This window comes from Lysobacter sp. Root916 (assembly GCF_001429785.1).
GTDB lineage: Bacteria > Pseudomonadota > Gammaproteobacteria > Xanthomonadales > Xanthomonadaceae > Lysobacter.
This window is the reverse complement of the sequence record NZ_LMJF01000013.1, coordinates 412,783-469,633: the sequence shown is the minus strand read 5'-3', so window position 1 is coordinate 469,633 and position 56,851 is coordinate 412,783. Positions and strand designations below refer to the sequence as shown.

At 69.3% G+C, this 56,851-nt stretch carries 45 protein-coding genes and 1 pseudogene (2 of these 46 running past the window's edge); 15 read left to right on the top strand and 31 right to left on the bottom strand.

What is annotated here, in order from left to right:
• A protein-coding gene (locus ASE35_RS14585; RefSeq protein ID WP_082576584.1) for a TonB-dependent receptor crosses the window boundary here: on the top strand, positions 1-2,386 show its 3' portion. It extends 128 nt beyond the left edge of the window; 2,386 of the gene's 2,514 nt are visible here — the last part of the coding sequence; its start codon lies off the left edge, out of view; the stop codon is at positions 2,384-2,386.
• Positions 2,387-2,958: 572 nt separating this feature from the next.
• On the opposite strand, the gene ASE35_RS14580 is transcribed toward ASE35_RS14585, so the two are convergent.
• From ASE35_RS14580 to ASE35_RS14565, 4 genes are all read right to left on the bottom strand, one after another.
• Positions 2,959-4,179 (bottom strand): multifunctional CCA addition/repair protein, encoded by a 1,221-nt coding sequence (locus ASE35_RS14580; RefSeq protein WP_057164294.1) that lies wholly within the window; start codon positions 4,177-4,179, stop codon positions 2,959-2,961.
• A gap of 24 nt (positions 4,180-4,203) precedes the next feature.
• Positions 4,204-4,581, bottom strand: a complete 378-nt coding sequence (locus tag ASE35_RS14575) for a PH domain-containing protein (protein WP_056181099.1) — start codon at positions 4,579-4,581, stop codon at positions 4,204-4,206.
• A gap of 510 nt (positions 4,582-5,091) precedes the next feature.
• Entirely contained in the window at positions 5,092-6,012 is a 921-nt protein-coding gene (locus ASE35_RS14570) for a complex I NDUFA9 subunit family protein (RefSeq protein ID WP_057164339.1), read from the bottom strand.
• On the bottom strand, positions 6,009-8,030 hold the full coding sequence (locus ASE35_RS14565) for a lytic transglycosylase domain-containing protein (RefSeq protein ID WP_082611291.1): 2,022 nt from the start codon (positions 8,028-8,030) through the stop codon (positions 6,009-6,011). The genes ASE35_RS14570 and ASE35_RS14565 overlap by 4 nt, the downstream gene beginning before the upstream one ends.
• 176 nt (positions 8,031-8,206) lie before the next feature.
• Between ASE35_RS14565 and ASE35_RS14560 the strand changes: the two genes are divergently transcribed.
• On the top strand, positions 8,207-9,007 hold the full coding sequence (locus ASE35_RS14560) for a sulfite exporter TauE/SafE family protein (protein WP_235567251.1): 801 nt from the start codon (positions 8,207-8,209) through the stop codon (positions 9,005-9,007).
• Between the two features lie 331 nt (positions 9,008-9,338).
• Positions 9,339-12,236: a TonB-dependent receptor gene (locus ASE35_RS14555; RefSeq protein WP_056181093.1), complete on the top strand. Its 2,898-nt coding sequence runs from the start codon at positions 9,339-9,341 to the stop codon at positions 12,234-12,236.
• A 483-nt stretch (positions 12,237-12,719) separates the two neighbouring features.
• Here ASE35_RS14555 and ASE35_RS14550 read toward each other — a convergent pair whose 3' ends face one another.
• From ASE35_RS14550 to ASE35_RS14515, 8 genes are all read right to left on the bottom strand, one after another.
• The gene (locus tag ASE35_RS14550; protein WP_057164292.1) at positions 12,720-13,175 is read right to left on the bottom strand and encodes a cupin domain-containing protein; all 456 of its coding nucleotides are present in this window, start codon (positions 13,173-13,175) and stop codon (positions 12,720-12,722) included.
• Between the two features lie 21 nt (positions 13,176-13,196).
• Entirely contained in the window at positions 13,197-13,955 is a 759-nt protein-coding gene (kduD, locus tag ASE35_RS14545) for a 2-dehydro-3-deoxy-D-gluconate 5-dehydrogenase KduD (protein ID WP_057164291.1), read from the bottom strand.
• Positions 13,956-13,965: 10 nt separating this feature from the next.
• Positions 13,966-14,811, bottom strand: coding sequence for a 5-dehydro-4-deoxy-D-glucuronate isomerase (gene kduI / locus ASE35_RS14540; RefSeq protein WP_057164290.1), 846 nt, complete (start codon positions 14,809-14,811; stop codon positions 13,966-13,968).
• A gap of 177 nt (positions 14,812-14,988) precedes the next feature.
• Positions 14,989-16,017 carry a LacI family DNA-binding transcriptional regulator gene (locus tag ASE35_RS14535; RefSeq protein WP_056181325.1) on the bottom strand — a complete coding sequence of 343 codons (1,029 nt, stop codon included), beginning with the start codon at positions 16,015-16,017 and terminating at the stop codon, positions 14,989-14,991.
• Between the two features lie 187 nt (positions 16,018-16,204).
• The gene (locus ASE35_RS14530; RefSeq protein ID WP_057164289.1) at positions 16,205-17,485 is read right to left on the bottom strand and encodes a TRAP transporter large permease; all 1,281 of its coding nucleotides are present in this window, start codon (positions 17,483-17,485) and stop codon (positions 16,205-16,207) included.
• Positions 17,485-18,000, bottom strand: a complete 516-nt coding sequence (locus ASE35_RS14525) for a TRAP transporter small permease (RefSeq protein ID WP_056181322.1) — start codon at positions 17,998-18,000, stop codon at positions 17,485-17,487. Before ASE35_RS14525 ends, ASE35_RS14530 begins: the two co-directional genes overlap by 1 nt.
• A gap of 43 nt (positions 18,001-18,043) precedes the next feature.
• Positions 18,044-19,036 carry a TRAP transporter substrate-binding protein gene (locus ASE35_RS14520; RefSeq protein WP_057164288.1) on the bottom strand — a complete coding sequence of 331 codons (993 nt, stop codon included), beginning with the start codon at positions 19,034-19,036 and terminating at the stop codon, positions 18,044-18,046.
• Complete coding sequence (locus ASE35_RS14515; protein ID WP_057164287.1) at positions 19,033-19,860, bottom strand: fumarylacetoacetate hydrolase family protein; 828 nt, start codon at positions 19,858-19,860, stop codon at positions 19,033-19,035. Before ASE35_RS14515 ends, ASE35_RS14520 begins: the two co-directional genes overlap by 4 nt.
• Positions 19,861-20,014: 154 nt before the next feature.
• On the opposite strand from ASE35_RS14515, the gene ASE35_RS14510 reads away from it, so the two are divergent.
• The gene (locus tag ASE35_RS14510) at positions 20,015-21,352 is read left to right on the top strand and encodes a pectate lyase (RefSeq protein WP_157489486.1); all 1,338 of its coding nucleotides are present in this window, start codon (positions 20,015-20,017) and stop codon (positions 21,350-21,352) included.
• A 10-nt stretch (positions 21,353-21,362) separates the two neighbouring features.
• Here the strand turns inward: ASE35_RS14510 and ASE35_RS14505 are convergent, their stop codons facing one another.
• The 3 genes from ASE35_RS14505 to ASE35_RS14495 form a co-directional block, all read right to left on the bottom strand.
• Positions 21,363-22,142 (bottom strand): rhamnogalacturonan acetylesterase, encoded by a 780-nt coding sequence (locus ASE35_RS14505; RefSeq protein WP_082611290.1) that lies wholly within the window; start codon positions 22,140-22,142, stop codon positions 21,363-21,365.
• 8 nt (positions 22,143-22,150) lie between these two features.
• Positions 22,151-23,254 (bottom strand): pectinesterase family protein, encoded by a 1,104-nt coding sequence (locus ASE35_RS14500; protein WP_057164286.1) that lies wholly within the window; start codon positions 23,252-23,254, stop codon positions 22,151-22,153.
• Between the two features lie 101 nt (positions 23,255-23,355).
• Positions 23,356-26,172 carry a TonB-dependent receptor gene (locus ASE35_RS14495; RefSeq protein WP_057164285.1) on the bottom strand — a complete coding sequence of 939 codons (2,817 nt, stop codon included), beginning with the start codon at positions 26,170-26,172 and terminating at the stop codon, positions 23,356-23,358.
• 190 nt (positions 26,173-26,362) lie between these two features.
• Here ASE35_RS14495 and ASE35_RS14490 point away from each other — a divergent pair, with 190 nt between their 5' ends.
• Complete coding sequence (locus ASE35_RS14490; RefSeq protein WP_057164284.1) at positions 26,363-27,382, top strand: sugar kinase; 1,020 nt, start codon at positions 26,363-26,365, stop codon at positions 27,380-27,382.
• A gap of 14 nt (positions 27,383-27,396) precedes the next feature.
• Here the strand turns inward: ASE35_RS14490 and ASE35_RS14485 are convergent, their stop codons facing one another.
• The 5 genes from ASE35_RS14485 to ASE35_RS14465 all read right to left on the bottom strand — a co-directional run bounded on the left by ASE35_RS14485 (position 27,397) and on the right by ASE35_RS14465 (position 31,891).
• Positions 27,397-28,173 (bottom strand): endonuclease/exonuclease/phosphatase family protein, encoded by a 777-nt coding sequence (locus tag ASE35_RS14485; protein ID WP_082576580.1) that lies wholly within the window; start codon positions 28,171-28,173, stop codon positions 27,397-27,399.
• Between the two features lie 7 nt (positions 28,174-28,180).
• Positions 28,181-29,050: a thiol:disulfide interchange protein DsbA/DsbL gene (locus tag ASE35_RS14480; protein ID WP_082611289.1), complete on the bottom strand. Its 870-nt coding sequence runs from the start codon at positions 29,048-29,050 to the stop codon at positions 28,181-28,183.
• A gap of 150 nt (positions 29,051-29,200) precedes the next feature.
• On the bottom strand, positions 29,201-29,887 hold the full coding sequence (locus tag ASE35_RS14475) for a thiol:disulfide interchange protein DsbA/DsbL (protein WP_057164283.1): 687 nt from the start codon (positions 29,885-29,887) through the stop codon (positions 29,201-29,203).
• 158 nt (positions 29,888-30,045) lie between these two features.
• A complete protein-coding gene (locus tag ASE35_RS14470; protein WP_057164282.1) occupies positions 30,046-30,858 on the bottom strand; it encodes a thiol:disulfide interchange protein DsbA/DsbL in 813 nt (270 codons plus the stop codon).
• Between the two features lie 160 nt (positions 30,859-31,018).
• Complete coding sequence (locus tag ASE35_RS14465; RefSeq protein WP_057164281.1) at positions 31,019-31,891, bottom strand: c-type cytochrome; 873 nt, start codon at positions 31,889-31,891, stop codon at positions 31,019-31,021.
• Positions 31,892-32,077: 186 nt separating this feature from the next.
• On the opposite strand from ASE35_RS14465, the gene yihA reads away from it, so the two are divergent.
• The gene (yihA, locus tag ASE35_RS14460) at positions 32,078-32,701 is read left to right on the top strand and encodes a ribosome biogenesis GTP-binding protein YihA/YsxC (RefSeq protein ID WP_057161077.1); all 624 of its coding nucleotides are present in this window, start codon (positions 32,078-32,080) and stop codon (positions 32,699-32,701) included.
• Between the two features lie 637 nt (positions 32,702-33,338).
• On the opposite strand, the pseudogene ASE35_RS22080 reads toward yihA, so the two are convergent.
• From ASE35_RS22080 to ASE35_RS14445, 3 genes and pseudogenes are all read right to left on the bottom strand, one after another.
• Positions 33,339-33,533 (bottom strand): annotated as a pseudogene (locus ASE35_RS22080) (DUF2007 domain-containing protein); the annotation flags it as partial.
• 57 nt (positions 33,534-33,590) lie between these two features.
• Positions 33,591-34,508 carry an ABC transporter permease subunit gene (locus tag ASE35_RS14450; protein WP_056181047.1) on the bottom strand — a complete coding sequence of 306 codons (918 nt, stop codon included), beginning with the start codon at positions 34,506-34,508 and terminating at the stop codon, positions 33,591-33,593.
• Positions 34,505-36,097, bottom strand: coding sequence for a peptide ABC transporter substrate-binding protein (locus ASE35_RS14445; protein WP_157489484.1), 1,593 nt, complete (start codon positions 36,095-36,097; stop codon positions 34,505-34,507). The genes ASE35_RS14450 and ASE35_RS14445 overlap by 4 nt, the downstream gene beginning before the upstream one ends.
• Positions 36,098-36,309: 212 nt before the next feature.
• Between ASE35_RS14445 and ASE35_RS14440 the strand changes: the two genes are divergently transcribed.
• Positions 36,310-37,647, top strand: coding sequence for a glutamate--cysteine ligase (locus ASE35_RS14440; RefSeq protein WP_157489495.1), 1,338 nt, complete (start codon positions 36,310-36,312; stop codon positions 37,645-37,647).
• Between the two features lie 354 nt (positions 37,648-38,001).
• On the opposite strand, the gene ASE35_RS14435 is transcribed toward ASE35_RS14440, so the two are convergent.
• The gene (locus ASE35_RS14435) at positions 38,002-38,766 is read right to left on the bottom strand and encodes a tetratricopeptide repeat protein (RefSeq protein WP_057164279.1); all 765 of its coding nucleotides are present in this window, start codon (positions 38,764-38,766) and stop codon (positions 38,002-38,004) included.
• Positions 38,767-38,940: 174 nt separating this feature from the next.
• Here ASE35_RS14435 and ppc point away from each other — a divergent pair, with 174 nt between their 5' ends.
• The 4 genes from ppc (at position 38,941) to fghA (ending at position 44,175) form a co-directional block, all read left to right on the top strand.
• Positions 38,941-41,679 (top strand): phosphoenolpyruvate carboxylase, encoded by a 2,739-nt coding sequence (gene ppc, locus ASE35_RS14430; RefSeq protein ID WP_057164335.1) that lies wholly within the window; start codon positions 38,941-38,943, stop codon positions 41,677-41,679.
• A gap of 199 nt (positions 41,680-41,878) precedes the next feature.
• Positions 41,879-42,154: a formaldehyde-responsive transcriptional repressor FrmR gene (frmR, locus tag ASE35_RS14425; protein ID WP_056181038.1), complete on the top strand. Its 276-nt coding sequence runs from the start codon at positions 41,879-41,881 to the stop codon at positions 42,152-42,154.
• Between the two features lie 79 nt (positions 42,155-42,233).
• Positions 42,234-43,343, top strand: a complete 1,110-nt coding sequence (locus ASE35_RS14420; RefSeq protein WP_056181306.1) for an S-(hydroxymethyl)glutathione dehydrogenase/class III alcohol dehydrogenase — start codon at positions 42,234-42,236, stop codon at positions 43,341-43,343.
• 1 nt (position 43,344) lies between these two features.
• Positions 43,345-44,175 carry an S-formylglutathione hydrolase gene (gene fghA, locus ASE35_RS14415; RefSeq protein ID WP_057164278.1) on the top strand — a complete coding sequence of 277 codons (831 nt, stop codon included), beginning with the start codon at positions 43,345-43,347 and terminating at the stop codon, positions 44,173-44,175.
• Between the two features lie 300 nt (positions 44,176-44,475).
• Here fghA and ASE35_RS14410 read toward each other — a convergent pair whose 3' ends face one another.
• Complete coding sequence (locus tag ASE35_RS14410; RefSeq protein WP_056181303.1) at positions 44,476-44,820, bottom strand: hypothetical protein; 345 nt, start codon at positions 44,818-44,820, stop codon at positions 44,476-44,478.
• 237 nt (positions 44,821-45,057) lie between these two features.
• The gene (locus tag ASE35_RS14405; RefSeq protein ID WP_082611288.1) at positions 45,058-48,516 is read right to left on the bottom strand and encodes an amidohydrolase family protein; all 3,459 of its coding nucleotides are present in this window, start codon (positions 48,514-48,516) and stop codon (positions 45,058-45,060) included.
• A gap of 594 nt (positions 48,517-49,110) precedes the next feature.
• Between ASE35_RS14405 and ASE35_RS14400 the strand changes: the two genes are divergently transcribed.
• A complete protein-coding gene (locus ASE35_RS14400) occupies positions 49,111-50,562 on the top strand; it encodes an Hsp70 family protein (RefSeq protein WP_057164277.1) in 1,452 nt (483 codons plus the stop codon).
• A gap of 224 nt (positions 50,563-50,786) precedes the next feature.
• Here ASE35_RS14400 and ASE35_RS14395 read toward each other — a convergent pair whose 3' ends face one another.
• The 4 genes from ASE35_RS14395 to ASE35_RS14380 form a co-directional block, all read right to left on the bottom strand.
• Complete coding sequence (locus ASE35_RS14395) at positions 50,787-51,734, bottom strand: DegV family protein (protein WP_056181030.1); 948 nt, start codon at positions 51,732-51,734, stop codon at positions 50,787-50,789.
• Between the two features lie 109 nt (positions 51,735-51,843).
• Positions 51,844-52,473, bottom strand: a complete 630-nt coding sequence (locus ASE35_RS14390; protein ID WP_056181028.1) for a 2-hydroxychromene-2-carboxylate isomerase — start codon at positions 52,471-52,473, stop codon at positions 51,844-51,846.
• 11 nt (positions 52,474-52,484) lie between these two features.
• Complete coding sequence (locus ASE35_RS14385; RefSeq protein WP_056181025.1) at positions 52,485-52,889, bottom strand: DUF1761 domain-containing protein; 405 nt, start codon at positions 52,887-52,889, stop codon at positions 52,485-52,487.
• 33 nt (positions 52,890-52,922) lie between these two features.
• Positions 52,923-53,630 (bottom strand): hypothetical protein, encoded by a 708-nt coding sequence (locus ASE35_RS14380; protein ID WP_157489483.1) that lies wholly within the window; start codon positions 53,628-53,630, stop codon positions 52,923-52,925.
• A gap of 102 nt (positions 53,631-53,732) precedes the next feature.
• On the opposite strand from ASE35_RS14380, the gene ASE35_RS14375 reads away from it, so the two are divergent.
• From ASE35_RS14375 to ASE35_RS14365, 3 genes are read left to right on the top strand one after another with little or no spacing between them, the layout of a single operon-like run.
• Positions 53,733-55,382, top strand: a complete 1,650-nt coding sequence (locus ASE35_RS14375; protein WP_082611287.1) for a diguanylate cyclase — start codon at positions 53,733-53,735, stop codon at positions 55,380-55,382.
• Positions 55,383-55,391: 9 nt separating this feature from the next.
• Positions 55,392-55,766 carry a hypothetical protein gene (locus ASE35_RS14370; protein ID WP_057164274.1) on the top strand — a complete coding sequence of 125 codons (375 nt, stop codon included), beginning with the start codon at positions 55,392-55,394 and terminating at the stop codon, positions 55,764-55,766.
• A 2-nt stretch (positions 55,767-55,768) separates the two neighbouring features.
• Complete coding sequence (locus ASE35_RS14365) at positions 55,769-56,182, top strand: DUF4279 domain-containing protein (protein WP_057164273.1); 414 nt, start codon at positions 55,769-55,771, stop codon at positions 56,180-56,182.
• A 575-nt stretch (positions 56,183-56,757) separates the two neighbouring features.
• Here the strand turns inward: ASE35_RS14365 and ASE35_RS14360 are convergent.
• Positions 56,758-56,851 carry the end of a serine hydrolase domain-containing protein gene (locus tag ASE35_RS14360; protein ID WP_057164272.1) on the bottom strand. The gene runs 1,355 nt beyond the window's last position, so the window shows 94 of its 1,449 coding nt (coding positions 1,356-1,449); the start codon falls outside the window, past its right edge; the stop codon is at positions 56,758-56,760.

The window sequence follows — 56,851 nt, the reverse complement described above, 5'->3', positions numbered from 1 at the left end:
CACCGTCCAGGTCACCGGCTCGCGCGTGCGCGGCCGTACCGCCGAGGACACCGCCGCGCCGGTCGACGTGATCGGCCGCGAAGAAATCAACGCCACCGGCGCGCTCGAGGTCGGCCAGATCCTGCAGATGCTGGAGCCCTCGTTCAACTTCTCGCGCACCTTCGTCAGCGACGGCACCGACATCCTGCGCCCGGCCACGCTGCGCGCGCTGGGTCCGGACCAGGTGCTGGTGCTGGTCAACGGCAAGCGCCGTCATCAGCAGGCGCTGGTCAACGTGCAGCAGACCATCGGCCGCGGCTCGGCCGGTACCGACATCAACGCGATCCCGGTCTCGGCGATCGAGCGCATCGAAGTGCTGCGCGACGGCGCCGCCGCCCAGTACGGTTCGGATGCGATCGCGGGCGTGATCAACATCATCCTCAAGCGCCAGACCGACCACACCGAGCTGTCGATCGAGGGCTCGCAGTACTACGCCGGCGACGGCGAGATGCTGCACGGTTCGGTCAACACCGGCTTCAAGCTCGGCGCCGACGGCTTCATCAACCTCTCGGCCGAAGCGCGCAACCGCAACGAGACCAACCGCGCCGGCCCCGACAGCCTGCGCACCAATCCGCCGCGCGTGACCCAGCGCCTGGGCGACGCCGACGCCAAGGACTACTACCTGTGGCTCAACGCCGGCCTGCCGGTGGGCAAGGGCGAGCTGTACTGGTTCGGCGGCATCTCGCGGCGCGAAGGCGATTCCTCCGGCTTCTTCCGCAGCGCCGGCGATAACCGCACGGTGCCGGCGCTGTACCCCAACGGCTTCCTGCCCAACATCCTGACCACGGTCGACGACGCCTCGCTGGCGGTGGGCTACAAGGCGCCGATCGGCGAGAACTGGGATTGGGATGTCTCGATCAACCACGGCCGCAGCAAGTTCGGCTTCGAAGAGGCCAACTCGGTCAACGTGAGCTGGTGGTACGAACCGCGCGATCCGGCCAATCCGGCCGCCGGCATCTACGCCGCCTCGCCGACCACCGCCAAGACCGGCACGCTCAAGTACGACCAGACCACGTTCAATCTGGATTTCCGCGGCAGCGTCGACGGCTTCAACGACAACCGCCTGTACCTGGCCACCGGTTTCGAATGGCGCCAGGACAACTACGCGATCGAAGCCGGCGACCCGGTCTCGTACATGTACGGCCGCACCAACAACCCGGCCATCGTCATTCGCGGCCAGACCGGCGACATCGCGGCGGGCGGCATCCAGGGCTTCCCCGGCTTCACCCCGGGCACCGAGGTCGACGAAGGCCGCCACAGCATGGCGCTGTACTTCGACGCCGAGACCAACCTGAGCGAGCGCTTCCTGCTTGGCGGCGCGGTGCGCTTCGAGGATTACTCCGACTTCGGCAACACCACCACCGGCAAGCTGTCGGCGCGCTTCAACGCGACCGAAACCTTCGCCGTGCGCGGCACCCTGTCCACCGGCTTCCGCGCGCCGGGCGTGCAGCAGCAGTACTACAACCAGGTCTCGACCAACCTCAACCCCGACGGCACCCTCACCGACACCCTGACCGCGCGTCAGGACAGCGCGGTCACCCGCGCGCTGGGCGTGGCGCCGCTGAAGGAAGAAACCTCGCGCAGCGGCTCGGTGGGCATGGTGTTCAAGCCCAACGAGCGCTTCTCGCTGAGCGCCGACCTGTTCCGCATCGACATCGACGACCGCATCATCTTCTCCGGCGTGATCGCGCCCGAGTCGGTCGGCACCGATGGCCAGCCCTGCACGGCCAACAACAGCAACTGCCCGATCGCCGGCGCGCTGGCGCCGTTCCGGGTCGGTCAGGCGCAGTTCTTCACCAACGCCATCGACACCCGCACCACCGGCCTGGACATCGTCGCCAACCACAACACCGAGTTCGCCAGCGGCAGCAACCTGACCCTGACCGCGCTGGTGCACTTCAACAAGACCGAGGTGCGCGAGATCCATTCGAACTCGCCGATCCTGGCCCCGGGCCAGCTGTTCGACGCCGCCCAGATCACCCTGGTCGAGCGCGGCCAGCCGCGCGCGCACCACGTGTTGCAGAGCGTGTACGAAACCGGCCCGTGGACGATCACCGGCCGCGCCAACTACTACGGTTCGGTCACCGGCGAGTTCTTCGCGCCGGAACAGACCTGGGGCGGCAAGACCCTGTTCGACCTGGCGGTGCGCTACTCGTTCACCGACGACCTGCACCTGACCGTCGGCGGCAACAACATCTTCGACCAGTACCCGGACAAGTGGTCGGTCGGCGCCGACAACCCGGGCGTGAACCCGTTCCCGTCGCTGGGCTTCAAGTACGGCTGGGAAACCATGCCGTTCGGCATGAACGGCGGCAGCTACTACGTGCGGCTGGACTATCGCTTCTGATTCGCGACACCGATGGAGTGGTAGGAACGCCGGGCGGCCGCGAGGCCGCCCGGCGTTTCGTTTTTGGGGCTGGGCTGGCATGGCCGCTCCCGTGGAAAGCGGAGTCGGCAGGGCGCGGTGGGAACGGCGCGAGCCGCGACTCGGTGTTCGCCGTGCGTCGTTGGTTTCGTCATGGGTGCGGCTGCATCGCGGCTTATGCCGCTCCCACAGAAAGCGGAGTTGGCAGGGTCGGGTAGGAGCGGCGTGAGCCGCGACTCGGGATTCGGCGTGCGTCGTTGGCTTCGTCGTGGGTGCGATTTCGCGGTCGCGGCTTGCGCCGCTCCTACAGGCAGTGATCGGAAGAGACGTGGGTAGGGGCGAGCGATGTTCGGTGTGCGATGCGCCTGCGCTGTGGGAGCGGCGTAAGCCGCGATTGGGCTGCGGCGATGACGCGAGTTTCGCGACGAGTGCGGAGCCTTCATCGCGGCTTACGCCGCTCCCACAGAAAGCAGAAAGCAGAGTCGGCAGGGCCGGGTAGGAGCGGCGGGGGCGGCGTTACCTAGTGGGAGCGCCAGGGTAGGCGGCGAACCGGCCTACTTGCCGTTCACGACGGCGATCGCGGCGATACGCGCGCGGCGCAGGGCTTCGCCGACTTCGGGGCCGCTGCGGCCGGCGGCGATGTCGGAGGCGCGCACCGCGAGCGCGGCGTCCAGGGCGTCGCGCAGGCGCTGCCCTTGCGGGTATTCGACCTCGGACAGGCCGGTGCGGCCGCGCTTGTCGGCTTCGCAGACCAGGCTCAAGCGGCGCACGCGCTCGGGTTGGCGGAAGCCGTCGCAGCGCGCGATCAGCTCGTACACCGTGGCCGCGCGCAGTTCGTCGTAGCGATGCACGTTGAGATGCTCGCGGCAGGCGGCTTCGGCGAGCTGGCGATATTCGGTCGGCACCTTCAGGCGCTCGTTGAGCGCGCGCAAGGGCTCCAGCCCCGCACGCTCGTGACCGTGATGCTTGGGCAGCGCCTCGCTCGGCGTCAGCGCCTTGCCCAGATCGTGGGTGAGCGCGGCATAGCCGATCAGATCGTCGCCCGGCGCCAGCCGCGCGGCCATGTCGCAGACCAGCTCGGTATGCAGGCCGCTGTCGACCTCGGGGTGGTACTGCGCGGGCTGCGGCACGCCGTACAACGCGTCCACTTCCGGCAGCACCGCGCCCAGCGCGCCGGCCTCGCGCAGGGTACGCAGGAAGGCCGAGGGCCGTTCGCTGGCGAGCGCGCGCCGCAGTTCCTGCCACACGCGTTCGGGCACCAGTTCGGCGAGCTCGCCGGACTCGGCCATGTGCCGCATCAAGGCGGTGGTTTCGGGCGCGACACTGAAGCCCAGGGCGGCGAAGCGCGCCATGAAACGCGCCGCGCGCAGCACCCGCAGCGGATCCTCGACGAAGGCCGGGCCGACGTGGCGCAGCTCGCGCGCTTCCAGATCGCGCGCGCCGCCGTAGGGGTCGACCAGCGCGCCGTCCTCGTCCTGGGCGATGGCGTTGATGGTGAAGTCGCGCCGGCCCAGGTCTTCCTCCAGCGACACCGACGGGTCGGCGTCCACGACGAAGCCGCGATAGCCGCGCCCGGATTTGCGTTCGGTGCGCGCGAGTGCGTATTCCTCGCCGGTGTCCGGATGCAGGAACACCGGGAAGTCGCGCCCGACCGGCTTGTAGCCGGCTTCGAGCATCGCCTGCGGAGTGGCGCCGACCACCACGTAGTCGCGATCGCCCGGCGTCCGTCCGAGCAGGCGATCGCGGACCGCGCCGCCGACCAGATAGGTCTTCATCTCATCGCCGCCGAACGCGCGCGTTCAGCGCGGCGAGTTCTGCGCCAGCAGCGCGATGATGTCCTCGGCGCCGCTGCTGCGGCCGAGGTGGCGCACGATCGGCGCCGGCTGGCCCGAGACCCAGACCCGCAATTCGGATTCGAGATCGAAATGACCGGCGGTTTCCAGCGAGAACATCACGATGCTGCGATAAGGCAGGCTGAGGAACTCGGTCTTGCGGCCGGTCACGCCCTGCTTGTCGACCAGGATCAGGCGGCGGTCGGTGAACACGATCAGGTCGCGGATCTCGCCGAACGCGCGCTGCACGGTCTCGCCGGGCGCGAGCAGGGGCATGAAGTCTTCGGCGATCTTGTCGACCGGCTTGTCGCCGGCGTGGCCGAGCAGGGTGTCGAGCAGGCCCATGGCGGCGTTCCTGTGTGGGGTGAACACCGATGCTAAGGCTTGTTGGGCGATGGGGCGAGTGGTGCGATGTGGAGGGACGTGGCGGAGGCCATGGTGGCCTTCTCTTTTGCTCGTCATTTCCGCCTGCGCGGGAATGACGAGCAAAGATGCCGGCGTCGCCGGCCGTAGGATGCGGTAAGCCGCAGGCGCACCGCATCGAACGTCGCTACGGCTACCGTGTCGATGCGGTTGTCACCGCATCCTACAAAGCCCGGGCAGTCGCTGCGTACCGCGCTTCAGGCCGTAGGATGCGGTAAGCCGCAGGCGCACCGCATCGATCGTCGCTACGGCTACCGTGTCGATGCGGTTGTCACCGCATCCTACTAAGCCCGGACATTCGCTGCGTAACGCGCTTCAGGCCGCGGGATGCGGTAAGCCGCAGGCGCACCGCATCGAACGTCGCTACGGCTACCGCGTCGATGCGGTTGTCACCGCATCCTGCAGTCCGGCTGTTCGCTGCGCAACGCGGCCTCAGTCGGCCGCCGGCTCCAAGCCGAGGATCTCGCGCAGCCGCGGCGCCACGGGCGTAGCGGCGATGCCGAGCTGGGACAGCCCGTTGTCGGCGCTGACCGAGTCGGTCTGCAGCGAACGCCAGTTGTCGCGGCTGATCGGCTTGCCCGGCAGGTGTTCGCCGATGCCGGCCTGCAGGCGGCCCAAGGCCTGCGGCAACGGGATCACCGCGCGCAGGCGGCCGCGCGCGCGCGCGGTCAGGCGCACCAGCTCGGCCAGGGTGTAGACGTCGGGGCCGACCAGGTCGTAGCTGTGGCCGATGCTGCCGCCGTCGGCGAGCGCGCGTGCATAGGCCTGGACCACGTCGCCCACCCAGACCGGTTGGAAGCGCGCCTCGGCGCGGCCGATCGGCAGCGCCGGCGCGAAACGCAGCAACTGATCGAAGCGGCAGAACAGGCCGTCGCCGGGACCGGCGATGACCGAGGGCCGGAACAGGGTCCAGTCCAGGCCGGACGCGCGCACGCGCTGCTCAGCGCGGCCGCGCGCCTGCAGGTAATGGCTGTCGCCGCTGCCGGCACCGAGCGCGCTCATCTGCAGCAGGCGGCGCACGCCCATCTCGCGCATGGCTTCGATCAGGGACTCGAGCTGGCCCACGTACACGCGTTCGAAGCCGCTGCCGTCGTCGCCGCGTTCGTTGAGGATGCCGATCAGGTTGACCACGGCGTCGGCGTCGTCGAGCACCGCACGCAGGAAACCCGAGTCGTGCACGTCGCCCTCGATCAGGCTGGAATCGCGCGGCAGCAGCGCGCGCTTGGCCGGATCGCCGCCGCGGCTGAGCACGGTCAGGCGATGGCCGTCGCGCAACAGGCGCGCGACCAGGCGCCGGCCAACGAAGCCGGTGCCGCCGAGCACGACGACGTGGCGCCGCGCCGCGGTGTTCACGGCGACTTGGCCGCCGGCGCGGCGGCCAGCGGACACACGAAACGCTTGCGCGGCGCGTCGATGCGGCCGCGCATGCGGTCGGTCATGTTCATCGCGTCGCCGTTGAGGCGCCAGTCGTAGATCACGCTGAAGGCCAGCACGCGCGCCACGTACTCGCGCGTTTCCTTGTAGCTGATGGTCTCGATCCAGAAGTCCGCGTCCATGCCCGGGCGCTGCGACTGCCAGCGCGCCAGCGGCGCCGGACCGGCGTTGTAGCCGGCCATGGCGAAGTAGGGCTGGCCGCCGTACTTGTCCAGCAGCTCGCGCAGGTAGGCGGTGCCCAGGATGATGTTGGTGTCGGAGTCGTACAGCGTGGCCGCGCCGCCCCAGGGCAGGCCCAGGCGCTTGGACACGTTGGCGCCGGTGGCTGGCACCACCTGCATCAGGCCCATGGCGTTGGCGCCGGAGCGGGCGTTGGGATCGAACACGCTTTCGGCGCGGATCTCGGCCGCGACCCAGGCCGGGTCGAGGTTGTTCTTGGCCGACTCGCGCCGGATCGTGGCGTCGTGGTGCAGCGGGAAGCGCAAGTTGTACAGGCGCAGCTCTTCGGGATTGCCCTTGCCCAGCGAGAACACCGCGCGGTCGAACCAGCCGTGGCTCTGCGCGACTTCGACCGCGATGCGGCGCTGGTCGTTGTCGAAGCGCGACAGCGCGTCGTCCCACTCGCGCACCGCCCAGGACTTGCGCTCGATCTTGTACAAGCCCATCGCGCGCAGCACCGCCGGATCGCGCGCGATCGTCGCCTTGGCGGCGGCGCTGTCGTTGGGGATCAGCGGGCACAGCGCGTAAGGCTGGCCGATGCGGTCGGCGGCGAGGAAGCCGTGGAACTCGGGCTTGCGCGCGGCCTCGCGGTACAGGCGGTCGGCACCGGCCTTGTCGCCGGCGCGTTCGGTCAGGCGCGCCTCGAAATACTGCCAACGCGAATCGCCGCGCTGCTTGGCGCCCATCTTGCGGATCGCGGCCAGCGCGCCGGCCCAATCCGAGCGCGCCATCGCCTCGCGCGCGCGCCACTCGTGCAGGCGTTCGTCGTAGGACACGGCAGGCACGGCATTGAGGCGCTGGGCGGACTCGGGCCCGTACGAGGCCACCGTCCACAGCGCGGTCTGGTACAGCACGCGGCCGCGGTCTTCGTCGCTGAAGCCCAGCGCGCTGGCGTACTTGGGCAGTTGCGCTTCGGCCGCGGCCGGTGCCGACTTGCCCAGGCGCGCCAGGCCGTAGGAGGCCATGCGCCGGCTGCGTTCGGTCTTGGGCCAGCTCAGCGCGCGCTCGTTGACGCCATCGATGAAGGCGGCGTAATCGTTGGCCTGGGCCTGTTGATCGGCGGGCAGGCCGCGCGCGGCGCTGCGCATCACCGCCGTCAGCCCTTCCGCGGCGGCGGCGTCGATGCGCTGCCAGCGCAAGGTTTCGTCGAGCCCGCCCTGGGCCGCGAGCAGCGCCATCGGCGCGTCGCATTCGTTGGGCAGGGCCTTGCCGCTGGCGCTCCATACCGCCTGCGCGTCGCGCGTCCATTGCGCGTCGGCGCGGCGCAGGGCCTGGCGCGCGCTGAGTTCGGCGCAGCGCAGCGCGGTGTTCTTGACCAGTTCGGGCTTCCAGGCCGCAAGGAAGGCCGGCCAGTCCTCGCGGCGTGCGCTGGCGGCCAGCCAGATCTCGCGGAAGGCGCCGCCGGCGGCCTGGTCGCCGTAGCGGGCGAGGAAGTTTTGCGCCTGCGCGTTGGACAGCGAATCGATATTGCGGCGCAGGCCGGCGTACTCGATCCAGCCGTACAGCGGATGGCGGGCGAGATCGGCGTATTGGGCGGCATCGAAGCTGCCGTTTTCGGCGGCTTCGAGCGCGGCGCGCACGCGCGGCAGCAGCGGATCGGCGATGGGCGCGGGCACGCTGGCGACGGCCGGCGGCGCGGCCGTGGTCTGCGCGCAGGCGGCGGTGGCGAGGGTGGCCGCGAGCGCGGCGAACAACAGGGGGAGAGGGCGTGGGAGCATGAGCCGGACTATAGCCCAGCGACGATGAATCTCCGGCGTGAAGGCGACCCGTCGGGCAGGCGCGCGTCGTAGGATGTGACGAGCGCAACGCGAATCGCGACGCGCATCGCTCGCCTCGCGACGATGCGGTTCGCCGGCGGCTACCGCATCCTACTCAAGCAACGCAAGGAGACGCCGTGACGATCGCTTGGCTGGTATTTCTGCTACTCGGAGCGGTCGCCGGCGTGCTCGCCGGATTGCTCGGCGTCGGCGGCGGTCTGGTGCTGGTCGCGGCGCTGTCGTGGCTGGCGCCCTGGGTCGGCGTGCCGCAGGAAGCGGCGATGCACACCGCGCTGGCCAGTTCGCTGGCCAGCATCGTATTGACCGCGGCGGCGTCGGCGCGCGCGCATGCCAAGCGCGGCAGCGTGCTTTGGCCGACCGTGGCCTGGATGGTGCCGGGCCTGCTGATCGGCGGCTGGTTCGGCAGCATGGTCGCGGTGCGCATCGACGACGATCTGCTGCGCTACATCGTCGCCGGCTACTGCCTGATCGCCGCCGCGCAGCTGCTGTTCGGCAAGAACCGCGCGGCCGTGGCCGACCACGAGCCGCCGCCGCGCGGGGTGGCCATGAGCGCGGCCGGGGTCGGCATCGGCGCGGTTTCGGCGGTGGTCGGGATCGGTGGCGGCAGCATGACCGTGCCCCTGCTGGTCTGGCGCGGGATCGCGCCGGTGCGCGCGGTCGGCACCTCCTCGGCCTGCGGGGTCGCGATCGGCCTGGCCTCGGCGGTGGGCTACGCCCTGCACGCCCCGCCCGGGGCCCTGCCGCACCACGCGATCGGCTACGTCTATCTGCCGGCCGCGATCGGCGTGGCGATCGCCTCGGTGCTGGCCGCGCCCTACGGCACACGATTGGCACACCGATTGAGTGGTGCGACCCTGAAGCGGGTGTTCGCGGCCTTCCTGGTGGTGGTGGCGGTGAGCCTGCTGCTGGGCGGCTGAGCCGCGATTCGCGGGCCGGGCGGTGGGTGGGTGTGGGGGCGGCGCCCGCCGGAACAGGCAAGGCAGCGCCCGATGCGGTGGGCCGTGGGAGCGGCCCTGGCGCTCGTCTGATCGCCAGCTGAACATGTAACTGATTGATTTTTATTAAATCGACTGCCTGAACGGGCGGCCTAGCGGTGTCCTGCGTCGCGAAATCGGCAATTCGCGGCGACACAGGGTACTTTGCCGCTTGTGGCGGATTCACGAATTGTTTACAACCTCGTGACGCCAGGGAACAGGGGCCCGGCGCCCAAAACAAAACACAGCCACGTCTTAACTTAGGGAGAGAGAGATGAAGCCGTTGCGCCGCCAGTCCTTGGCGAAAGCCATCCAGTTGTCGTTGCTGATCAGCCTGCCCGGCCTCGCCGCCGCACAGGACGCCGCCCCCGCCCCCTCGGCCACTACCTTGGACACGGTGACGGTCACGGGCACCCGCATCAAACAGACCAACGCGGTCACGGCCCAGCCGGTGTTCGTGCTGGATCGCCAGAAGCTCGAGAAGACCGGCGTGCAGACCGTCGGCGAAGTGCTGCAGCAGCTCACCGCCGGCGGCAAGGCGCTCAACGCCAAGTTCAACTCCTCGGGCAACTTCGGCTATCCGCCGGACGGCGGCGGCATCGGCGCCGGCTCGGCCCAGGTCGACCTGCGCAACCTCGGCTCGCAGCGCGTGCTGGTGCTGGTCGACGGCATCCGTTGGGTCAACGAATCCTCCGCATCGGGCGTCAGCGGCAGCGCCGACGTCAACACCATCCCGCTGGCGATCGTCGAGCGCATCGAAGTGCTGGAAGACGGCGCCTCGGCGATCTACGGCTCCGACGCCATCGCGGGCGTGGTCAACATCATCACCCGTCGCAAGCTGGACGGCGCCGAAGTCCACGCCTATTTCGGCCAGTGGGGCGACGGCGGCGACACCACCGAAGCCAGCATGACCCTGGGCGGCGCCGGCGAGCGCTGGTCGGCCGTGTTCGGCGCCAGCTACTTCGAACAGAAGGCGATCAGCTCCGGCAGCTGGAAGCAGTCGTCCGAGCCGGTACCCGGCGGCGGCCTGGCCGCGGGCAGCTCGGGCATTCCGCAGGGCCGCTTCACCTTCTGCGATCCCAGCCGTCCGGTCACCGGCGTCGGCGGTTGCGACGCGGCGGGCGACAACTGGTACGACATCACCCTCAATAACGGCACCACCGTGCCGGTGTTCGATCCGAACAACCCCAACGGCGGCACCTACCACGGCTTCAGCGGCGCCGACCGCTTCAACTTCGCGCCGTTCAACCTGCTGCTGACCCCGAGCAAGCGCAAGGCGCTGTTCACCAGCCTCAACTACGACCTGACCGAAAACACCCGGTTGCACGTGAAGGCGCTGTACAACAACCGCACCTCGACCAACCAGGCCGCGCCGGAACCGATCTTCGTCGGTCCCTTCGCCGGCACCGGCGGCATCGCCGACACGGTGATCGTGCACGCCAACAATCCGTACAACCCGTTCGGCATCACCCTGGACCCGGCCACCAACTTCGGTTGGGTGACCAAGCGTCCGATCGAAGTCGGCCCGCGCATCTTCGAGCAGGACGTCGACACCACCTACTTCAACATCGGCCTGGACGGCGTGTTCGATATCGGCGAGCGCGGCTTCGGCTGGGACGCCAACTACGTGCACTCGGAGAACAAGGCCGAGCAGACCTTCCGCAACGGCTACAACGTCGCCAAGATCAAGCTCGCCCTGGGCGATCCGGCGGTGTGCGCGGCGGTGCCGGGCTGCGTGCCGCTGGACCTGTTCGGCGGTCAGGCGCGTCCGATGACGCAGGCCATGATCGACTGGATCCGCACCAAGCAGATCGACTCGAGCAAGCAGGTGCTGGACCTGTTCTCGGCCAACATCACCGGCGATCTGTTCGACATCGGCGATCGCGCGGCCGGCTTCGCGGCCGGCGTCGAGCACCGCCGTTACCGCGGCGAGTTCAACCCCGATCCGCTGCGTCAGACCGGCGAATCGCAGGACTCGTTCGCCGCGCCGGTCAACGCCAACTACGACGTCAGCGAAATCTATACCGAGTTCAACTTCCCGGTGTTGTCGACCTTGGACATCACCGCCGCGATCCGCTACTCGGATTACTCGACCTTCGGTGGCGCCACCACCGGCAAGGCCGGTTTCCGTTGGCAGCCGATCGAGGACCTGGTGATCCGCGGTACCTACTCGCAGGGCTTCCGCGCCCCCAACCTGGGCGAGCTGTACGGCCTGACCCAGTTCGGCGCCAGCCTGGTCGACCCCTGCGGTCCGACCGGCGGCGGCGGCCCGGCCCCGCAGTACGTGGCCGGCTGTAACGCGCAGGGCGTGCCGCCCGGCTTCGAGCAGGCCAACACCCAGATCACCACCTTCACCGGCGGTAATCCGAACCTGGATCCGGAAGAGTCCGACAGCTACACCGTCGGCCTGGTCTACAGCCCGAGCTGGGCCGAAGGCCTGTCGTGGTCGAGCAAGCTCGACCTTGAGCTGAACTACTACCACCACAAGATCGACGGCGCGATCCAGGCGCGCGATCTGCAGGCGTTGCTCAACGCGTGCTTGGCCAGCGGCGGTACCACCCCGTCGGTGTGCTCGCCGTTCTCGCGCGCGGCCAGCGGCAACCTCAACCCGCCCAACAACTTCCTCAGCAACCTGGGTAGCGTCAAGACCGACGGCGTCGACATCAAGGTCAACTGGGCCAGCCCGGATTGGAGCTGGGGCCGTCTGACCGCGGGTCTGCAGTCGACCTTCGTCAACGACTACAAGGCGGTGGACATCGACGGCAACGTCTCCCAGCGCAAGGTCGGCGTGGAAGTGGCCGACAGCGCGATTCCGGAGTGGCAGACCAACCTGCAGTTGGGTTGGAACAAGGGCGACTTCGACGCTAGCTGGAACGTGCGCTATATCGCCTCGGTCGACGAGGATTGCGGCAACTCGGTCTACGCCGGTCCCAAGCCGGGCTGCTTGAACCCGCAGAACGTCAACACCCTGGGTTCGGTGACCTATCACGACATCCAGTTCGGCTGGAAGAACGCGTTCACGCTGGAAGGCCTGAAGCTGTCGGCCGGCGCCAACAACGTGTTCGGCAAGGACCCGCCGGTGTGCGTGACCTGCTCGCTCAACGGTTACGACGCGGGCACCTACGACCTGCCGGGCACCTTCTGGTACGTCAGCGCCGATTACCGTTTCTGATTCAACGTTCGACTTAGTAACGCGACGGCCGGCGATGCGAATCGCCGGCCGTTTCGTTTGTGGGGCGTGGGCACGTTCGCAAGGCTTGTGAAGCTTGGATGCCGATGGTCCTGTCGTTGTGGGAGCGGCGTAAGCCGCGATCGGCATACGGCCATGACGATGCTCACGCCGCGCGCGCGGCCGCATCGCGGCTTACGCCGCTCCCACAGAAAGCGGGAGGCCGTCTGCTCCCTGTAGGAGCGGCACACGCTGCGACCGGGAATTCGGCGTGCGTCGTTGGTTTCGTCGTGGCTGCGGCTTCGCGGTCGCGGCGTGTGCCGCTCTTACAGGAAGCGGGAGTGGTTAGCCCGGGGTAGGAGCGGCGTGAGCCGCGACCCGGAATTCGGCGTGCGTCGTTGGTTTCGTCGTAGCCGCGGCGTCGCGGTCGTGGCGTGTGCCGCTCCTACAGGGAGGAGCGGCCGGCTACTTCACGGCTTGCGGCAATCAGCAACCGGCGGGTTGGACGCGGCGGTAGACCACCACGATCACCAGATCCTGCTCGCCTAGCTGTTTCAGGCCGTGCGTGCTGCCCTTGCGGGTTAGGATGGCGTCGCCGACGCCGACTTCGCGGCGGGCCTCGTCCAGCATCAGTTCGCCGCGGCCGCTGAGCACGTAATAGATCTCGTCCTTGTCGTTGCGGTGCTCGCCGATGCTGGCGCCGCGATGCAGCGCGCGCTGGCGGAATACCAGGTCGAAATCCGCTGCCTGCTCGAAGAAGGGATAGGCGGTGGTGCGGCCCTGGCCTTCATGCGGGCCGGGCTGGTCCACGGCCAGATCGCGCGCCTGTTCGACATAGGAGCCGCTGCGTGGCGCGCAGGCCGGCGCTGCGGCCTGCGCGACGCCGGCGCACCAGGCGAGCGCGAGCAGGCAAACGAGTCGCGACCAGCGTTGCTTCCTCATGCCGACACCCTCCGCTAACGCTCAGCGCGCGAGCCAGCCGCCGTCCACGGGCAGGATCGCGCCGTGCACGTAGTCGGCCGCGCGACTGGCCAGAAACACCGCGGCGCCGCCGAGATCGGAGGGGTCGCCCCAACGCCCGGCCGGAATGCGCGCCAGGATCTCGCGGTTGCGGCCCTCGTCGGCGCGCAGCTGGGCGGTGTTGTCGGTGGCCATGTAGCCCGGCGCGATCGCATTGACGTGGACGCCCTTGCCGGCCCATTCGTTGGCGAGCAGGCGGGTGATGCCGGCCAGGCCGGATTTGCTGGCGGTATACGAGGGCACGCGGATGCCGCCCTGGAACGACAGCATCGAGGCGATGTTGATGATCTTGCCGCCGCCGGCCGCGATCATGCGCCGGCCCACCGCCTGGGCCAGGAAGAACGCGCTCTTGAGATTGACGTCGATCACCGCATCCCAATCGGCCTCGCTGAAATCGACCGCGTCGGCGCGCCGGATCAGACCGGCGTTGTTGACCAGGATGTCGACCGAACCGAGTTGCGCGACCGATTCCTCGACGATGCCCGCGATCGGCGCCAGCGTCGACAGATCGGCTTCGATCGCGTGGAAGCGCCGGCCCAGCGCGCGCACGTGGCGGCCGGTGTCGGTGGCCGCGCCGGTGCTGACCGCGACGATGTCGGCGCCGGCCGCGGCCAGCGCCAGGGCCAGCCCTTGGCCGAGGCCGCGATTGCCGCCGGTGACCAGGGCGACGCGACCGCTGAGATCGAACGGCGAAACGCTCATGCGCGCGGCCTCACTTGAGTTGGCACAGATCGAGTTGGTGCATGTCGGTGTAGTCCAGGTTCTCGCCGCCCATCGCCCAGATGAAGCAGTAGTTGCGCGTGCCCGAGCCCATGTGGATCGACCACGGCGGCGACACCACGGCCTCGTCGTTGCGGATCACCAGGTGGCGCATGTCGGCCGGTTCGCCCATGAAGTGCATCACGCTCTGGTCGCCGAGATCGAAATAGAAATAGACCTCGGAGCGACGGTCGTGCAGATGCGGCGGCATGGTGTTCCAGACGCTGCCGGTCTTGAGCACGGTCAGGCCCAGCAGCAGCTGGCAGGACTGGCAGGTGGCCGGCACGATGTACTGGTAGATGGTGCGTTCGTTCGAGGTCTCCAGCGCGCCGCGTTCCAGCGGTACCGCCTTGTCGATCGAGATGTGCACGGTCTCGTAGCGCGCGTGCGCGGGCGTGGAGGCCAGGTAGAACTTGGCCGGCTGGGCGGCGTCGTCGGAGGCGAACTCGACCTGGGCGCTGCCCATCGGCACGTACAGGCCGTCCTTGGGCTGCAGCGCATACGCCTGGCCGTCGACGGTGACCGTACCGGCGCCCGCGCCGACGTTGACCACGCCCAGCTCGCGCCGGGCCAGGAAGGGCTGGCCGGCGGCCGAGGCCGGTTCGGCCTGCGCCGGCAGCACCACCGGCGCGCCCACGGGCGCGGCGCCGCCGATCACGAAGCGCTCGTTGTGCGAGTAGTTGAGACGGACTTCGCCGGGCGCGAACAGCTCGCCGATCAGGTAGCGGTCGCGCAATTGCTCGTTGCTGGCGCCGGCCATCATGTCGGGATGGGTGGCGTGGTAGGTCTTGCGGAACATCGGGCCTCCGGAAAGCGCATGCCTGCGTTGCCGCCCGCGGCGGCTGATCCGGGGATCATAACGGGGTTTTGGTAACCGGTGTCAAAATGCCGTGCACGAAGCCGCGGGCATGCGCGGGCGGCCGCGTCGTAGCGCGATTCGGAAGCTGGATTCGGGCTGCCCGCCGGCGGCGGGGGCTCAGGCCGGCGGGCGCTGGCTGGAGTCGCGCACCACCAGGTGCGGGGTGACCGAGACCGGCTCGGCGGGGGCGTCGCCGTCCTCGGGTTCCGGCGCCAACAGCATCTGCGCGGCCTGGCGGCCGAGGTCGCGGATCGGCGAGTGGATGGTGCTCAGGGCCGGCCACAACTGGGTCGCCAGCGGGCTGTCGTCGTAGCCCACCACCGACAGATCGGCCGGAATCGACAGGCCGCGTCGCATCGCGGCCTTGTACACGCCGGCGGCCATCTCGTCGTTGCAGGCGAAGATGGCGGTGGGGCGCGGCGACTTCGCCAGCAAGTACTCGGCGCCGGCGACGCCGGACTCGAAGGTGTAGCCGCCCTCGAACACATAGTCCTCGGCCAGCTCGATGCCGCGCTGGGCCAGGCCGTGGCGGAACCCGCCGCCGCGTTCGATCGAGGAGCGGTAGCGGCGCGGGCCGGTGATCAGGCCGAGCTGCCGATGGCCCAGCGACTGCAGGTAGTTGGCGGCTTCGACGCCGGCCAGGCGGTCCTGGGTGTGCAGCATGTTGGCCGGCTCGTCCAGCGGGATCGAGGCGATGCGCACGTAGCGCACGTCGATTTCGCGCAGGGCCGCGGCCAGCTGGTCGTCCTCGGACACGCGCGGAATCAGGATCACGCCGTGCAGCTTCTGCTGCAGCGCGAAGCGGCGGATGCCGTCGATGTAGTCCTCGCGATGGCTGTCGCAAGGGTGCACGACCAGCTCGTAGCCGGAATCGCGCAGGGCGTCGAGCGCGCCGTACTGCATGTTGACGATGTACTGCGCGGTCGGGTTGTCGTAGACCAGCCCGATCAGGAACGAGCGCCGAAACGCCAGCCCGCGCGCCTGCGGATCGGGCGCGTAGCCCAGCTGTTTCATCAGCGACTGGATCTTCTCGCGCGTGTCCGGGCGCACCAGCGGCGAGTTGTTGATCACCCGCGACACCGTCTTCTTCGACACCGCCGCCAGGCGCGCGATGTCGTTGATGGTGGCCTTGCCCGGTGCCGGCATCCGCGGCGACGCGGCCTCGCCTGCGGCCGCATCGGCGGAACGGGCGCTGCGCGGTCCGCGGCGCGAGCCGCGCGGGGGGGCAGGATTCATGGCGGCTCGGCGAAGGAGAAACGAGCCGGTGCGGGCACCGGGGCTGAGCCGATTCTAGCCGCCTGCGCCGGCGATGTCCCCGGTGGACATCGCGTGCCTACTTCAACAGCGCCGGCAGCCACAGCGACAGCTGCGGCACGAAGGTCACCACCAGCAGCACCGCCAGCGCGGCCAGCCAGAACGGCCAGATCGTGCGCAGGGTCTCGCCTATGCTGATCTTGCCGATCGCCGTGCCCACGAACAGCACCGAGCCCAGCGGCGGCGAGATCAGGCTGATGCCGCCCTTGAGAATCAGGATCACGCCGAAGTGCACCGGGTCGACGCCGATCGCCTTGGCCAGCGGCAGGAAGATCGGCGTGCAGATGATGATCATCGGCGCCAGGTCCATGAAGGTGCCCAGCACCAGCAGGATCAGGATCATCAGCAACAGCAGCAGGTTCTTGTCGGTGGTCAGCGAGGTCAAGGCCTCGACCGCGGCGGTGGGCACCTGCAGATAGGCCAGCAGCCAGCCGAACGAGGCCGCCGAGGCGATCACGAACAGGATCATGCCGGTGGTGCGCGCGGCGCCGGCGACGGTCTCCAGGAAATCGCGCCAGCGCAGATTGCGATAGACCAGCGCGGTCACCAGCAGCGCGTAGACCACGGCGATGGCCGCGCTCTCGACCGCGGTGAAGATGCCGGCGCGGATGCCGACGAAGATCAGGGCCACCAGCAACAAGCCCGGCAGCGCGGCGACGAAACGGCGCAGCACGATGCCGAAGCCGGGGAAGGGCTCGACCGCGTAGCCGCGCCGGCGCGCGATCACCCAGCAGGTCGCCATCAGGGTGACCGTCATCAGCAGCGCCGGAACGATGCCGGCCGCGAACAGGTCGGCGATGGAGATGCTGCCGCCGGCCGAGGCCGAGTACAAAATCAGGTTATGCGAGGGCGGCACCAGCAGCGCGACCATGGATGCGGTCATGGTCACGTTGACGGCGAAGTCGCGGTCGAAACCGCGCTTGACCATCTGCGGGATCATCGCGCCGCCGATCGCCGAGACGTCGGCGATGGCCGAGCCCGACACGCCGCCGAAGAACAGCGAGGACAGCACGCTGACCTGGCCCAGGCCGCCGCGCAGATGCCCGACCAGCGCCGACGCCAGGCCGATCAGGCGTTCGGAGATGCCGCCGCGCAGCATGATTTCGCCGGCGAAGATGAAAAGCGGAATCGCGATCAGCGAGGCTGAGCCGGCGCCGGCCGCGGTCTGCTGCACCACCACGATCGGCGGCAGGCCGATGCAGATCAGGGTCGCCAAGGCGGCCGAGGACAGGGCGTAGGCCACCGGCACGCCGACGATCAGCAGCACGGCGAACACGCCGAAAAGTATCGCGACTTCCATCAGGCGCTCCGGTGGGGGTCGGTGAGCGGCGCTGTCAGGGCCGCGACCATGCGTTGCAACGCGAACACCGCCATCAGCGCGCCGCCCAGCGCCATCGGCGCGTACACCGCGCTCTGCGGCAGCGGTGCGCCGGCCATGGGGATGTCCAGTCCGTCCAGCAGCAGTTCTCCGCCCCACACCGCCAGTACCGCGCCGATGCTGGCGATCACCAGGTTGGAGAACGCGAGCAGCCAGCGCCGCACGGCCGGGCGCGAGCGGTGGACCAGGATGAAGAAGCCGAAGTGCGAGCCGCGGTGCACGCCGGCGGCGGCGCCGAAACTCATGGCGGTGTTCAGCAGCAGCAGCGCGACCGGCTCGGTCCAGCCCGGCGAATCGTTGAGCACGTAGCGCGCGAACACCTGCAGGGCCTGCACCGCGACCATGCCTACCAGGGCGGCGCCGGCGATGGCGACCGCGATGCCGGCCAGCCGATCCAGCGCGCCGCGCGGCGCGGTCCGGTCCTGCTGGTGTTCGATGTCCGCGTTCGCGGCGAGGGGAGCGTCTGCCACGGGATCTGCCTCAGGCCAGGGAACGGATGCGGCGGTACAGGGATTCGATCGCCGGGTCGCGGTGGTAGTCGTCCAGCAGCGGCTGCACCGCGGCGCGGAACGCGGGCAGGTCGCAGTCGTTGATGCGCACGCCGCCGGCGACCACCGCCGCGCGCGCCACCGCTTCGGATTCGTCCCACAAGCTGCGCATCACCGCCACCGAGCGGCGCGCGATGTCCAGCAGCAGGGCGCGGTCGTCGGCGCGCAGCGAATCGAAACTGCGTCGCGACATCAGCAGCACGTCCGGCGCGTAGGAATGCTGGGTTTGCGACCAGTAACGCGCGGCCTCGAACTGGCGGCTGGAGTGGTAGCTGCGCAGATTGTTTTCGGCGCCGTCGATCAGATGCGTCTGCAGCGCCGAGAACACTTCGCCGTAGGCCAGCGGGGTCGGATTGCCGCCGAGCAGGCGGATCATGCGCATGAAGATGTCCGAGGCCGGCACCCGGAACTTCAGGCCGTGCATGTCGGCCGGGGTGCGGATCGGGCGGCGCACGTTGTAGAAGCAGCGCGCGCCGCAGTCGTAGATCGCCAGGCCGACCAGCTCGCGGCGGCCGAAGTCGCGCAGCACCGCCGCGCCGACTTCGCCGTCCAGCGCGCGGCGCAGGTGCGCGACCGAGTCGAACACATAGGGCAGCGACAGCGCCTGGGTCAGCGGGAAGGCGTTGTTGAGCGCGCCGCTGTAGACGCGGGTGATGTCGATCGCGCCGAAGCGCGCCATGTCGATCGCCTCGGACTCGCGACCGAGCTGGCCGGAGTGGTACAGACGCAGGCGCAGGCGGCCGTCGGTGGCGCGCTCGAGCTCGCGCCCGATCCATTGCACGGCGGCCACGGTGGGGTAGTCCTTGACGTGCACGTCGGTAGCGGTGAGCAAGCGGCTGCCGTCGCCCGCGCGCAATCCGGCCGAGGTCGCGGCCAGGGCGCAGGCCGCGCCGAGTCCGCCCAAGACTTGGCGACGAGTGGTCATGCCGGCTCCCCGCTGGCGCGCACCGCCTCGCAGTGCAACTGGCCCCAGCGCCCGAACGAGATCATCGCGCGTTGTCCGGCCAGGATGTCGTGGATGCCGGTGGCCGCGCCGGTGGTGACCAGCATGCCGGCCTTGAGCGGATAGCCGCGGCGCGCGCAACGCGACAAGGCGAACGCCAGCGCGGCGAGCAGGCCGCCGGCGATCGAACCCGCGCCGCCGCGTCCGACCGAGGTGTCGTCGATAAAAGTTTCGCAGCGCAGGTCGGCGTCGGCCAGTGCGCGCCAATCCGGAATCTCCGGGCCGACGACCAGGCCGGCGTTGTTGCCGAAGTCCGAGACCACGATAGGCGGGCCCAGGGTGTTGATGTCGGGCAGCGGACTGCCGGCCAGCTCGATCCCGATCAGCAGGGCCTCGACCAGATCCGCGGCCTGCGCGTGGTCGAACTCGGTGCGGCCGGCGGGCGCGTCGCGGCCGAGCCGGAACACGAACTCGGCCTCGACCGCGGCGAAGCCGCCCTCGATCACCTCGAAGCGCGCTGTTTGTCCACCGGTGGCGGTCTGAACCGCGTTGGCGAAGATCGGGCCGACCAGGCGCTCCTCGCCCAGCCGGGTTTCCCAGGCCGGCGGGACGCGCCCGACCTTCCAGCCCGCGATCGGCTGCGGCCACTGGCCGATGGCCCGGTCCTGGATCGCGTAGCCCTGATCCAGCGTGGCCGGCAGCGGACCGGGGTAGTCGGGCAGCGCACGCGCGCCGCGGCGTGCCGCGACCAGCCGGTGGGCGATCGCGGCGCCTGCGCTGCCGTCGTCGATGGTCGGTGTCTGCATGCCGGATCGGGTCCCCTGCGGCGTTTCCTGTCCGGAACTGTTGTATAGGAAACCGGTGTCATTGACAATCCAAGCTAGACTCCAGGCAGCGGAAGGGGACCGATCGATGATCCAGCGGGCAGGGTGGGACGGCGCGGCGAAGACGGCGCGGAACGTGGGGGGACGCGGGCTGCGCTGGCTGGCCGTCGGCCTGCTCGGCCTGGCCTGCGCCGGCGTACCGGCCGCCGAAAAGCCGGCCGCCGATGGCGGCGCGCTCGCCTTCCCGGGCGCGCAGGGCTGGGCCGCGCACACGCCCGGCGGCCGTGGCGGCCGCATCATCCGGGTCACCACCCTGGCCGCGAACGGGCCGGGCTCCTTCGCCGAAGCGGTGGCCGCGAGCGGGCCGCGCATCGTGGTGTTCGAGATCGGCGGCGTGATCGACCTGCAGCGCCAGGAACTGCGCATCGCCGAACCCTATCTCACCGTCGCCGGACAGACCGCGCCGCAACCGGGCGTCACCTTCATCCGCGGCGGTTTGATCATCGCTACTCACGACGTGGTCGTGCGGCATATCCGAGTGCGCCCGGGCGAAGCCGGCGCGGCCAAGATGGCCGGTCCGGATTTCGACGCCATCACCACCGTGCGCGGCGCGCGCGACGTGATCGTCGACCATTGCTCGCTGACCTGGGCCACCGACGAGAATCTGTCCGCCTCCAGCACCCGCTTTCACGGCGAAAGCGAGAAGGACTGGATGGAGAACGCCTCGCGCCGCATCACCTTCAGCAACAACCTGCTCGCCGAGGGCTTGTCCAACGCTACTCATGTCAAGGGCGAGCACTCCAAGGGCTCGCTGATCCACGATCACGTCAACGAGGTGCTGATCGTCGGCAACCTCTATGCGCACAACTACGAGCGCAATCCGCTGTTCAAGGGCGGCGCGCGCGGCCAGGTCATCAACAACCTGATCTACAACCCCGGCCAGCGCGCGCTGCACTACAACCTGATCGCCGAGGAATGGCTGGGCCACCCCTATTCGACCGGGCAGATGGTCGCGCGCGGCAACGTGATGCGCGCCGGCCCTTCGACCGAGGAGCTCGCGTTCTTCATGGTCGGCGGCTCCGGCGATGTCGAGTACTACGCCGAGGACAACCTCGCCGTCGACCGCCTCGGCCGTCCCTTGCCCCAGCAGGGGCGCTACACCACCACGCCGCTGCGCGTGATCCAGCCCGCCCATGCGCCGCCGCTGCCGTTCGGCGTGCGCCTGCTGCCGTCGGCGCAGGTGCAGGACGCGGTGATCGCGCAGGCGGGCGCGCGGCCCTGGGACCGCGACGACATCGACCGGCGCATCCTGGCCGACACCATCGAAGGGCGCGGCAAGATCATCGACAGCGAAAGTCAGGTCGGCGGCTATCCGCGGCACGCGCCGACGCATCAGGCCTTCGTGCCCGAAGACTGGGACCTGGCGACGATGGAGCCGCTCAAACCGCTGCCGCGGCGCGCGCCCTTGAAGTGAGGCGCGCCGCTTACGGCGCCGCGTCGTCGTCCTTGCGTAAGCGCGAGGCCAGCGCCAGGTCGGTTGCGCGCAGCGCGGCGGCGAACTCGAACGCGATGCGGCGCGCACCCAGCGGCGAGAAGTGGGTGTTGTCCTCGACGCCCTGCGGATAGTTGCGATGGGCGCCGGGCGCGAGCTGCAGGAACAGTCGTCGCGAGCCCTCCACGCCCGCCTCCTGCAGCACGGCCTGACTGCGCCGCTCCATATCGATCAGGGCCACGTGCTCGCGCGCGGCCAGCGCGCGCACCCGGCCTGGGTACTCGCCGTGGCTGTCCTGCACGCGGCCTTCGCTGTCGTAGCGACGGCGCGCCACCGGCGTCAGTAGGATCGGGGTGGCGCCGCGCGCGCGTACCTCGGCGACGAAGCGCGCGAGGTTGCGCTCGTAGTCGGGCAAGGGCGTGTAGCGATCGGGCTTGTCGGCCGACTCGTCGTTGTGGCCGAACTGGATCAGCACCCAATCGCCCGCACGCAGGCCGTCCAGCAGCGCCTGCCAACGGCCCTCTTCGATGAAGGTGCGCGTGCTGCGGCCGTTCTTCGCATGATTGACCACGCGCACGCTGCCCGCGCGGAAGCGCGCGGCCAGTGGCTCGCCCCAACCGGTTTCCGGACGCTTCTCCGGCAGTTTCTCGGCCAGGGTCGAGTCGCCGGCGAGGTGGATCGTGGGCACCGGCGAGGATGCAGCCGGCGCGCTCATGGGCAGCGCCAGAGCCCAGCCGCACAAGCTCAGCAGCAAGCCAAGGCGCACGCGCATCGGCGCCCTCACAGCGACGGCTCCCAGCCGGCCAGCACGAGCTCGCGACGATGGCGCGCGAGCGCGGTGCGATCGAGCTGGCGCCGCCCCGGCGAGCGCGCCGCGCCGGGGCCGCGGCTGTCGTACTCGTACAAGCGCGCCGCTTCCGGCGCCAGCATCGTGCGCGCGCCGTCGCGTGCGGTGTAGCCCATCGCATCCCATCCGCGCGGATCGATGTGCGCATCCATCCAGCACGACAGATAGACGGCGGCGCCGACCGCATCGGGGTCGCCGTACTTGCCGTCGGGAAAATTGCGACCCGGACGCCACGCCCGCCCCAGCGCGACGCTGGCGTCGGCCACTTCGGCATCGCGGCTCAGCCGGCAGCGCAGAAAGCTCAGTCCATAAGCCTGCGCGCTGGGCGTGCAGGGCACCGCGACATAGCCCTGGCGCTCCTTGCCGGGCCGGAAGCGCGAATGCAGTACGCAGTCCTCGAACCAGGCGTTGCCGCCGCCGAACACGAAGTCGACGCTGCCGGCGATGCGGCAACGGCGGAACAGGCTACGCCCGGCATCGACGAACAAGGTGTCCTGGTGCCCATGCAGATCGACCTCGTGCAGCACGCTGCGTTCGGCGCCCGCGTCCAACATCAAGGCCACCGCCTGCGCGCCGTTGGGGCCAATCGGTTCGAACTTCGGCGCGCTCAGATTGCCCACGTAGTCGAAATCGTTGCGGATGCTCAGGCGCTCGGCGCGGAAATCCGGCGCGCGCACGATCACGCTGGCGCAGCCCCAGGTGCCCCAGGGCTCGCCGTCTGGACGCGCCATGCCGGCGGCGGCGTCGTAGCTCAGCACGCAACCGGCGCGATCCTCGCCGATCAGGTGGATGTTCGGTTTGTCGATCACCAGTTTCTCGCGCCACAGACCGCGATCGATGCGGATGCGGAACGGCCGGCGCCCGTGCGCGGGCGCGGCGGCCACTGCGGCGCCGACACTGGGGTAGACCGGCACGCCGGCGTCCGCGGCCGGCGCGCGCGACACGCGCGCGTCCCAGCCCTCGCCCGCGTGCGCGGGTCCGGCGAGCAAGGCGCCGCCGGCGAGCAGCGAACCGGCAAGGAAGTCGCGACGGTGCATGCGATGCGCTCCAAAAAAAAGCGCCGCGAGGTGCGGAACCGTCGAGGGCGGCGGCTCCGCACCCGCGCGGCGCGGGTGCAACTAGTGCGGCGCTGCGGACCTCACAGCTTGTAGCGAATGCCCAGGAAGTACTGGCGGCCGGTGTGGTGGTAGACCGAGGCGCGGTCGCCGACCGAATCCACCCACTGGTCGTTGTACTCGTCGGTGAGATTCAGGCCTTCAAGCGTCAGCTCGATGCGGTCGTTGAGCTTCCACGACGCCGACATGTCGAGGGTGGTGGTGGCCTTGGTGCCTTCGACGTCGTTGTTGTTGCGGCCCGGCACCGTGGTCAGGTAGTCGTCGCGATAGGACGCCGACACGCGCGCGCCGAAACGCTCGCCTTCGTAGTAGAGCGTGGCGTTGTAGGCGTTCTTGGACAGGCCGACCAGGTCGGTCTTCAGCGACGACGCGCCGGTCGAGGTCACGTACTGGATCTTGGAATCGACGTAGGTGTAGTTGAGCTGCACGCCGAAGTCCTGCCAGAACCCTTCCGGCAGGAAGGTGAAGGGCTGTTGATAGCTGACTTCGAAACCCTGCAGGCTGCCGCCGGGCGTGTTGACCGGGATGTTGAACTGGAAATCGTCGGTGGGCTGCGCGCCGGTGCCCGCGAGCAGGCTGTCGGGCAGGCCCGAGGTGTTGTACGGACGGGTTTCGCGCGAGGTCTGCACGAAGGTGTCGATGTCCTTGTAGAACAACCCCAGGCCCAGCAGCGCCTCGTCGGCGAAGTACCACTCGAAGCTCAGGTCGTAGGTCTTGGCGCGGAACGGTTCCAGCAGCGGATTGCCGCCGTTGACCGTGCGCGCGCCGCCGCTGACGTTGACGGTGACGCCGGGGGTGAGATTGCCCAGGCCCGGACGCGACATCACCTTGGCCGCGCCGAAGCGGACCAGGAAATCCGGGGTGAGGTCGGCGACCAGATTCAAGGACGGCAGGGTGTCGTCGTAGCTGCGCTGCACCGTGGTCTGCACCGGCACGCCGCCGACGATGGCGTAGCCGGTCGAGGTCTGCTTGGTGTCGACCTGGCGCACGCCGATGTTGCCGCTGATCGGGATCGAGCCGATCTGGGTGTTGAAGTCGCCTTGCAGGTAGAAACCCTGGTCGCGCTCGGTGACGCTGCGGTTGTTGCCCAGTACCGCGGCGACCTTGTCGCTGACGCTGAAGATGCCGGTGTTGCTGTACAGGCCGAACACGCGGTTGAAGGCGTCGATGTCCGGGATCAGCCAGACCGAATCGTTGCCCGAGCCGACCCGGGTGTTCTCCAGGCCGATCAGCGAGGTCAGATCGGCCAGGGTGGTGCCGGCCGGCAGCGCCGGCGTGACCAGCTCCGAGGCGCGGCGGAACTCCCGGCTTTGGAAGGTGTACTCCTTGAACTGCGCGCCGCCCTTGAGCTTGAACGAGGGCGCGAGGTTCCAGGCGAAGTCGAGCTGGGCGGTGTCGTAGGTGTTGCTGGCGAACTGCGGACGCAGACGGACCTCGGAAATGCCGTTGACGAAGGTCCACTGGCTGGGATCGGTGACGTCGAAACCGTTGTCGATCACCGGCAGGCGATCGTTGCCGCGGTAGTCGTAGCTGTAACCCTGCACGTTCTGGCGATCCAGGGTGATCGTGGTCTGGATCGGGTTGTCGAACTCGGACTTGGCGCGGCCGACTTGGGCGTGCAGTTTGACGTCGTCGGTGAGCTCGTGGTCGGCGTAGAAACTGAACTGGGTGAACTTGGTGCTGAGCTCGTCGTAACGCGCTTCCGAACGCACGTCGACGTTGTTGAAGCGGCCGTAGACCAGGTTGCCGTTGGCGTCGACTTGACCGTCCAGCACCACGGTCTGCGGCTTGCCGGTGCCGGTGCGGCTGAACGACACCGCTTCGATGAAGTTCTCGGTGCGGGTGGCGTCGAACTTGGCGTACAGCAGGTCCAGGCCGACATCGGTGCGGTCGCTGACCTTCCATTGCAGCGCGCCGGTCACGCCCAGGCGCTGCTGGTCGTGTTCGAGCACGCCGTAGCGCGGAATGCGCGGATGGAACACGCCGGCGCCGCGCGCGGCCGCGAACGGCGAGGCCGCGCTGAAGCCGCCGCTGCTGGGGCCGTTGTCCCAGCGCACCGTGCTGTGGCCTTCCTCGACCAGGCGGCGGTCGGTGTAGGCCACCGACAACAGCGCGCCGAAGCGGCCGTCGCCCCAGGTGTTGCTGATCAGCGCCGAAGCGCGCGGATCGGTGTCGCCGGACAGGTCGTTGTAGCCGACCTGGCCGCCGGCGACGAAGGTGAAACCGTCGTAGTCGAACGGGCGTGCGGTCTGCAGATCGACGGTCGCGCCCAGCGAGCCTTCTTCCACTTCGGCCGACGCGGTCTTGCGCACCTTGAGGCTGTTGAACAGCTCCGAGGCGAACACGTTGAAGTCGAAGCCGCGGCCGCGATTGGCGCCGCCGGAGCTGTCGGTGCCGCCGGTGGTGGTCAGCGCCTCCATGCCGTTGATGCGCACGCGGGTGAAGTCGGGGCCCAGGCCGCGCACCGAGATCTGCCGGCCTTCGCCGGCATCGCGCGCGATCGACACGCCCGGAATGCGCTGTAGCGATTCGGCCAGGTTCAGATCGGGAAAGTCGGCGATGTCCTCCGCGACGATGGCGTCGACCACGCCGACTTCGCCGCGCTTGATGTCCAAGGCCCGCTCCAGGCTGCCGCGGAAGCCGGTGACGGTGACCCCTTCCAGGTCCTTGGCCTCGTCGCTGGCGGTTGCGGCGGTGCTGCTGTCTTGCGGCGGCGTGGCCGCGGACGGCGCCGCGGCCTGTTGCGCGAACCCGACCGCCGGCGCCATCTGCAGCGCCAGGGCGATGGCGCCTGCCAGAACGGTAACCGGTGTCTTTTTTGCCGCGCGTTGCGATTGCATCAGGATCCCCTCCCAAAGTGGTCCGACGGCTGTAAAGCGCTTATTGACTAGCTTGTAGCGCTTGCTATGGTGTCCCGGACGGCAAAATGACACCGCTGGTCAAAACCCTAGCAAAAGCTCGGGCCAACATCATGCTGCGGTGCGCAAAAGGCCATACAAGGGGCGGATCGGCCCGGGGCTGGGAGGCGGAATGAGTCAACGCATAGTGTGTTTCGGCGAAGTGCTGCTGCGCCTGGGGGCGCCCGGCCACGAGCGCCTGCTGCAGTCGCCGGCGCTGCAGGTCCACGTCGGCGGCGCGGAAGCCAACGTGGCCGTGGCCCTGGCCCGCTACGGCCACGAGGCGGCGGTGGTCGGCCGGATCGCCGACAACGCCCTGGGCGCCGCGGCCGTCGCCGAGCTGCGCCGCCACGGCGTCGACACCCGCGCGCTGCAAGCCGGGCCCGGACGCATGGGCCTGTACTTCCTGGAAACCGGCGCCGGTCACCGGCCCAGCAGCGTGCTCTACGACCGCGCCGATTCGGCGTTCGCGCGCGCGGATGCGCAGGCCTACGACTGGCCGGCGCTGTTGCTAGACGCGCAGTGGCTGCACCTGTCCGGCGTGACCCCGGCCCTGGGCCAGGCCTGCGCCGATACCGCGATCGCGGCCGCGCGCGCGGCGCGCCGCGCCGGCGTGCGGGTGAGCTTCGACGGCAACTTCCGCGGCAAGTTGTGGCAGGCTTGGAACGGCGACGCCGCCGCCCTCCTGCGCGAATTGATGGCGCAGGCCGACTGGATCTTCGCCGACCACCGCGACATCGCCATCGCTTTGGGCGTCGAGCCCGCGAGCGAGGATGCCGAGGCGCGCTTCGCCGCCGCCGCGCGCGCGGCCTTCGCCGCCTTCCCGCAACTGCAGCGCGTGGCCAGCACCGTGCGCGTGCAGCACAGCGTCGACCGCCAATCGCTGTCGGCCCGGTCGCTGGATCGCGACGGCACCGCCGCGCGCACGCCGGTGTGCGAACTCAGCGCGATCGTCGACCGCATCGGCACCGGCGACGCCTTCGCCGCCGGCGTGCTGCATGGCGCGCTGGCCGGCCTGGATGCGCAGGACAGTTTGCTGTTCGGTTGGGGCGCGGCCTGCCTCAAACACTCGGTGCCGGGCGACTTCGCCCTGTTCGACGCCCAGGACGTGCGGGCCTTCGTCGCCCAGGACGGCTACCACGTGCGGCGTTGAGGCCGGCGCCACGCTCAGCGCAGCGCGTGATCCGGTACTTCCAGTTCCAGCGACAGCGCCAGATGATCGGACTGCGCGGCCGGCACGGCGCGCGCCGACGAACAGCTCAGGCCGTCGCCGATCAGGATGTGGTCGATCGCGCGTTGCGGGCGCCAGCTGGGGAAGGTCGGCAGCGCCGCTTCCGGCGGCTGCAGGCGCGTGCGCTGGAACAGCGTGCGCATTTCCGGTTGGTCGATCGAGCAATTGAAATCGCCCATCAGTACCGCGTGCGGGTGGTCGTGCAGCAGTTCGGCGATGAAGGCCAGCTGGGAGGCGCGCGAGCCCGCGCCTAGCGACAGGTGCGCGACCGCGACGGTGAGCGCGTCGTCGTGATCGCCGAAGTGCGCCATCAGCACGCCGCGGCCCTTGACCCGGCCGGGCAGCGGATGGTCGATGACTTCGCGCGGTTCCAACTTGCTGAGCAGGCCGTTGGCGCTGGAGGCGACGCTGCCGACCCGGCGATTGGGCTGGTGGCTCCAATAGTCGAAGCCGGCGCGCTGGGCCAGGTAGTGGGTCTGGTTGGTGAAGCCCGAACGCAGGCTGCCCGGGTCGCTTTCGTTGAGGCCGACGATGTCGTGCTCGCCGGCCAACTGGGCGATGGTGTCGAGGCTGCCGCGCTTGTTGCCGGCGGGCAGCACGTGCGACCAGCTGCGGGTCGCGTAATCGCTGTAGCGGCGCGTGCTGGACCCGGCCTGGATATTGGCGCTAAGCAGGCGCAGTCGTCGGCGCGTATCCATACCGGCCGGGTCCATGAACGAATTACTGCGCGGCAGCCGCGGCCGGGCCGGTGGTGGCCGGAGCGTTGCCTTCGGCGGCCGGAGCGGCGCCGCCGCCGGCGCGTTTGGCGCGTTCCTGCGCGACCAGGTGGTCGGTGATGCGCAGCATGTCCTCGAAATTCTTGCCGATCACGCGGTACTTGCCGTCGACCACGATGTTGGGCGTGGACTCGACGCCGCTGCGGGTCAGGAAGGTTTCGGCGCGCTTGAGCTTGGCGTCGATCGCGAAGCTGGCGTAGGTGCTTTCGAACTGCTGCTTGTTGGCGCCGAACTTGGCGTAGAACTCGGCGAAGTCGACCGGCTTGACGCCGTTGACCGGCAGGCTGCGATCCAGGTGCACGGCGCGGAACATGGCCTCGTGGCTACGGCCGACCAGACCCATCGACTCGGCGGTGTAGAAGGCCTTGGCGTAGGGCACCCAGTAGCCGCCGAACGGTGCGGCGACCGGGACGAAATTGACGTCGGCGGTCTGCTTGCCGCGCCAGGACACGACCAGCGGTTCGAACTCGGCGCAATGCGGGCAGGTGTAACCGAACACTTCGACCACTTCGATCTTGCCGGCGCTGGGCGCGTACGGCGTGCCGCCCGGGATCTCGACGTAGTCGGTGCCCGCGACCGGCGCGGGGCCGCTGGGCGGCGTGGCGACCGCGGCCGGTGCGATCTCGGCGGCGGCCGGCGCGGCTTCGGCGGTCGGCGTCGGCACCGCGTTGGCCGGGCTGGCGGCGGCGCTGGGCGCGGCGGCGGTGTCGGCGGCGGGAGCGGCGGCCTCCTGCTGCTGGGTGCAGGCGGCCAGCGCGAACAGCGCGGCGAACAGGATGGGGTAGCGGTGCGACGGGGCCAGGCGCGGGGTCATGGATCGAATCTCCACAAAACGGTCGGATCGGATTGGCGGCGCGCGCGCGGTGGAACCGTCGCGACACCGGGGGATGCGTCGGCCGTCAGGATAACGGCCGGCGCGCTGAACGCGGAGTGTAGGCGAGGCGGCGCGGACGGCCGTCGCGCATCAACGCTTGCTCTTGCCGCGGTTGCGTTCCTGCGCGACCAACTGGTCGGTGATGCGCAGCACGTCCTCGAGGCTGTTGCCGCCGGTCACACGGTACTTGCCGGCGACGATGAAGGTCGGCGTGCCTTCGACGCCGCTGCGGGTCAGGAAGTCGCGCGTGGCCTCGAGCTTGGCCTCGATCGGCTTGCTGTCCATGGCCGCGGCGAACTTGTCGGCGTCGGCGCCGTAGCGCGCGTAGAAGCTCGCGATCTCCTGCGAGGACGCATTGCTGATCGGCAGGCTGCGCTCTTCGTGCAGGGCCTTGAACACGGCCTCGTGGGTCTTGGCGACCAGGCCCATGGACTGGGCGGTGTAATAGGCCTTGGCGTAGGGCTGCCAATAGCCGCCGAACGGCGCGGCCACCGGTACGAAGCTCACGTCCTTGGGCAGCTTGGCCTTCCAGGCGTCGATCGCCGGCTGCGCGTGCGCGCAATGCGGGCAGGTGTAGCCGAACACCTCGACCACCTCGATCTTGCCGGGCACCGGCGCGTAGGGGCGGCCGCCTTCGATCAGCTCGTAATCGCGGCCCGCTTCCAGCGCCGGCGCGGCGCTCTTGCCGGCGGCCGACGCGGCCAGCGGCAGCAGCGCGCTCAGGGCCAGGGTGGCGAGGGTCGTGAACAGTCGGGACGGCGTAGTGCGTGGGGTCATCGCAGGGTCTCGCGGCGATCGGGCGGGGGTGGGCCGCGTCAGCGGCGGCGTCCGGACAAAAAAAGACGCCGGCGTTAAGCATAACGGCCGGCGTCTCGAACCAGGAGTATCGGGTGTGACCGGCGTCGCGGGCGGAAGTTCCGGCGCCGTGGCGGGGGTCAACGCGGGCGCGCGGCGCGCTCCTGCGCAACTAAAGTGTCGGTAATGCGCAGCATGTCCTCGAAACTGGTGCCGATCACCCGGTATTTTCCGTTAACGATCAAGGTCGGGGTCTGGCTGACGCCGCTGCGCATCATGAATTGCTTGCCACGGTTGACCTTGGCGATGGTGGCGAAGCTGTTCATGGCCGCCACGAATTGCTGCGGATTGGCGCCGTAGCGGCCGTAGAAGCGGCCGATCGCGGCATCGTCGGGCTTGTCGCCTTCGCCGGGCATGCTCTGCTCGAGGTGGATGGCACGGATCAGAGCGTCGTGGCTGCGTGCGACCAGGCCCATCGAATCGGCGACGTAGTAGGCGCGGGCGTAAGGGTCCCACTCCGGGCCGAACGGCGCCGGCACATAGGTCAGGTGCACGTCCGCGCCCTGCTTGGCCTTCCAGGCGTTGACCAGGGGCTGAAACTGCGCGCAGGCGGGGCAGACGTAGCCGAACACCTCGACCACCTCGATCTTGCCGGGCACCGGCACGAACGGCTGGCCGCCCTCGATCAGTTCGTAGTCGGTGCCTTTGACCAAACCGCTCTCGGCGGGCGCAGGGGGTGGCGGGCTTGCCGGGGCCGGGGACGCGGCGGCGTCGGTGGGCGCGGCGGCCGCGGCTGCGGCTTCGGCCGACACCGCCGGTTCGCCTTCGACCGCGGGTTCGGCGGCGGTTGCGGGGGCCGGCGTCGCGGCGGACTGCGCGGGCGCGGCCTCGGGCTTGCAGGCGCCCAGGCTCAGCAGCGCGATCAGGAGCAGGGCAAGGCGGGTCTGGGGCATGGGTCGGCTCCGGGCCGGATCGTGGCCGGCCCGGGTGGGCCGCATCGGCGCCCACGATAAAAGAAATCGCGGCGGCCGTATGCGGTCGCGCACAAACGAAAACGCCGGCCAGGGGCCGGCGTTTAGGGGCGGGACGCGGCGGGTGCCGCGTGCCCTGGGCTCAGGCGCCGGCGGCCGGCTTGGCCGCGTCGTCCTTGGCCGGCGCCGCCGGAGCGGGCACGGCCGGCGCTGGTGCTGCGGCGGGCGCCGCGGCGGCCGGAGCGGCCGGCGCATCGGCCGCGGCGAAGTCCTCGGCGCGGTCGTGCAGGCCCTGCAGGTAGCTGGACAGCGCGCCGATTTCCTCGTCGCTGAGGTTCTTGGCCACGCCCGCCATCACGTTGAACAGGTGCGGATCGCGCTGGGTGGTGGTGCCGGCGCGGTACTCCTCCAGACGACGCTGCGAGTACGCGGCCTGCTGACCGGCGATGTGCGGGTAGGCCGGGCCCGGGTTGCCGGCGCCGCCGGGACCGTGGCAGGCCATGCAGGCCGGGATGCCGCGCGCCTTGTCGCCGGCCAGGAACAGCTGCTGGCCGACTTCGAAGAACTTCTTGTCCTTGTTCGGACCCGTCGCGATCACGGTGTCGTCGGCCACGCCGGCGCCGGACTTCTGGGTCGCGAAGTAGGCGCCCAGGTCGCGTGCGTCCTGCGTGGTCAGCGCATCGGCGTAGGGCTTCATCGCCGCGGCCATGCCGGTGTTGCGCTCGCCGCTCTTGAACAGCGCGATCTGGTGGGCGATGTAGCGCTCGCTCTGGCCGGCCAGGCGCGGGTACTGCGGATCGGTCGGATTGCCGTCGAGGCCGTGGCAGGCCGCGCAGGTGCCCGCCTTGGTGGCGCCCGCCTTGACGTCGCCCCACGAGGCCGGCTTCTCGACCAGCGGCGCGGCCTGGACCGGCTCCTTGTCGGGGATCGGCGTGATCGTGGGCTGGGCGTAGGCGACGGCAACGGCCGCCAGAACGGTCAGACCGACGATGCCTAGGACGCGGGCTTGGCTCATGTAGCTGGGCTCCGAAACACTGGGATGGCGGGCCGCGATGCGGTCGCCGGAACCTCGGAATTATCGTCGCGGGGGCAGGGCGGGTCAACGCGAATCGGTGCCCGCGAGCCGTTCGGCACGGCCTTTCGGGCCGAAAACACGGCCCGCGACGGGCGTTGGGCACCGTTGCCGTGCGATCCTAGCCGCATGGTCAATCCCCTCGCCCGCGCCCGCTACCTGTTGGCGGCGCACACGCCCAAGCAGCTACCGCCCGACGGCGGCTTCGAAGTCGCCTTCGCCGGCCGCTCCAACGCCGGCAAGTCCAGCGCCCTCAACGCCATGTGCCAGCAGAACGCGCTGGCGCGGGTGTCCAAGACGCCCGGACGTACCCAGCAGCTGGTCTTTTTCGATATTCCGCCCAGCACCGACCGCTACCTGGTCGACCTGCCCGGCTACGGCTACGCCAAGGTCCCGCAGGACCTGCAGGCGCACTGGCAGGCCTTCATCGACCAGTACTTCCAGACCCGCCAGGCCCTGCGCGGCCTGGTGGTGGTGATGGACATCCGCCATCCGCTCAAGGACTACGACCGCCAGATGCTGGGCTACGCGGTGTCGCGCGGCCTGCCCGCGCACGCGCTGCTGACCAAGGCCGACAAGTTCGGCCGCGGCCAGCAAACCCAGGCCCTGCTGGCGGTGCGCAAGGATCTGTTCTCGTCCTATGGCAATTCGGTCAGCGTGCAGACCTTCTCCGGCGAGTCCAAGCAGGGCGTGGACGAAGCGCGCGCGGTGGTCGGCGGCTGGCTGGGACTGACCGCGCCCGCCACCGCCTGAGTCGGCGTCAGGGCGCGATCGGCGCCGCGCTCACGATTTCCCCGCGCGCGTCGTAGCGGCGCGCGGTATCGAGCTTGCCGTCGCCGTCGCTGTCGAATTCGCCGCGGCTCGGCACGAGGCGTTCGTAGGCCACGCGCTTGATCACATCGCCGCGGGCGTTGAGCCATTCTTCGCGCGCGAGCACGGTGTGTTCGGCCTGCACGCGGTAGTCCGGCTTGCCGTCGCCGTCCGTGTCGATGGTCGTGCCGAGCCAACCCCGCGCATCGTAGAGCTGGTTGGTTTCCATGTAGCCATCGAAGTTGTCGTCCAGCTCAAGCCCCGAGAGACGGCCGTCCTTTCCGTAACTGGCGATCTCGTCGTCTTGCCCGTCGTGATTGCGGTCGTTCTCGGTGCGCACGAGCTGGCCGTCCTCGTAGATCGAACGCTGGTCGGTCGCTCCGTCGCGATTGACATCGTCGGCCAGGACGTCGACGCGGGTACGCATCGCGTTCCAGGTCAGGGCGGCGCCGAACGCGGCGCCGAGCAGGGCCGCGACCAGCACCGGCGCCCAGCTACGCCTTTGCGGCGTCGCCGCGGCGACCTCGGCGGGCGCGGCGCCCTCGTCCTCGTCGTCCGGCGGCACCGGCATGCTTTCCCATTCGCGCACCACTTCCCGCGCCCGCGCTTCGTGCTCGTCGGCCACCGACACCGTCACCAGTCCGCTCATCGGCAACTCGCCGGCGCCGCCTTCCAGCAGGCCGCCGTTGACGAAGGCGGTCATGCCTTCGTGCTCCAGCAGCTGGCGCACCAGGTGCGCGTCGGTGGAATGCGCGGCGCGGTAGACGATTTTCATGAGGATCCTTTGGGCGATACGAGGGCTGCAGGTCGCGGAGCGAGTCTTACGGCGAGGCTAGTTCGTTTCCGCCAAACGCGGGTCCATGGCCGCGCGCAAGGCATCGACCAGGGCGTTGATCGCCACGATCAGCGCGCCCACCACCAGCACCACGCCCAGCACCAGGGTGTAGTCGCGGTTGAGCGCGCCCTGGACGAAGTAGCGGCCCATGCCGGGGATGCCGAACACCTGCTCGACCACGGCCGAGCCGGTGACTACGTTGATCAGCGCCGGCGACAGCCAGGCCGCGACCGGCAGCAGGGCGGGCTTCATCGCATGCGCCAACAGCAGACGGGTTTCGGACAAGCCGCGCGCACGCGCGGCCTTTAGGTAGTCGGCCGACAAGGTCTCCAGCAGCGAGGCGCGGGTGAGGCGCGCGCAGTAGGCGATGTTGGGCAAGGCCAGCGCGATCACCGGCAACACCACGTGGCTCCAGCCGCCCCAGCCGCCGGCCGGCAGCCAGTGCAGGCTTACCGCGAACAGCAGCACCAGCAGCGGCGCGGCGACGAACTTGGGAATCGCCAGCCCAAGGCCGGCCGCGAACATCAGCACGCGGTCGGTCCAGCGCCCGGCACGCAAGGCGGCCCAGGTGCCCAGCGGTATGCCCAGGATCAAGGCGAGCAATAGCGCGAGACCGCCGTTGAGCATCGACACCGGCAGCGCGCTGGCGATCAGTTGGGTCACGCGGTAGTCGGGGTATTGGAACGAAGGCCCGAGGTCGCCGCGTACCACATCGCCCAGCCAGGCCGCGTACTGCGCGGGCAGAGGGCGATCGAGCCGGTACTGCGCCGCCAGCGCGGCCTGCACTTCCGGCGGCGCCGCCTTCTCGGTGTCGAAGGGGCCGCCGGGCGCGGCGCGCAGCAGTACGAAGCACAGCGTCGCCAGCAGCCACAGCGTGAGCACGGCTTCGAACAAGCGCGAGGCCCAGCGCTTCATGGCGTGGCCTCCAGGCTCAGCCAACGACTCGCGTGCCGGTCCAACGCATTGGATTCGTAGCCGCGCACGCGCTCGCCGACCAGATGCTTGGACGTGTAGTAGTACAGCGGAATCACCGCATCGGCGTTCAGCAGCCGGGTCTCGGCCGCGTGCAGCCAGGCATTGCGCGCAGCCTCGCTCTTGGCCGCGTCGGCGCGCGCGAGACGGTCGCGGAAACCGGCGTCGTCGTAGCCGCTCCAGTTCAGGGGCCCGTCGCTGCCGAACGCGGCCAGGAAGTTGCGCGCATCGGGCACGTCGCCGATCCAGCCGCCGCGAAACACCTGGGTGATCGCGCGCTGGCGGCGGTTCTGCACGAACACCTTCCATTCCTCGTTGCGCAGGCGCACCTGCACGCCCAGGGTCTGGCGCCACATCGCCGCCACCGCCAACGCCAGCCGGCGGTGCGGGGTGGAGGTGTTGTAGCGCAGCTCGATCACCAGCGGTTGAGCGTCCGAATAGCCGGCCGCGCGGTACAGCGCGCGCGCCTGCGCCTCGCGCTGCGCCTGGCTCAAGCCGGCCCAGGGCGCCGACGCCGGCGTGTAACCCGCGATGCCCGGCGGCACGATGCCGTAGGCCGGGGTCTCGCCCAGGCCGGTGACGTGGCGGGTGAGCTTGTCGCGATCGATCGCCAGCGCCAGCGCTTGGCGCAACTGCGGGGCGTCGCGCAGCGGCGGCCGGGTCAGGTTCATGCCCAGCCAGAACGCGCCCAGATAGGGCGACAGGCGCAGGCGTTCGCCGAAGCGCGCGCGCAGCGCGGCCAGCGGCTGCGGCGGCACCACCTCGGTAATGTCCAGATCGCCGGCAGCGAAGCGCTGCAGTTCCGCGGCCGCGTCCTCGGTCACGTGGTAGCGCACCTGCGCGATCGCGACCCGGGCCGCGTCGTGGAAGCGCGGGTTGCGCTGCACCAGCAGGTTCGCCTGCGGCGTCCACGCGGCGAGCGTGTAAGCGCCGTTCGACACCAGCCGCCCGGGCCGGGTGTGCTGCGCACCGTGGCGTTCGACCGCGGGCAGGTAGACCGGGAACGCGATCGGCAGGGTCAGCAGCGCGGGCAACGACGCGCTGCGCTGCAGGCGGAATACCACCGTGCGCGCGTCCGGCGCCGACACGCCCAGCGCGCCGGGCGGCAGCCGCCCGGCCTGCACCGCCTGGGCGTTCTCCAGGGCATCGAACAATTCGCCGAACGGCGCCGCGGTCGCCGGTTCGAACGCGCGCCGGAAGCTGGCGACGATCTGCGGCGCGTCCAGCGTTTCGCCGTTGCTCCAGCGCAGGTCGGGGCGCAGCGCGAAGGTCCAGGTGCGGCCGTCGGCCGACACCGTCCAGCGCTGCGCCATGCCCGGCACCAGACGGCCGTGCGCGTCTTCGGTGACCAGGCCCTCGTAGAGGTCGCGCAGCACGTTGCCGCAGGCCACCTCCTGACAGCGGTGCGCATCCAGCGTGCTCGGCTCGGGGCCGTTGCCGCGCTCCAGGGTCTGGGCAGGCACGGTCAGCGGCATCAGCGCCAGTAGCAGGGCCGAACCATAGCGTTGCAGGACGGACGTTGTTCGGCGCAAGGCGAGGGCTACACTGCCAGGGTCTGGTGATTGTAGGTCAGTGGCCGCATATCCCCGGAAATGGTACGGGCCGGAGCGTCGCAGGACGCCAGGGCCTTCCGCGCGTCGCAACGGCGGCGCGCGAGCAAGGCATCCCGCCTTGCAGCGGGGTGTCGACGAACGAGGTGCGCGTGTCCGGTCCCAGCCAGGTCAAGGATGTCCCGATTCCGCCGATGGCCAGCGGCGGTCGCACCGCGCTGATCGAATACCTCGCGTCCGGCGTGCGCCACGACGACGACTGGAAGATCGGCACCGAGCACGAGAAGTTCGGTTACCGCACCGACGACCTGCGCCCGCCCACCTTCGACGGCGAGCGCGGCATCGAAGCCCTGCTCAAGGGTCTGACCCAGTTCGGTTGGGCGCCGGTGGAGGAGCACGGTCGGGTGATCGCGCTGACCCGCGACGAAGCCTCGGTATCGCTGGAACCGGCCGGACAGCTGGAGCTGTCCGGCGCGCCGTTGGCGACCCTGCACGACACCTGCTGCGAGGCCGCCCAGCACCTGCGCGAAGTGCGCGCGGTGGCCGAGCCGATGGGCCTGGGCTTCCTCGGCATGGGCTTCCAGCCCAAGTGGCGCCGCGACGAAATGCCGTGGATGCCCAAGGGCCGTTACAAGATCATGCGCGAGTACATGCCCAAGGTCGGCAGCCTGGGCCTGGACATGATGACCCGCACCAGCACGGTGCAGGTCAACCTGGACGTGCGCGACGAAGCCGACATGGTGAAGAAGTTCCGCGTGTCGCTGGCCTTGCAGCCGATCGCGACCGCGCTGTTCGCCGATTCGCCGTTCACCGAGGGCAAGCCCAACGGCTATCTGTCCTACCGCTCGCACATCTGGACCGACACCGACCGCGACCGCACCGGCCTGCTCGATTTCGTGTTCGAGGACGGTTTCGGTTACGAGCGCTACGTCGATTATCTGCTCGACGTGCCGATGTACTTCGTCTACCGCGACGGCCGCTACATCGATGCCGCCGGCCAGTCGTTCCGCGACTACATGGACGCCAAGCTGCCGGCCTATCCCGACCAGCGACCGACTCTGAAGGACTGGGCCGACCACACCACCACCGCTTTCCCGGAAGTGCGTCTGAAGAAGTACCTGGAGATGCGCGGCGCCGACTCCGGCCCCTGGAACCGCATCTGCGCCTTGTCGGCGTTCTGGGTCGGTCTGCTGTACGACGCCAGCGCGCTCGACGCCGCCTGGGACCTGGTCCTGGACTTCACGCCCGAGGAGCGCCACGCCCTGCGCGACGGCGTGCCCAAGCACGCGCTGCAGTTGCCGTTCCGCGACGGCAAGGTGCTGGATCTGGCCCGCCGCGCGCTGGAGATTTCCGCGCACGGCCTGCGCCGGCGCGGCAAGCTCAACGGCAACGGCGCCGACGAATCGATCTACCTGGACCCGCTGCTGGAGTTCGTCGAGCGCGGCCAGACCCCGGCAGAGCGCAAGCTCGAGCTGTTCCATGGCGCCTGGGACGGCAGCGTGGATCCGGTGTTCAGCGAGTTCGCTTACTGAATTTGGACTCGATTGCGGTGCGCCTTCGGCTTACCGCATCCTACTTAGGCTGAGGGAGCCGCTCTTTCTAGTCATTGCCGCGCCGTCGTTGCAGGCTGAGGGAGCCGCTCTTTCTAGTCATTGCCGCGCCGTCGTTGCAATGTCTTGGCCGTCTGCTTTGGCTCGTCATTCCCGCGAAGGCGGGAATCCAGTGACTTGATTGAGTTCCGGCGTATCGCGTCGTTGAATCGAAGCCGATTCCTGCATTGGACCTTTGCACAGCGGCGAACCACCGCGCTGAAGGCACTGGATTCCCGCTTTCGCGGGAATGACGGCAAAGGCAGCAACAGCAACAGCAACAGCAGGCGGCGCGCCTCAGCCCGCCGGCCCGGTCATCAGCTGCTTAGACAACTGCTTGAGCTGATCCAGCGCCGGCTTGTTGATACGCCGCGCGTAAACCGGCAAACGCTTCGCCTTTGCCAACGCACGCTCGCACAGCGCACGCGCGGATTCCTGCTCGCCCCAGCCGACCAGGGCCTGCGCGTAGTAGGCATGCGCGTCGAAACCGCTGCTGTAGCCGACCAGCGCTTCGAACTCCTCGCGCGCCTTGGCGCGATCGCCTTCGGCCGCGACCGCGCGCGCATAGGTGAGGTGACCGTCCAGCGAGCGGAACTCCGGTCGGCGCTTGATCAGCTCGTCCAGCATCTCGCGCGCGCGCCGCGCGTGGCCGCATTCCAGCAGCGCCCGCGCCAGCCGTACCTGGATGTCCGGATCGTCGGCATGGATGCCTTTGAGCGCGGACTCGTAATGCGTGGCCGCTTCCGAGGCGCGGCCGCTGGCGAGCAGGGCATCGGCCAGGCGCAGGCGGCGGTCGGTGGTGGGCGAATCCTCGAACGCGTCCTGGGCCTCGCGCAATTCGCGGGTCGGATCCAGCGCGCGCTTGACCCCGCCGACCAGGGCGCGGCCATGGCGGCTGTAGCGCATCTCCGGCAGCCAGATCGTCAGCGCGTAGATCACGCTGCCCAGCAGCGGAAACATGAAAAGGATGCCCAGCCAATAACGCTCCTGCCCACTGCGCACCGCGTGTACGGCGAAGAACAGCGCCACCAGCACGTGGACGCCCAAACCCAGGAACGGCATACGGTCTCCCCCGACCGGTAATAGAAGAATAGTGTCGGGCGCCGCCGGGCTTCTGGCTAGCGCGGCGCCTGGCGCGAAATGTGTGCCGCAGATCGTTACGAATGCAACCAAATCGATCGCATCGAAATTGCTGCAACGCACAAGTTGCTGATATAGCCTAGCCGCATGAATGTCATGACCGACACCAGCGACGAACCCCTGCGCGCGGTCGATTTCGCGCCCACCGATGCCCTGCTGCGCGAAGACGTCAAAATTCTCGGCGCCCTCGTCGGCGAGATCCTGGCCGAGCAGCGCGGCCCCGGCTTTCTCGACGCGGTCGAGCGCCTGCGCCGCGCCGCGATCCGGCGCCGCGAGTCCGACCGCCCGATCGCCGCGCTGGCCGATGCGCTGGCCGACATCGACCTGGAGCAGGCCTCCGACCTGGTGCGCGCCTTCGCCACCTATTTCCAGGCGGTCAACCTGGCCGAGCGCGTGCACCGCATCCGCCGCCGCCGCGACTACGAGCGCAGCGGCGCGGCCGCGCAGCCCGGCGGCTTGCGCGACGTGCTGCTGGCGCTGTCGCACGAAGGCGTCGGCGCCGCCGAGCTGGCCGAACTGCTGCCGCGCCTGCGCATCGAGCCGGTGTTCACCGCCCACCCCACCGAAGCGGTGCGGCGCGCGCTGCTGGAAAAGGAGCGCCAGATCGTCGGCTGCCTGGTCGCCGACATCGACCGCGGCCGCACCCCGCCGGAGCGCCGCGCCGACCGCGAGCGCATCCGCCTGGCCCTGACCGCCAGCTGGCAGACCGCCGAAGCGCCCGCGGCCAAGCCCAGCGTGGCCGACGAGTTCGAGCACGTCGGCTTCTACCTGTCCGACGTGCTCTATCGGGTGCTGCCGGTCTTCTACGAAATGTTCGAGGAAGCGCTGCGCGAAGCCTATGGCGACACGCCGGCGCTGCCCGACGTGCTCGGCTTCGGCACCTGGGTCGGCGGCGACATGGACGGCAACCCCAACGTCGGCGCCGACACCGTCGCCGCGACCCTGGCCGGGCAGCGCGCGCTGGTGCTGCGCGCGTATCGGCGCGATCTGGATGCGCTGGGCGAACTGCTGAGCCAGTCGGTGACGCGGGTGAAGGTCGACGAAGCCGTGCTCGCGCGGGTCGAGGATTACAGCTACCTGCTGCCCAAGGCCGCCGCCGCGCTCAAGCCGCGCCACGCCGACATGCCGTACCGCAACCTGCTCAGTCTGATGTCGGCGCGCCTGCAGGCCACCGCCGACGAGAGCGTGCACGGCTATCCCGACGTGGGCGCCTTCCTGGCCGACATCGCCGCCATCGAAGACAGTCTCAACGCCAATCAGGGCGGCCACGCCGGCGGCTTCGCGGTGCGCCGTCTGCGCCGCCGCGCCGAATGCTTCGGCTTCCATTTGGCCAGCCTGGATCTGCGCCAGGACTCGGCCACCCACGACGCCGCGCTGGCCGCGCTGCTCGGCGATGCGGACTGGGAAACGCGCGCGCCGGCCGAGCGTGCGCAGCGCCTGCATGCCCTGCTCGACGGCAGCGCGCCGCCGCGCAGCGACGGCAACGGCGCCGCGCGCGCCAGCCTGGACGTGTTCCGCGCGGTCGCGCGTCTGCGCCCACGCTACGGCGAGCGTGCGTTCGGGCCCTACATCGTCAGCATGAGCCGCAGCGCCGCCGACGCCCTGGCCGTACTCGCGCTGGCACGCACCGCCGGCTGCGTGGACACGGCCGGACGCGTGCCGCTGGACGTGGCGCCGCTATTCGAAACCGTCGACGATCTGGACGCCGCCGCCGACACCCTGCGCGCGCTGTTCGCCGACCCGGTCTACCGCGCCCATCTGGATGCGCGCGGCGGCCGCCAGGTGGTGATGCTGGGCTATTCCGACAGCGCCAAGGACGGCGGCATGCTGGCCTCGCGCTGGGCGCTGCAGCAGACCCAGGTCGCGCTGACCGCCCTTGCGCACGACAGCGGCGTGCGCATCGCCTTCTTCCATGGCCGCGGCGGCTCGATCAGCCGCGGCGGCGGCAAAACCGAGCGCGCGGTGATCGCCGCGCCGCGCGGTTCGGTCGACGGCTTCCTGCGCCTGACCGAACAGGGCGAGGTGATCCACCGCAAGTACGGCATCCGCGCGATCGCGCTGCGCAATCTGGAACAGACCACCGGCGCGGTGCTGCGCGCGACCCTGCGCCCGCGCCCGCCCGAACCGCGCGAAGCGGGTTGGCGCGCGATCGCCTCCGAGCTGGCCCTGGCCGCGCGCGCGCACTATCGCGCGTTGGTGCACGAAGACGCGTTGTTCCCGGCCTACTTCCGTGCCGCTACGCCGATCGATGTGATCGAACGCCTGCGCATCGGGTCGCGCCCGGCCAAGCGCGCGGGCGCTGGCGATATCGGCTCGCTGCGTGCGATCCCCTGGGTGTTCGCCTGGTCGCAGAACCGCGCCGGCCTGACCGCCTGGTACGGCGTCGGCACCGCGCTGGAGCAGGCGCTCGCGCGCCACGGCCGCGAGACCCTGGCCGAAATGGCGCGCGACTGGCCGTTCTTCACCACCCTGATCGACGATTTGGAAATGGTGCTGGCCAAGTCCGACCCGGCGATCTTCGAGCGCTACTCGCTGTTGGCCGCGGCGCTGCCGGAAGGCGATCTGCATGCGCGCTTTCATCCGGGTATCGCCGCCGAGTTCCAGCGCACGCGCGAGGCGGTGCTGGCGATCAAGGGCAGTCGCGAGCTGCTGGTGGGCGACCACCGCCTGCGCCAGTCGATCCGCCTGCGCAATCCCTACGTCGATCCGATCAGCCTGCTCCAGGTCGATCTGCTGGCGCGCTGGCGCGCTGCCGGTCGCCCCGATGACGCCCTGCAGCAAGCGCTGGTGGCGACCGTCAACGGCATCGCGGCCGGCGTGCAGAACACCGGCTGAGCGCGCCGAGTAGCTGCGCGCGCTCTAAAAGCAAATCCCCCCTAGCCCCCTTTTTCAAAGGGGGGAATCGTGGTGTGTCCGGCGCCGATTGGCAGCGCCGCGGGGCTGGTTGAACTTCAGCGCGGGGATACGCGCCCTTCTGCGCGCGGCCTTTGATACTATCCCCCAGTATCCAGCGCTCGTCGTCCGAGGCCATGCCATGCCCCATTCTCCGGCAGAGAAAAAGCGCGTCCTTACCCGCGTGCGCCGCATCAAGGGCCAGACCGAGGCTCTGGAGCGCGCGCTGGAGCAGGGCAGCGAATGCGCGGCCGTGCTGCAGCAGATCGCCGCGATCCGCGGCGCGATCAACGGCCTGATGTCGGAAGTGCTGGAAAGCCATATCCGCGAGGAGCTCGGCCAGGCCGTGTCCTCGCAAAAAAACCGCAGCGCCAGCATCGACGAAGTCGCCGCGCTGGTGCGCTCGTATCTGAAATGAGTCCGTTCCCACGCAACCCGCGGCGCCGCATCGCGTCGCCGCCCGCAAACGCAGGAGTGTCATCCCCATGAGCCGGGTCATCAAAAGTCGCGCCGCCGTCGCCTTCGCCGCCGGACAGCCCTTGCAGGTCGTCGAGATCGACGTCGAGCCGCCGCGCAAGGGCGAGGTGCTGGTGCGCATCGTCGCCACCGGCGTCTGCCACACCGATGCCTTTACCCTCAGCGGCGACGATCCCGAAGGCCTGTTTCCGGCCGTGCTCGGCCACGAGGGCGGCGGCGTGGTGGTCGAAGTCGGCGAAGGCGTCACCAGCGTCAAGCCCGGCGACCACGTGATCCCGCTGTACACGGCCGAATGCCGGCAGTGCAAATTCTGCCTGTCGGGCAAGACCAATCTTTGCCAGGCCGTGCGCGCCACCCAGGGCCGCGGCGTGATGCCCGACGGCACCTCGCGTTTCAGCTACAACGGCCAGCCCATCCATCACTACATGGGCTGCAGCACCTTCAGCGAATACACCGTGGTGGCGGAGATCTCGCTGGCGGTGGTGAACCCCGAGGCCGCGCTGGAGAAGGTCTGCCTGCTCGGCTGCGGCGTGACCACCGGCATCGGCGCGGTCCACAACACCGCCAAGGTCCAGCCCGGCGACACCGTCGCGGTGTTCGGCCTGGGCGGCATCGGCCTGGCGGTGATCCAGGGTGCGGTGCAAGCCAAGGCCGGCCGCATCATCGGCATCGACACCAATCCCGGCAAGTTCGCGCTGGCCAAGCAGATGGGCGCGACCGATTGCGTGGACCCGACCGAACATGCGCGCCCGATCCAGGAGGTGCTGGTGGAGATGACCGACGGCGGCGTGGATTACAGTTTCGAATGCATCGGCAACGTCCACGTGATGCGTTCGGCGCTGGAGTGCTGCCACAAGGGCTGGGGCGAGTCGGTGATCATCGGCGTCGCCGGCGCGGGCCAGGAAATCAGCACGCGTCCGTTCCAACTGGTGACCGGCCGGGTCTGGCGCGGCTCGGCCTTCGGCGGCGTCAAGGGACGCACGCAGTTGCCGGGCATGGTCGAGCAGGCCATGAAGGGCGAGATCGACCTGGATCCCTTCATCACCCACACCCTGCCGCTGGAACGCATCAACGAAGCCTTCGACCTGATGCACGAGGGCAAGTCGATCCGCACCGTGATCCACTACTGACATGCAGCGCAGCGAAGCCCACGCCAGCCACGGCGGCCGCCAGGAAGTCTGGCAGCACGATTCCAGCGCGCTCGGATGCAGCATGCGCTATGCGGTCTACCTGCCGCCGCAGGCGCAGCACCAAGCCTGCCCGGTGCTGTACTGGCTGTCGGGCCTGACCTGCAGCGAGCAGAACTTCATCACCAAGGCCGGCGCGCAGCGTTACGCCGCCGAGCATGGTCTGATCCTGGTCGTGCCCGACACCAGCCCGCGCGGCGCCGACGTCGCCGATGCCGACGGCTATGACCTCGGCCAGGGCGCCGGCTTCTACCTCAACGCCACCCGCGAGCCCTGGGCCAAGCACTACCGCATGTACGACTACGTGGTCGAGGAATTGCCGGCGCTGGTCGATGCGCACTTCCCGACCACCAGCGCGCGAGGCATCAGCGGGCATTCGATGGGCGGGCACGGCGCGCTCACCATCGCCCTCAAGAACCCCGGCCGCTATCGCAGCGTGTCGGCGTTCTCGCCGATCGTTGCGCCCTCGCAGGTGCCTTGGGGCGAGAAGGCCTTCGCGGCCTACCTGGGCGAAGACCGCGAAGCCTGGCGCGAATGGGACGCGACCGAGCTGATCGCGCAGGCACGCGAGCGCCTGCCGCTGCTGATCGATCAGGGCGAGGCCGACGAGTTCCTGTCCACGCAACTGAAACCCGAACGGCTACGCGCGGCCTGCGAGAAGGCGGGCCATCCGTTGCAACTGCGCCTGCGGCCGGGCTACGACCATAGCTACTACTTCATCGCCAGCTTCATCGGCGAGCACATCGCGCATCACGCGGCGGCATTGCGGGGGTAAGCGAAGCTGGTAGCGGGGGCGGGATTTGAACCTGCGACGTCCGCGAAGCAAATCCCCCTCAATCCCCCTTTTTCAAAGGGGGAAGACAAGCGGCGGCGCGGTTCGCTCCCGTCAAGGTGCCGTTCCCCTTTCGAGGCGCTGTTTCCCCTTCGATGTGCAGTTCCCCTTTCGAGGCGCTGTTTCCCCTTCGATGTGCAGTTCCCCTTTCGAGGCGCTGTTTCCCCTTCGATGTACAGTTCCCCCCTTTGAAAAAGGGGGGGTAGGGGGGATTTGCTTTTGAGCCTGCCAAGCCCCAGCCCCTCAAGCCGCCGTCACATCCCGCAGCTCCCACCCCGTGCCCGCCAGCAAACGCATGCGGTGCTTGAGCACAGTGCCGGGAATGGTCGAGGTCAACACCAGATCGATGTGCAGATCGTCCTGCTGGCCGTCGACGGTGGCGCCGGGGTCGGTGGCGCCGAGGCTGGCGTCGACCTCGTCCGGGTCGGGCTGCAGCGCGCGCCAGCGTTCGAATAGGCGATCGTTCCGCAAGGCATCCTGCAATTGCTCGGCGAAGCCCTCGGCGCTGACCGCGGAGAACGACAATGAGGGCTCGCTGCCGCGCGCGCGCTCGGCGTCGGGAAGGCTGAGGTAATAACGGGTGGCCATCATGGCGTCTCGTGCGGGAACTGGCCCTAGCCTAGGACGCCGAACATGCGTGGTTTGTGAACGGCATGCGTCGAATCCGCGGCGTTGCGACGGCGGTCCGCCTGGGGCGGGTTTAGGCCGGCCCCAGCGCCCGCGCGCGGCGGGCCCGGACGATCCCGTCCCGGGGCTCCGGCGCAAGCCTGTTCCCGGCGCGGCGGCCCGACGCCACGGGCGCCGCGCCGCCGCACGGGTCCCGCCTCAGTCCTCGTGCACGTGCGCGCCATGCCCCTTCGGGCAATGGCAGACCGCGGTCGGGCCGAACTCGACGCCGAAGGTCTGGCCGTCGCGATGGCGCTGCCAATAGAAGTTCGGCGCCTTCTCCGCGCGGTTGCCGATCTCGGCCATGTCGGCGTCTACGTCGAACAGGCGGCCGTCGACCATCACATAGCGGGTGTCGGCGGTGGCGCGGATGTTCTGCAGCGGGTTGTCGTTCAACACCACCAGATCGGCCTGCTTGCCGGTTTCCAGCGAGCCCAGCTGCTTGGACAGGCCGAGCAGATCGGCACCGTCGATGGTCGCCGCGCGCAGCGCCTCGAAGTTGCTGAAGCCGCCCTGGGTCAACGACCAGATCTCCCAGTTCGGCGACAGGCCCTGCAACTGGCCGTGGCCGCCGATCTGGATCTTGATGCCGGCGTCGCGCATCTTCTTGGCCGACTTGGCGACCTCGATATGCCAGTAGTCCCAGTCCGGCGCGATCTCGCGCCGGATCGAGCGCGCGTCCAGGGTCTCGCGCGGGAAGAAGCGGTTGAGCTTCTTGTCTTCCCAGACGTTATCGCGCGCGTACCACCAGTACTCGCCCGAGGTGCCGCCGTAGCTCACCACCAGGGTCGGGGTGTTGCGCACGTCGGTCTGGCGCCACAGCTCGATCACGTCCTTGTACAGCGGCGCCACCGGCAGGTTGTGTTCGACGCTGGTCACGCCGTCCAGCACCATGGTCATGTTGTGGTGGAAGGTCGAACCGCCCTCCTCGACCACCAGCATGCCCAGCTCGCGCGCGGCCTGGTCGATCTGCTGGCGCTGTTCGCGGCGCGGCTGGTTGTAGCTCTTGACCGAGAACGCGCCGTTGGCATTCATCCGGCGCAGGTGGCTGCGCGCGTCCTCCAGCGAGTTGACCACGGCTTTGAAGTCGCCGTCGGCGCCGTACAGGATGGTGCCGGTGGAGAACACGCGCGGGCCGACCATGCGCCCGGTCTTGACCAGCTCGGCTTCGGAGAACACGAACTCGGTGGTGGCCGAGGGATCGTGCATGGTGGTCACGCCGAAGGCGAGGTTGGTGTAGTAGGCCCAGTTCTGCTGCGGCACCACGCCCTGGCCGAAGTGCGCGGCGTGCGCGTGCACGTCGACGTAGCCCGGCACGATGGTCTTGCCGCTGGCGTCGATGCTGCGCGCGCCGGCGGGGATGCTCACCGAGGCCGAAGGGCCGACCGCGACGATGGTGTCGCCACGGACCACCACGGTGCCGTCCTCGATCACTTCCTGGGTCTTCTCGGCATCGCGCATGGTGACGATGCGCGCATGGGTGAAGGCGACCGTGTCCTTGGGCGCGTCCACGGCCACGCTCAGGCCGACCGCGATGCCGCCCTCGTTGCTGGGCTTGGGCAGTTCCTTGGGCGCGCCGGGCAGGAAGGCGAAGCTCTGGCGAAGATCGCGCGAGTAGTAGCGGTCGCCGACCATCCAATGCAGCGATTCGGAATCCGCGCTCCAGTGCAGGTAGCTGCCGACGTCGGCGCTGACCTGGGTGACCGGCATGGCCTTGCTGTCCTTGGACAGCTCCACCGCGGTGCCGGTGGCGACCAGCGGCGCGACGTAGGCGTTGAACAGTTCGGTGAAGGCGATCCAGTTGCCGTCCGGGCTGATGCTGACCGAGTCGACGTACTTCAGGCTGTAAACCTCGCGTGCGTCCTCGCCGTGCAGGCCCACCGACATCAGCTTCTTCTTCAGGCCGCCGCCGGTGAGGTAGTACACGCGCGTGCCGTCGGCGCTGAACTGCGGGGACTCGCCGCTCTCGGCCACGCGCACCGCCGCGCCGCCGTCGGCCGCCATCACGTAGACGCCCTGATCGCGCGACCACAGGCTGCCGGTGAGCCCGCCGCCGCCGCTCTTGCTGTAGACGATGCGGCGGCCGTCGGGCGAGAAGCGCGGGCTGTAGTAGAAGCCCGGTTCGCGGCTGAGCTTGCGCGCGCCGCCGCCGCTGGCATCGGCCACGTAGATCGCGGTCAGGTCCTGATCGGACCAGGTGGTGTACAGCAGCTTGCGGCCGTCGGCGCTGAAGCTGGGCTGGTACTCGTAATGGCTGTCGTCGCGGGTCAGGCGCTCGGGCGTGCCGTCGGGCAGGCGCTTGCGCCACAGATGACCGACGGCGTGGAAGATCAGGGTCTTGCCGTCGGCGCTGGTGGCGACATCGCGGATCATCTTGGGCGAGAAGCGGCCTTCGTCCAGGGTCTGCTCGAAGCGCAACGGCGCGGTCACGGTCTGATCGACCTGGGCGGTGAAAGGGACGTTGCTGGCCTTGCCGCTGGCCATGTCCACGCGCCACAGCTTGCCCTGGCCCCAGATCACCACCGCGCGCGAGTCCGGCGTCCAGTCGAAGTTCGCGTAGGGGCCGAAGATCGCCCAGGCCTCCTGCTGATCGTGCGAGAGACCGTCCCAGACCGGACGCACTTCGCCGCTGGTCAGGTCCATCACGTGCAGCACGGATTTGTCGCGCACGCGCTTCACGAACGCCAGCGACTTGCCGTCGGGCGAGGGCTGCGGCCGCACCGCGCCGCCGGCGGTGGAGATCAGGGTTTCGCTCTTGCCGGTCTGGCGGTCCAGACGCTTGATCGCGTAGATCGTGTCGTGGACGTTCTTGTTGTACTGGAACGAAGGACCGCCGGTGACGTCCTCGGAGTAATAGACGTAGCGGCCGTCCGGCGAGACCGCCGGTTCGCCCAGGTCCTGCTGGTCGTTCTTCTGCTTGGTCAGCTGCAGGCCGCCGCCGCCGGAGGCGTGGTACAGCCACAGCTCGCCGGCGCCCAGCGAGCGTTCGCCGGTGAAGTGCTTGCGCCCGATCAGATAGCGCCCGTCAGGCGTCCAGGCCGGGTTGTTGAGCAGGCGGAAGTCCTCCTTGCTTACCTGGACCGGATTGCTGCCATCGGTACGGATGCGCCACAGGTTGTTGCCGCCGCCGCGGTCGGAGGTGAAAGCCAGCTCGCGGCCATCGGGCGAATAGCGCGGCTGCACGTCCCAGGCCGGGCCGCTGGTCACGCGCTGGGCGGCGCCGCCGCCGATGGGCAGGCGATACAGATCGCCCAGCAGCGAGAACGCGAGCTCGCGCCCGTCCGGCGAGACGTCCACGTCCATCCACGTGCCCTCGTCGGTCTCGAAGCGCACGCTCTTGGTTGGGCCGTGCGCGGCCGACACATCCCACTTCTTCTCGTCCTTGGCTTCGCCGGGCTTGCTCGCGCCCTTGGCGGTCTGGGCCGATGCGCGCGCCGGATCGTTGCCGGCCGGGTCCAGGGCATCCTGCTCCAATTGATCGCGCGGCTTGTCGGCCTTGTCCTTGTCCTGCGGCGCGGGTTGCGGCGCCGGCTGCGGCGACGGCGGGTTCTGGGCGAGCGCCGGTGTGGCGGCGAGGGCGCTGGCGAGCGCGAGGACGAGCAGGCGGTGGCTGGGCATCGGGTCGGGTTCGGTTGGACGAGGTCCGAGCCTAACCCGCGCGGCGGCGCCGGCCCTGGGTCGAAAGTCGTGTGCGGGGCGTTGCGGGACGCAAAAGCAAATCCCCCTCGATCCCCCTTTTGCAAAGGGGGAGGCTTAAAGCAAAGGTTCGAAGCCCGCATCGTTACGAATCGGAAGGCGCACCGCTCTCCCTTCACAGGCGCACCGTTCCTCCTTATAGAAGGCGCACTGCTCCCCCTTTAGAGGGCGCACCGTACCCCCTTCAGACGCGCCGCTCCCCCTTCAGAAGGCGCACAGTTCCCCCCTTTGAAAAAGGGGGGCTAGGGGGGATTTGCTTTTCGAACATGCCAGGCTGCATCGCCACATGATGCTGGCATGACGCGACGCTTTCATCGCCTCACGACCCACCAGGCCGGGCCCAGGGCGCAGCGAGAGGTCCTCCGACACGCGATTTACGCCATCCGACGCCCGCTTGCGCCGCGCAGGCGCCGCGGACGGCGCGGCTCCGCCTAGCGAATCGAGACCCGCGCGATTCAGGCCACGACCGCGCGCAGCGAGTATCCTTGCGCGCCGCAAACCAGTCCCCGTGGCGTTATGAAGATCGGCATCGATTTCGGCACCAGCTACTCCGCCGCCGCGGTGGTGATCGACGGCGCGGTGCGCACCGTCTACTTCGGTGACGAGCAGCAGTTCCGCACCACGGTGTATTTCCCCGAGGCCGTGCCCGACGCGAATCAGTTCGAGCTGACCGACGCGCTCGAAGCCGAGGTCGATGCCCTGGTGCGCAGCGCCCGCGCGCAGCAGACCCGTGCCGCGAGCGAGGCCGTGGCCGCGCGCCGCGAGCAGGCCGCGCGCTTGCCCGTCGATCAGCGCGAGGCGGCGCTGGCGCTGATTTCCGCGCCCGTGCAGCGCAGCGACACCGACCTGCGCCGCGATGCGATCCGCGCGGTGCGCCGGCACTGGCTGGAACAACAGGTACGCGAAGCGCGCGCCTCGGCGGCATCCTTGCAGAACGCGGTGTACGGCGAAGAGGCGGTCGAGGCCTATCTAGCCGAAGGCTTCGGCAATCTGGTGCAGTCGCCCAAATCGATGCTGGGCTATCAACTGGCGCCGAATGTGCGTCAGACCATCGTCGGCATCGCCGGCTACATCCTCGAACACATCCGCCTCAGCGCCAGTCAACAGCTAGGCGCCAATGTGCGCTCGGCCGTGCTCGGCCGGCCGGTGCAGTTCCGCAGTTCGATGGGGGCGGCCGGCGGCGACCAGGCGCTGGCGATCCTGACCGAAGCCGCGGCCGGCGCCGGATTCGACGAGGTCAGTTTTCTCGAAGAACCGGTCGCCGCGGCGCTGGGCTACCACGCGCAAAGCGCGCATCGGCATCGCACCCTGGTGGTCGATATCGGCGGCGGCACCACCGACATCACCTTGGCCGAGGTCGGCGGCGCCGAGGAGCCGCTGGTGCTGGGGTCCTGGGGCATCGCGCGCGGCGGCGTCGACGTGGATCTGTCGCTCAGTCTGTCGCGCTTCATGCCGCTGTTCGGCAGAGGCGCCACGCGAGTGCCGGCGCATCACTTCGTCGAAGCCGCGACCGTGCACGACGTGGTGCGCCAACGCGATTTCCAGCGCCGCGACAGCTACCGCGAAGTCGCGGCGCCGTTCGGCCCGCGCCTGATCGCCCTGCAGCAAGGCGGCAACACCACGCGCCTGAGCCGGGCGGTGGAGTCGGCCAAGATCGTCTTGAGCGCGCACGACGATCACCGCGCCGAACTGGACTACATCGAACCCGCGCTGGCGCTCGCGACCGGCGCGCAGCATCTCGCTCAAGCGGCGGAGCCGTTCCTGGGCTTCTTGTCCGAATTGCTGCGCGAGGTCGGGGAAGAAATCGGCGAGCCGCCCGCGGCGGTGTTCCTGACCGGCGGCATGTCGCGCGCACCGTATGTGCGCGAGGCGGTGCAGCGCTGTTTCCCCAGCGCGCGCCTGGTCGCGGGCGATCCTTCCCTGGGCGTGGTATCGGGCTTGGCGTTCGCGGCGGCTCGGGCGGCTTGATCGGCCAGCCACGACGGTCGCGCGGCGATAGCGGGCGCGGCGTTGTGGGCCGCAAGAAGCAAATCCCCCTCGATCCCCCTTTTCCAAAGGGGGAGGCTCACAGCAAACGTTCGAAGGCAGCGTCGTTTCGAATCTGACGACCTGCCTTTCCCCCCTTTGAAAAAGGGGGCTAGGGGGGATTTGCTTTTAGCGCAGACAGGCGTCGACGCCCGAGACACCGCGCCTCAATCCTCGAACTTGCTCCCACCCTCGGCCGCAAAGCCCGCCGCCACACCGCCCTTGCCGATGTTGACCATGCTGGTCAGGCTCATCACCGCCTCGAACAGCTCGACGTTGTGATCGCGGCAGGTGTCGCGCAGGCGCTCGTAGCCGGGCAGGGTGCGCATCTCCTCGAGCTCGCCGCCATAGCTCAGGCACATGGTCGGCGTCATCAGCCCGTCGCGCACGCGCTTGCCGCAGTAGTCGAACAACTTCTGCGTCGCGGCTTCGAAGCCCTTGATCTTGGCCACCGGCCCGGTCTCGCCGCGGTTGCAGTGCAGCACCGGCTTGATGTCCAGCATCGTGCCCAGGGTGGCGCTGAGCAGGCTTACGCTGCGGTCGCCGCGCACGCGGGTGCGCGCGCGGATGTAGTTCAAATCGCGCGGAATCAGATAGCCCTGGGTGTGCAGGGCCAGGTTCTCCAGGCGCGCGCGGATCTTCGGCGCGCCCTCGCCGGCGTCGCGCAGGCGCACCGCCTCGACCGGCAGGATGCCCTGGGCGGCGAACAGGTTTTGCGAATCGATCACCCGCAGCGCGAACGGCGTGTTGTTGCCGGCGGCCATGCGCACCGGCTTGTAATCGTTGAGGATGGCGAAGCTGGCCTGGTTGGCGTTGTCGTAGATCGGGCTGCGCGTCTTCGTGATCGTCATGCAGAACACGTAGTCGTAGTCGATCGCCAACTGGCTCACGAACAAGTCGCGCACCTGCTGCACCGTGAACGGGGTGGTCTCCGCCTCGAAGCCGCGTTCGGCCAGATGCGTCTGCAGGAAGTGCAGTGTGGCTTCGGGGTTGCGATGGTCGGTCAGTACCGCCTCGCCGATCCGCACCGTGACCGGCAGCAGATGGATATCGTGCTGCTGCAGGTACTCCAACGGCAGATCGCAAGCCGAATCGACGACGAGTCCGATGCGCATAGTCCCCCCCCGGGTGTTGGGCGCCAAGACATTTCGAATTGTGACCGGCAGCATACCCGGCATGCGACAAGGCCGTGTCTACGGCCCTGAACGGAGGTCCCGGGGTCGTTCAGGCTTGGCGCCGCACCGCCACAGGCAAGGTGCCCACGCGCTGCATTTCGGGGTCGGCGAGCACCGCCGGGTCGCGCAGCGCGGCCAGGGCGAAGTCGTGGGCGTCGTTGCCCCAGAACATGCCGCCGTCGAATGCCAGGGTGGGCACGCCGTACACCCCGGCCGCGATCGCGGCCTCGGTGTTGGCGCGCAGCGCGGCCTTGGTGGCCTCGCTGCCGATATCGTCCGGCGCCACACCCAGCGCGGCCGCCAGCGGCGCCAGCGCTTCGACGCTGTCGCCGGCATGGCCTTCGCGCCACAGCCAGTCGAACACCGCGTCGACCGCCTCCGGCGTGCTGCCGGCGGCCACGCACAGGCGCAGCGCGGGCAGCGGGTTGAACGGATGCGCGGGCGGAAAACGCAGCGGCACGCCTTCCTGGCGCGACTGCCACAGCACGTGGCGGTAGGTGAACTCGCGTTTGCCCGGAATCTCGGCCGGGCCCTTCTGGCCGCACGCGGCCAGCACCGCGCCGAACACCACCGGCACCGGCCGCAATTTCGCGGTCGCCGGCGGCAGCGCTTTCACCTTCTGCCAGGCCAGATAGGAGAACGGGGAAATGAAATCGAAGTACCAGTCGATGACGGTCATGGGCCTGCTCCTCAGCGCCATGCGCCCAGGATCACCCCGTACAGGATGAACTGGAGGATGTGGTAGCCGCTGTCGATCATCCACAGCTTGAGGCTGCGCTGGGCGAAGGCGTAGTTGATGCCGAAGCTCATCGCCACGAAGAACAAGCCGACCACGAAGCCCACCCCGAAGCCGTCCGCCGCGCCGGCGCCGGTCGGCAGCAGCACGGTGAAGATCAGCGCCGACAGCAGGCTGCACACGAAGGCGATCGCGAAGATCCGCGCCGGGTGCCGCGGCGCCGAATCGGGATCGATCCCAGCCTCGCGGCACCAGGCCTTCTTGAACAAGGGCCCATACCAGATCCCGCCTAGCAGGAATGCGGAAGCGGCCGCGGCGATCACCGCCAGCCAGTTGAAATCGATGGTCGGGAGGGTCATGCCTGGGAACTCCGGAGCAGGGACGAGACGGCTTCAGCAGCCGACGGATTCGTAGGTGGATACCGCGTGCAGCAGCTCGCCGTCCCTGGCGCGCGACGACAGGAACAGCGTCGGTCGCGAAACGTTGTAATGGTCGGTGGTATCGAAGATCAGGTCGAGCTTGCCGTCGCGGTCGAGGTCGCCGGCGAACAGCAGTTGCGGCGTGGCGTCGTCGCCGAGCAGGACGATGTCGACCTCGCGCCGGGCGTCCACCCGCATCAGCGCCTGTTCGACGCCGCCGGCCCCGACCAGCACCACCGCGCAGCGCGCGACCGGCGGATCGCCGCGCATGGGCGGGCATTGCGTGCGGATGCGATAGTCCCGGCCGGCGAACTCGAGCCGGTAGCTCGGCAGTGCGCCGTCCTGGCTGCGTTCGGGGATGCGCGCCGGGGTCACCTTGCCCGCGGCCAGGCCGTTGCCGCGCAGGTAGGCCAGGACCTGGGCGCCCTCGGCGTCCGGGTCCGGTTCCAGCGCCGACGACACGCGCCGGCCGCTGGTCTGGCCGGGCTCGTCCAGGATGGGGTCTTCGACCGCCCGCACCCGCAGCCGGGTCGAGGTCAGCGAAGCCGCGTCCGTGGAGGCGCGCAGGGCCAGCCAGGTTTCGCCGTCGCGCGCGACCGGCTCGTCGCCATGGAACTGTCCGGGCGGTTGCAGCGCGATCGCGGCGGCCAGCAGCAGCGGCGGCAATGACAACGATGGCATCTGGGGCGTCCTGCGGTCCGGTCGAACGCCGCCAGCATACGTCGCGCGGGGGCTTGTGGCGCGCGGCGACCGGGCCGACACTGGCGCGGACGCGGGGAGCCGATGAAACGAGTCTGGATCGCGGCCTGTCTGGTGCTGTGCAGTGTCTGCGTGCAGGCGTGGGCCGCCGGCATCGTGCGCGTCGAACGCCTGACCCAGCCCCCGCCGGCCTCGTTCGAGGCCCTGCGCGCGCTGCCCGACACGGCCTATGCCGCGCAGTCCGGCCCGCCCCAGCTCACCGGCGCTCAGGACGGCCGCGGCTGGTGGCGCCTGCGCCCGGAGTCCTCGGAAGAGCCGCGCGTACTGCTGGTCTATCACCCCTTCAGCGCCCGCATCACCGTGCTGGCGCCGCCCGACTACCGCGCGCGCAGCGCCACCATCTTCGATCCCGGCACCCAGGTCAGCCATTCGCGGCGCGCGCTGGCGTTTCCGCTGAGCGCGGCCGGCCCGGTCTACGTGCGCGTCGAGGGCGCGCGCTATCCCCTGCAGATCGCGGTGCGTTCCAGCGAGGACTACGCGGTCGAGGACCACCGCCACGTGCGCGTGCTCTGGCTCAGCATGGGCATCCTGGTCGGCGTGTCGCTGGTGGTGCTGCTGTTCTGGACCCAACTGCGCGAGCGCGTGTACCTGCTGTTCTCGGCCAGCATGATGCTGCAGCTGCTGTACGTGCTGTGCGCCTACGGCGACGCCTACACGCTGCCGGTGCTGGCCTGGCTGGGCCGCTTCGGCGTGGCCGGCATCTGGTTCGTCGCCACCTCCTCCACCATCGTCACCGTGCTGTTCCTGATCGAGTTCGCCGACCTGCGCCCGCGCGCGCCGTGGCTGACGCGCGCGCTGCTGGTCGTGGGCGCGTGGCTGCCGCTGGCGCTGCTGATCGGCCTGGTCTCGCCCTGGCCGGTCAGCAAGGCCTGGTTCCCGCCGCTGGGCAACGGCCTGCTCATGCTGGCCAACGTGCTGGCGGTGGTCGCCCTGGCCACGGTCTGGCTGCGCGGCGGCCGCCACGCCGGCTTCGTACTGATCGCATGGGTCCCCCTGGTCACCGTATCGACCGCGCGCGCGATGCAGCTCAGCGCCGGCGTGCCGCTGACCTCGCTGCTGGAATACGGCCTGCCGGTGATGCAGGCCTTCGCCGCCGTGGTCCTGGTATTGGGCCTGGCCGATCGCATGCTCACCTTCCGCCGCGAACGCGACGTCGCCCAGCTGCACGCCGAACACGACGCCCTGACCGGCGTGCTCAACCGCGCCGGCATCATCACCCGCCTCAACCGCGCGGTGGTCGAGGCGCGGCGCAAGCGCCAGCCGCTGTCGGTGCTGTTCCTGGACCTGGACCACTTCAAGGCCATCAACGACACCTACGGCCACCCCATCGGCGACGCCTGCCTGTGCGCGGTCACCGAGAGCATCCATTCCGAAACCATGCCGCTCTACCAGCTCGGCCGCATCGGCGGCGAAGAATTCCTGCTGCTGCTGCCCGGCGTAGGCGACGCGGTCGCGCGCGACACCGCCGAACAGATACGCCGCAAGGTCGAGCGCCGCTGCCGCGAGGTCAAGGGCGTCCTGGTCGCGCTCACCCTCAGCATCGGCGTGGTCGAGTGCGGCCCGGAAGACAGCGCCGCCACCTTGATCCAGCGCGCCGACGCGGCGATGTACCGCGCCAAGCACGAGGGGCGCAACCGGGTGGTGTTGTTGGATGCGCAGACCAACGCGGTGTAGGGTGCCGCGATGCCGGAATCCTCCACGCTCTACTTAGTGCTCGCGCTGCTGGTCTTGCCGGCGGTCTTGCTCGCCTGGCTCGGCTACCGCTACGGCTACGCTCAGCGCGTGACCGCCATCGGCCTGTTCTGGCGGACGCTGCTGTACTGCGCCGCGTTGAGCTGGTCGCTGACCGGCGGCCTGTCCCACGACGCGGCTTGGGGCTTGGTGCTGCCCGCCGCGCTGATCTGGACCTTCATCGGCGCCGACGCTTACGCGCTGCCGCCGTTGTGGGTGACACCGGCGCTACAGGTCTTCGTCTACCTGGCCGCCGTGTTCTGGGGCTACCACCGCCGGCAGGCGACCTATGTGCCGCTCCCGTCGGCCGATGGCGGAGCCGGCTGAGGATGGGAGTACTCGAACGGTCGGTGGCGACCCTGCGCGTATCCGGCGACGACTTACTGTCGGAGGAGATCACGGCCTTGTTGGGCGCGTCGCCCACCTATTCGCACACCAAGGGCGACCGGCGTGTTTTTGCATCGGGCCGCGAGCGGATATTCAAGTTCGGGATATGGAACCTGTCCGCCAAGGTTGCCGAGCCCGAAGATCTGAACGCCCAAGTCTATGAACTGCTGGCGCAGCTGACGCCCGACCTCGCCGTCTGGCGCGAACTCTCCGAGCGTTACAGCGTCGACTTGTTCTGTGGCTGGTTCATGGCCAACGGCAACGATGGCGTCTCGATCGCACCTAGGATTCTGCTGGCGCTGGGTGAGCGGGGCATCGAGCTCGACCTGGACATCTATTCGCCATCAGATGATTGAGCGCGATTAGTTATCCCACTCTGAGAAAGGCGTGCCAGCGCTGGGGTTGGAGAAGTGGCAGCATTGATCAACAGCAGGTCCGATAGAAAACAAATGCCGACGCTAGCCACGCTGCACAAAGCGAACCTTCTTGCCGCTTCCATGTACGGCTTGGTTAGCCTCTGGGTCTGCTCGTCCTATCAACTATGGGGCTCACATCCGGTGGGGCATGCGTTTCCCGCAGCCAGCGCTGGTGTTACAGCCATCTGGGGGCTGCACTGCTGGCAACTGGGTGTCGCGGTCGGAGTGCACGGTGCATCGGCGCTTCGCAGCGCTTCGATACCCGTGGCGATATCCGTGCTGGCAGCAATCGCATGCTGGTATCAGTATGTGCAGCAATTTTAGTTCTGGCGCATGCGCTAGCCGGGGACTGCCATGGCACACCCATTCGACCCCAAAGCCATTGGTTAAGGCGTCGCCGTATTCGTGCTGGGCTACTTGGTTCTATCCGTCTTGGCAACGATCGCTGTTGGCGCAGAGAATTCCACGGTCCATCGTGTCCTGTGGGCGCTAGTTCAATTGGGCGGTGTCGTGATTCATCGCTTTTTGCCCGCCTTTGCCCGTTCCGCGAGCCGACGCGCCTTTTCGTACAGCGCTTTCGCCTTGTCCTGGTTGCCCTGGGCCGCATGC

Bases quoted from the DNA above. Each gene is read 5' to 3' on its own strand.
- ASE35_RS14565 (WP_082611291.1), bottom strand. From the start codon at position 8,030: ATGCTCCCACGCCCTCTCCCCCTGTTGTTCGCCGCGCTCGCGGCCACC.
- ASE35_RS14515 (WP_057164287.1), bottom strand. From the start codon at position 19,860: ATGCAGACACCGACCATCGACGACGGCAGCGCAGGCGCCGCGATCGCC.
- ASE35_RS14405 (WP_082611288.1), bottom strand. From the start codon at position 48,516: ATGCCCAGCCACCGCCTGCTCGTCCTCGCGCTCGCCAGCGCCCTCGCC.
- ASE35_RS14505 (WP_082611290.1), bottom strand. From the start codon at position 22,142: ATGCGCGTGCGCCTTGGCTTGCTGCTGAGCTTGTGCGGCTGGGCTCTG.
- ASE35_RS14580 (WP_057164294.1), bottom strand. From the start codon at position 4,179: ATGAAGACCTATCTGGTCGGCGGCGCGGTCCGCGATCGCCTGCTCGGA.
- ASE35_RS14520 (WP_057164288.1), bottom strand. From the start codon at position 19,036: ATGACCACTCGTCGCCAAGTCTTGGGCGGACTCGGCGCGGCCTGCGCC.
- ASE35_RS14410 (WP_056181303.1), bottom strand. From the start codon at position 44,820: ATGGCCACCCGTTATTACCTCAGCCTTCCCGACGCCGAGCGCGCGCGC.
- ASE35_RS14370 (WP_057164274.1), top strand. From the start codon at position 55,392: ATGCCGGAATCCTCCACGCTCTACTTAGTGCTCGCGCTGCTGGTCTTG.
- fghA (WP_057164278.1), top strand. From the start codon at position 43,345: ATGCAGCGCAGCGAAGCCCACGCCAGCCACGGCGGCCGCCAGGAAGTC.
- ASE35_RS14575 (WP_056181099.1), bottom strand. From the start codon at position 4,581: ATGGGCCTGCTCGACACCCTGCTCGGCCACGCCGGCGACAAGCCGGTC.
- ASE35_RS14375 (WP_082611287.1), top strand. From the start codon at position 53,733: ATGAAACGAGTCTGGATCGCGGCCTGTCTGGTGCTGTGCAGTGTCTGC.
- ASE35_RS14480 (WP_082611289.1), bottom strand. From the start codon at position 29,050: ATGACCCCGCGCCTGGCCCCGTCGCACCGCTACCCCATCCTGTTCGCC.
- ASE35_RS14385 (WP_056181025.1), bottom strand. From the start codon at position 52,889: ATGACCCTCCCGACCATCGATTTCAACTGGCTGGCGGTGATCGCCGCG.
- ASE35_RS14395 (WP_056181030.1), bottom strand. From the start codon at position 51,734: ATGCGCATCGGACTCGTCGTCGATTCGGCTTGCGATCTGCCGTTGGAG.
- ASE35_RS14390 (WP_056181028.1), bottom strand. From the start codon at position 52,473: ATGACCGTCATCGACTGGTACTTCGATTTCATTTCCCCGTTCTCCTAT.
- ppc (WP_057164335.1), top strand. From the start codon at position 38,941: ATGACCGACACCAGCGACGAACCCCTGCGCGCGGTCGATTTCGCGCCC.
- ASE35_RS14550 (WP_057164292.1), bottom strand. From the start codon at position 13,175: ATGAGGAAGCAACGCTGGTCGCGACTCGTTTGCCTGCTCGCGCTCGCC.
- ASE35_RS14475 (WP_057164283.1), bottom strand. From the start codon at position 29,887: ATGACCCCACGCACTACGCCGTCCCGACTGTTCACGACCCTCGCCACC.
- ASE35_RS14465 (WP_057164281.1), bottom strand. From the start codon at position 31,891: ATGAGCCAAGCCCGCGTCCTAGGCATCGTCGGTCTGACCGTTCTGGCG.
- ASE35_RS14485 (WP_082576580.1), bottom strand. From the start codon at position 28,173: ATGGACCCGGCCGGTATGGATACGCGCCGACGACTGCGCCTGCTTAGC.
- ASE35_RS14495 (WP_057164285.1), bottom strand. From the start codon at position 26,172: ATGCAATCGCAACGCGCGGCAAAAAAGACACCGGTTACCGTTCTGGCA.
- ASE35_RS14440 (WP_157489495.1), top strand. From the start codon at position 36,310: ATGGCCAGCGGCGGTCGCACCGCGCTGATCGAATACCTCGCGTCCGGC.
- frmR (WP_056181038.1), top strand. From the start codon at position 41,879: ATGCCCCATTCTCCGGCAGAGAAAAAGCGCGTCCTTACCCGCGTGCGC.
- ASE35_RS14450 (WP_056181047.1), bottom strand. From the start codon at position 34,508: ATGAAGCGCTGGGCCTCGCGCTTGTTCGAAGCCGTGCTCACGCTGTGG.
- ASE35_RS14400 (WP_057164277.1), top strand. From the start codon at position 49,111: ATGAAGATCGGCATCGATTTCGGCACCAGCTACTCCGCCGCCGCGGTG.
- ASE35_RS14435 (WP_057164279.1), bottom strand. From the start codon at position 38,766: ATGCCGTTCCTGGGTTTGGGCGTCCACGTGCTGGTGGCGCTGTTCTTC.
- kduI (WP_057164290.1), bottom strand. From the start codon at position 14,811: ATGTTCCGCAAGACCTACCACGCCACCCATCCCGACATGATGGCCGGC.
- ASE35_RS14530 (WP_057164289.1), bottom strand. From the start codon at position 17,485: ATGGAAGTCGCGATACTTTTCGGCGTGTTCGCCGTGCTGCTGATCGTC.
- ASE35_RS14490 (WP_057164284.1), top strand. From the start codon at position 26,363: ATGAGTCAACGCATAGTGTGTTTCGGCGAAGTGCTGCTGCGCCTGGGG.
- ASE35_RS14535 (WP_056181325.1), bottom strand. From the start codon at position 16,017: ATGCCGGCACCGGGCAAGGCCACCATCAACGACATCGCGCGCCTGGCG.
- ASE35_RS14500 (WP_057164286.1), bottom strand. From the start codon at position 23,254: ATGCACCGTCGCGACTTCCTTGCCGGTTCGCTGCTCGCCGGCGGCGCC.
- ASE35_RS14555 (WP_056181093.1), top strand. From the start codon at position 9,339: ATGAAGCCGTTGCGCCGCCAGTCCTTGGCGAAAGCCATCCAGTTGTCG.
- ASE35_RS14365 (WP_057164273.1), top strand. From the start codon at position 55,769: ATGGGAGTACTCGAACGGTCGGTGGCGACCCTGCGCGTATCCGGCGAC.
- yihA (WP_057161077.1), top strand. From the start codon at position 32,078: ATGGTCAATCCCCTCGCCCGCGCCCGCTACCTGTTGGCGGCGCACACG.
- ASE35_RS14470 (WP_057164282.1), bottom strand. From the start codon at position 30,858: ATGCCCCAGACCCGCCTTGCCCTGCTCCTGATCGCGCTGCTGAGCCTG.
- ASE35_RS14380 (WP_157489483.1), bottom strand. From the start codon at position 53,630: ATGCCATCGTTGTCATTGCCGCCGCTGCTGCTGGCCGCCGCGATCGCG.
- kduD (WP_057164291.1), bottom strand. From the start codon at position 13,955: ATGAGCGTTTCGCCGTTCGATCTCAGCGGTCGCGTCGCCCTGGTCACC.